Genomic DNA, 57,671 nt, shown 5'->3' on the forward strand with positions numbered 1-57,671 from the left:
GCGTTCCAGATGGCCTTTGGCGTCGGCTATGCGGAAGTATACGAGCCATCCCCGCAGGTACCGGTTCACCAATTCGATGCGCCGGCTCATGGCAATAGACCAGCGGCGGCTGGTTAGCTCCCTCAGCTTCGACTTAAGTCGCCGTAAGGCTTCTGTGGGCTAATCGCAACCGTACCTGTCCATTCGGTCTGCGGTAAAAGCCAAAGCCGAGATACTCTCGTCTCCAGGCTCTGTCGCACTCTTGTCTCTGCTGACCTTGAGCTTCAGTTCCTCTTCGATGAATCTCTGGAGAGAGGCCATCACCCGAAGGCCTGCCCTTCGACTTATAGCCACTTACACTGCCGGGCACACAAGTTCAAAGGGGCGGGTCGCAAATGCGATCCGCCCCTTTCATCTCAGTTATATTTCTACCGGTACTTGTCCCGCCAAACGTATCTGAACCTCTTGCTGGCTTCTATCGGTGGTAACCTCATACCGATAGGCCAAGAACTGCACTCCGGCAGCATGGGCCTCCTGCACTGCCCTGGCGAAATCCTCATCGCTGGCAGCATTGGGAGTAAATACCCTGCCGTCTCCCCGTTGAATGACAAACACAACGACTGCGTGAAGGCCATAGTCGAGAGCGGTGATGAGTTCCCGGATGTGACGCTCTCCCCTCTTGGTGGGGGCATCGGGAAACATGGCCACCCCATCCTCCACCAAGGTCACAGACTTTACCTCAATTAAGTATTGGCGCTGACCGCTATAGCCGGCGAAGTCAAAGCGACTGGAGCCAAAGCCAACCTCCGGCCTCACCTGCTCCATCCTCGGTAGTGGCGCCAATCTACCTTCAGTTAACCACTGTCCCATCAGCTTATTAGGCAAATGGGCATCAATGCTGACTATTGTTTCTCCGTGGCGAACAAAGGCAGCGGTGTAGGCTGTCTTGCGGTTGGACGAAGGTCGATACAACAGACCGATGGGGGCCCCAGGCACCAGCAGCTCCTTCATCCGACCGGTACTGGGAACATACACCGTTTCCGGCGTCTCTGACTCAATATAGACCTGGGCAGTAAACCGATTGAGCCGCCGCCGGAAGATTCCCCATTCTACCTCAACACTATAGTCGGCATCTAATGCCTTCTCACTTCGCCTGCAATTGCTGGACATCTTCACCGAGGCTATCTTCTTGCAGGCACATAGTCTTCCCATCCTGTTCTTCCGCGGTACAGTCATCACAATAGCCGTAGAACTCCATGCGATGTTCTCGGACATCAAATCCGGTGGCGTCGGCAACCAGCTTCTCGAGATCGTGAATAACCGTCATGTTGACATCAAAGACCGATCCACAGATATTGCAAATAAAGTGATAATGCGGCTCTGGATTGCCGTCATAACGACTATAACTACTGCCATAGGACAACTCCAAGACTTCCCCCATCTCCCGCAGACAGCGGAGATTGCGATATATTGTCCCCAGACTGACGTTGGGAAGCTCTTTGCGAACCTCCTGGTAGATCCAATCGGCAGTGGGATGACAGGTGGTTCCTCGTAGGACCCGGAGAATAAGTTCTCGCTGCTTGGTCCTCCGTACAAACCCAACTCTCTTCTTACCCATATCCTTCTCCCCCGTGTTCCCAATAAGTAATAACAATTCCGATTAACACCGATATTAGTATATCACTGGCAAACCCGGTCCGCAAGGGAAGAACCCTTGGAATGCTGGGTATTCCTCGCAGGAATCTTTTTTGATTTTACCCCTTGTCAATCTAAACATCCTGTGATATTATATAACTCGTCGGCGGAACACATGCTCAACGGCCGACAGAGACAAATAAGCCGAAGTGGTGGAATTGGCAGACACGCGGGACTCAAAATCCCGTCCTGGCAACAGGGTGTGGGTTCGACTCCCACCTTCGGCACCATAGGGAAAGATAGAACCCCATTACTGGGGTTTTTCTTGTTTGTAGAGAGAGTTGATCAGCAGTTGTCCGTCACCCATATCTCGTAGACACGAGAAAGCCACTCCAGGGGGTGGCTGGTATATCATGGGGGTATCTTAGCTGTGTCCTGTAACCAGAAACTGCCTTCACTCTCCTTCTAAAGGCCAGTTCACCTTACTTTCATGGACAGTCCTCGGACATGGGCCATATTCTTTCGACGCTAGTTCCTTTGTCTTCAATGGTCACCTCAAAGACATCTGGATTACTCAATGCTGCCCAGTTCTCAAATCCATAGACCTCATCAAATAATCTCAGCAACAAAACCAGTAGATTCCCGTGTGTTACTACCGCGATATTACTATCGGGATAGCCTAGGATATGGTCCAAGGCTGCCTTTCCTCGCATCATCGCCTCACTATTAGACTCACCGCCCGGGAGTCTAACATCAAAATCATCAAAGGACCTTCGAAGCTCACTATACCAATCTTCCAGGACTACGCCCGCGAGTTTCCGTTCCGCCAAATCATCGTTCAGTTCAATGTCCAAGGATAATTTGGTGGCCAAGGGTCGAATTGATTCAACGGCTCTAGCAAATGGGCTTGACACGATCCTAGTTATCCCTTTGTCTAGCAAGAACTTTGCCAGCATATCAGCTTGAACCATCCCCTGCTTAGTGAGCAAGCTGTCAGGTTCCTGTCCCGTCGCCTGGCAGTGTCTAATTAGGTACAATTTCCTAATGAAACCCATTTCTCGCCACCCAATGTGAAGTTCTATTGCAGCCCACCGCTCATCAGCGTTGAAAAACAGCCAAAGACAATAAGTAGGATGCCGCAGGCGCCCTATTTGCTCTGAAGGAAACGCTTCTTGATGAACATTGCAGCAACCACTAAAGCCAACACTACCAAGAGGGCTAAGGCAATCATCGAGTAGGTATCCACATAGCGAGCGATTGTCTCCCAGGCACTGCCTGCCGCTCTTCCCAACCAGACTAACACCGAATTCCAGACAAGGGTGCCGATGACCGTCAAGCTCAAGAAGGGGCCCATTGGCATTCTCGCCATTCCCGCGGGCAAGGAAATTAAGCTGCGGACAATGGGGACACAGCGACACAGCAATACTGCCTTGTTTCCATGCCTACCAAACCATCGTTCCGCCATCCTGACATCCTCTGGGTCCAAGCGGAGCAGCTTGCCCAGGCGACTATTCAATAGCTGGGCCAGGCGCTCTGCATTGAGAATCCGCCCGATAAGATAGAGAATTATTGCCCCCGCCACTGAACCGATGGTAGCCGCCAGGACCACGCCCCACACGCTCATGGCGGTATATGTAGTCAAGAATCCCCCAAAGGTAAGAATAATCTCCGATGGTATCGGCGGGAAAACGTTTTCGATGGTGATCAATAGGAAAATCCCAAAATAACCATATTGATTGATGATCTCCAAAATCAGGTCCTGCATGATCTACTCCTTTACTCTAGCGACATGATTACACCCTATTGTTATGCTACCTAGACCGAAAAAACGCCTCTGCAGTAATTGGGCAGGGCGTTTAGTTTAATCGAACACAAAGTTATTCCAGGGAAAGGTGGTCCTGTGGGGATAGCTGGTGAACACCCTTTGATCTCGCAAAGTGGGATGAATCAGACCGATTTGATGGGACCACAGGGCTAGTTGCTGACCCACTTTGCTGAGGCTGCCTCCATAGCGCTGGTCTCCAAACAAAGGACACCCGATGGTCGCCAACTGCACCCTAATTTGATGGGGCCTGCCGGTATGTAGCTGGATTTTAACCAAACTCAATCCTTCCCTCCAGTCCAACACCTCATAGTCCAGAATCGCTTCCTTAGCCCCCTTGGTATCCTTCCCCACAGCTCGGACTGTATTGGTGCGTCGCTCCTTCACCAGGTAGTGCACCAAGCGGCCTTGGGGTTTAGGCCTGCCATGGACCACAGCTAAATAGGTCTTCATCAACTTCCCGGTGCGGATCTGTTCAGACAACCGTGCCGCCGCCTTGGAGGTCTTGGCAAAAACCATCACCCCACCCACCGGGCGGTCCAATCGATGCACCAGGCCTAGATACACGTTACCTGGCTTTTGATACCGCTCCTTCAAATCCTGCTTCAGCAAGGTCAACAGATCGGGATCACCGGTTCTGTCTCCCTGGGACAAAAGATTAGGTGGCTTTTCCACCACCAACAAATGGTTATCCTCTGCTATGATTGGAATCTCGATTGTACCTTTCTCCTCTCCAGTTAGGTGATGAACCCCCATTTCCCTGCCAAGGGCACTAAGGTTTCTGGTCGGAAACCTTAGTGCCTACAGAACTTGACAGAAGATCACCGGGTAGATGACACAATTTCTAACCCTATCCTCAATCCTTATTCCTCACCCAGTCAAGAATTGGCTGAAGCTGTTCCCTACTGGTCCAGTCGTGGCTGGATCCAATGGCTTCCATCAAGGCGCTTTCCCAGGGTTCATAGGCGGCAGGATCCTTCTTGGCAACCATTCTTTTCAAGAGGTTACACATTACCCGATCCTTCCAAGACATCGCCTCTTCATTCCATGCACCCCTGCAATAGAAAATCGGCAGATTGGCCATGGCACCTTTCAGGTTTCTATTCCTCAGCTGGGCCATTGCCTTCTTATCATAGGGGGAAGCGCCAACGGCAAATACTACGATCCTCTTGTCTCGTAAGTGAGCATGATGCTTCTTTAGAAAACCAATCCCAGCAATTCCCGACGCGTATATTCCCCCACCAAGGATGATAACATCGTATTCTCTCACTTGCTCTCGGGTTGCCTGCTTAGTCTCTACTAGGCTGCATCCCAACGCCTCGGCCAGCCACTGGGCATACTTCTGAGTGGCTCCGTACTTCGATTGATACAGTACCACTGCCTTACTCATCAATAATCCTTCCCTCTCAGCCCATGGTAGTATTTCCTCTGAATCGGCAACCCCGACAGAAGACCGCCCATCAGCCCGCTGTTGAGCGCTGGGAAACCCCTGTATCGGCAGCGGCTGGCCTTTAGCCAAGCAGCGCCGCTGCCTTTTCCATGTTTTCGATGATCGGAACTTCGAAGGGGCATCGGCTTTCACAGCTGCCGCAGGCTGTGCAAGCATCTGCGCCCTTTGCCAGACTGTGATAGTGCAGCCGGATGGTCTCCGGGACCCTTTGCTGATCCAACAGGGCGATATCTAGGTACTTGTTCACCATAGCGATATCGATCTCTTCCGGACAGGGCTGGCAGTGGCTGCAGTATACGCACTTCCCGGTAAAGTTCCCCTCCAGTTCACTGAGGAAGGGAGTGAAGTCCTTGTCTGCTTCATCGGCCTTCAAATAGGTTAGTGCATCCTTGACCTCGCTGCCGGTCTGACACCCCAAAAGTACTGAAAACACAGCGGGTCTGCTCAGCGCATAGTGGACACACTGATTGACTGTCATTGGTCGGGAGAAGGGTGTGTGTTCAGGGGAAATCAACTTCCCAGCCCCAAGGGTTTTCATCACACTGATTCCTACCCCAGTCTGCTCGCACAAGGCATAGAGTTCCGCTCTTTCGGGATCTAGGCTGCTCAGCTCATAGCCTTCCCATCTCTTGTCCATTGCCTCGAAAACATCACTGCCTGTAGGGACCAAGTCAAAGGCCAAGTTGATGCTGAACATCATGACCTCCGCAAGCCCAGTTTCCACTACCTTCCTGGCGATATCCGGTTTGTGAGAGCTAAAGCCAATGTGATGAATGTCCCCCATTTCCTTTAACTTGAGGGCGTAATCGGCGATGCCTCCGTCAAAGACCTTAGCAAAATCCTCCTCGGTATCGATGAAAAAGAGCATGCCAAAGTCGATGTACCCATAGAGGCGAAGGGCCTCTTCAAAGTATTTCTTCACCGTTGGCAAATCCCGACTGATGTCATATTGCTGATTGATATCCGTTGATCCAATGGCGGCCTGGATGTATACATCCCTTCGTCGGTCTCCCAAGGCCTTGGCAATGTCTTCTCGTATTTCCCGGCCCGGCATGAAGATATCTAAATAGTTAACTCCGTGATCTAAGGCGGTGTGGATAGTCTCCCTCACCTGCTCATAGGGCTTTCTGTCCAGATGCTCGCAGCCAAGACCGATGATTCCCGCCTTCTTGCCGGTTTTTCCTATCGGACGATATTGCATGTTGATACTCCCCTCCTATGTTCCTCGCCACTGTTGTTCCTAACCAGAAGTGTCTTTCCTTCTATCTCTCTATCTCTTTGCCCTTTTCTAGATTTATCCTGGGGACAATGCAGTCCCCTGTGACCTTCATCATGGGAAGTGCATTTCCCTGTCTAACTATTTGTGAAGCCTTCGTTGCGTTTCCCATGTTAGACAGCCTCTGGCTTGGTGAGGATAGTGCCGACAAATGGAAAAAAGACCTCATATCCATGCTGGGTTTGGCAAAGCAACCCAGGGCTCAAGGATTGAGGTCTTTGATGGCATGGTTTAGCGTTGGCCGGAAGAATGCCTGTCAAAGGCACAGTTTCTATCTTCTTCTGGAAAGATCAATAAAGGTATAGGGTAATGGGTTTTTCCCATCGGCGGGATGGGCCACCTTGGATTCCACTTCCCACTCACCATCATCTAGCTTTGGGAAAAAGGTGTCTGCCTCAAACTCTCCCTCCACCACCGTTAGGTAGATTTTGTCGGCGTAGGGAAGCAGCAGCCGGTAAATCTCCCCTCCCCCGATGACGAAGTTTTCCGACTGAGGATCCAGCTGCTCCCACAGCTCCTCCAGGGAATGCAGGACAGTAACTCGATCATCGTCTACCGGGTATCCCCTATTTCTCGTCAGGACCAGATGGTGCCGATGGGAAAGAATCCCAGGGAGGGACTCAAAGGTCTTTCTGCCCATGATAATCTTGTGTCCGGTGGTAAGCCGGCGAAACCGCTGCAAATCTGCGGGCAGGTGCCACAACAACCGGTTGTCCTTGCCCAAAGCATTGCGCCTATCCACGGCGGCAATCAGGGAAAGCATTAAATAGATACCTCCATCGGGATTTTACCCAAGTGCTGATAATCAACCAGCTGGATGTCGGAGACGTCAAATTCATAGAAATCCGATACCTCCGGGTTGATCCATAGCTTCGGTGCGGGAAGGGCCTGCCCTGCTCGCTCCAGCTGCAGAGTAATACCGGACACCTGGTTTTCATAGATATGGGCATTGTTAATTACATGGGTGAAGCGCCCCACCCTTAATCCCACCACCTGGGCAATGAGATGGACCAACACTGCGTACTGGGTGGTGTTGAAGGGTACTCCAAGGGGCCAGTCACCGCTGCGTTGGACCAGGAGACAATTGAGTCTCCCGTCGGTAACATCCCACAACGTCTCATAGGCACAGGGAGGCAAGGTCATCTCCGGCAGGTCTTCGATGTTCCAAAGAGTCACAATCATCCGCCGATCCTGGGGGTTGTTGACCAGAGTATCCAAGAGCTTGTCCAATTGCCGATACTTAGAGATTTGATATCCGTAACCCTTGCCAATGGTGTTGTTTTCATCGGTCCAATGATCCCAGATATGGATGTTGCGCTCATGGAGCCAGGTGACATCGCTAGACTGCTGCTGCCAAATCCACAGCATCTCTTGAACTGCGGTCTTGAAGGGGACATACTTTGTCGTTAGAATCGGAAATTCTTGCTCTAAGTCAAATTGCATGATCTGATGGGGCAGCTTGTAGGTGGCTACTCCCGTTCGATTCTGATCATAATAGCCCCTGGTGAGGATATCCTTGGCGATCCTCAGGTATTGCTCATCGGCTAGACTCATAGAATTAGCTCTCCTCCATGGATTTCTCCGCGGCTATTTTCAAAGTATGCCAGGCCAGATTGGCACACTTGACCCTGGCCGGTAGGTTGGCGATATTCTTGAACACTAGAGCATCGGACAAAACTTTCAATTGAGCCTCGTCAGTGTTCCGACCCTGAATCATGGCAATGAAGGCATCGGCCATCGCCTTGGCTTCCTGAAGGGACTTTCCGGAAATTAGGTCAATCATCATCGCAGTGGAAGCCTGGGAGATGGCACAGCCCTGGCCGGTAAAGGCTGCCTCGACGATACGATCCTTGTCCAGCTTTAGTTCCAGGGTAATATCATCGCCGCAGCTGGGGTTGTGTCCCCGTTCCGAACAATCGGGATGCTCCAGGCGCCTTCTGTTGTGACTGCTGCGACTATACTCCAGGATTAGATCGGTGTAGATGGAATCAAGGGCCATAGCCTAACCACTTCCTTACCTCTTTAATGGCTGCGATGAGGCTGTCAACCTCATCTAGGGTGTTGTATAGATAAAAACTGGCTCTGGAGGTCGCGGGGACCTGTAGGTAGCTCATCAAGGGTTGGGCGCAGTGATGCCCTGCCCTGACCGCGACGCCGTAACTATCCAGGATGGTAGCCACATCATGGGGATGGCATCCCTCCAGAACAAAGGAAATCACTGGGCCCTGCTTCTCAACATCTCCGGGACCGATGATCCGAAGATGATTGATGCGGCGCAGCTGCTCCAAGGCATAGGCAGTAAGGCGCCTTTCGTGGCTTTGGATATTCTCCCACCCGATGGCTTCTAGGTAGTCAATGGCCGCCGCCAAACCCAGGGCTCCCGCGACATTGGGGGTGCCCCCTTCAAACTTCAAAGGTGGCTCTGCAAAGGTAGATTCCTGCTCCTGGACGTACTCAATCATCTCGCCCCCAAACAAAAAGGGCGGTATTTGCTCCAGCAGCGACAACTTACCATACAGGACTCCAATTCCCATGGGGCTCAACATCTTGTGCCCGGACCACACCAGGAAATCCGCATCTAGCTGTTGGACGTCGACTTTGCTGTGGGGCACACTTTGCGCTCCATCGATGACCACCACAGCTCCCTTGGCGTGGGCGAAGTCGATGATCTCCTCGATGGGGTAGATTGTCCCTAGTGCATTGGACATGTGAGCGATACTGACGACTTTAGTTTTCTCGGTAATGGTCGCGGCCAGCTGATCCATGTCGAGAGTGTAATCTTTGTTCAGATATAAATACTTGAGGACCGCTTTTCTAGTCTTAGCTACCCGCTGCCAGGGAACGAGATTGCTGTGGTGCTCCGATATGCAAAGGACAATTTCATCTCCAGGGCCCACAAAGGACATTCCGTAGGAGAAAGCAATGAGATTTAGGGCCTCCGTGGCATTCTTGGTGAAGACAATTTCCCTTGGGGAAGCGGCATTGATGAACTGGCTCACCCTAGCCCTGGCCCCTTCGTACAAGGTCGTTGAGGTAACCCCCAATTCATAGGCACCCCGGTGGGGATTGGCATTACACCTTTGGTAGTAGTCCTTCATCGCCTGGAGGACACCATCGGGTTTGTGGGTGGTGGCGGCATTGTCCAGGTAGATCAAGGGCTTGCCCTTGACCTGCTGCGCCAAAGTGGCAAAATCCCTGCGAATGACATTGACATCAAAGTGCTGCATTGACCAACCTCCGATGAATCTCAGCATCGATTGCTTCCCTTAGCCTGGTGTTAGGTATCCGCTCCAGTACCGGTCGGAAGGAGGCCTCCACCAGCAATTTCAGGGCCTCGGAATAGCTAAATCCCCGGCTCATCAGATAAAAGAGCTGAGTCTCATCCACCTGACCGGCACTGGCGGCGTGATTGCCCTGAACATCGTCCTCCCGGCACAAGAGCAGGGGCACAGCATCGGACTTAACCCCTTTATCCAGCAGCAACACCGACTCTTCCTCACTGCCCCTGGCTCGCCGTGCCCCGGGGTGGAAATCAATGGTACCCCGAAACACCTTTTTGGCGGTGTCCTTGAGGGCACCCCGGACTGCAAGATCACTGAGACTCCGGGGTCCAATATGGTTGAGCAGATAACTCAGGTCAAGGCGGCGCTCCTTATCCCCAAGGTAGAGAACATTCAGCTCAGCTTCTCCTGCCTCCCCGAGGTTATTGGTATAGCTGGTGACGGCATTCTGGCCACCCAACTCCACCTGGACAAAGCTCACCTTGGCGTCCCGCTCCACATAGGCTACAGTCGAATCAAAATGCTGGGAGACATCATTGAGCCGTTGGACTTTCACCACCGTAACCTGAGCCCCTGCCTGAGCGTAGACCCGCATTGTGCCGCTGTGAAAACCCCGAGTTACAGGATCACTGTGGTAATCAATAATCACAGTGACCTGGCTTCCCCGCTCCGCCACGATCAGATTGTGATCCACTAAGATGTCATTGTCCGAATCTATCCCGTAGGCAATCTCCACCGGCGTCGCCGCCCAGTGTCCCTGGGGAACATGGACCAGCACTCCGGAGTTGTAATGGGTTTCTCCGATCGGAACTAATTCTCCAGACACCCCATAACCAGCGTCGATGGCAAATCCAGGGATAGGTGGCAGGTAGTCCTGGACATTCACCTGCGTCACCGGGGCGATGGTGACCCTTTCATCTCCCATCCTTTGAATGTAAGGTTTGTGGTAGGGCGAAATTCGTCGCTTTATCGGCCTATCTAGGTGCAAAGCGTTGAGCTTAAGCCACCGATAGGTACTAACGGGAAGGGTATTGAGCGCCTCTGTGACTTGTACCTCCACAGCCATCCTCCTTATCCAATGGTTCCTTCCAGTTCCAGCTGAATCAAATTGTTCATCTCCACGGCATACTCCAGAGGCAGCTCCTTGGCGATGGGTTCGACAAAACCCCTGACGATCATTGCCCTGGCTTCCTCTTCACTAATCCCCCGACTCATCAAATAGTAGATGGCTTCATCGCTGATGCGGCCGATTTTCGCCTCGTGGCCGATGTCAACTTCATCAGTGGCGATATCCAGTACCGGGATGGTATCGGATTGGGATATATTATCCAGCATCAGTGATTCGCAGGATACCGTGGACTTAGAATGCTGGGCCCGCTGGCTAACTTTCAAAAGACCTCGGTAAACCGCCACACCGCCTCCCTTGGAGATGGACTTCGAGTTAATGGTCGATGAAGTGTAGGGTGCGGCGTGAACCACCTTGGCTCCTGTATCCAGATACTGCCCATCGCCTGCGAAGGTCACTCCGGTAAATTCAGCTCTAGCCCCCTGCCCCTTGAGAATGCTCATGGGGTACAGCATCGACACCTTGGAGCCAAAGGAGCCGGAAACCCATTCTATCCGGCCGTTGGCCTCAACGACACAGCGCTTGGTGTTGAGGTTGTACATGTTTTTCGACCAGTTCTCAATGGTGCTGTATCTCAACCCGGCCTTTTCCTTGACAAAGAGCTCCACACACCCGGCGTGGAGGTTATTGACAGAGTGTTTTGGGGCGGAGCAGCCTTCGATGAAATGAAGCCAGGCCCCCTCCTCAACGATGATCAAGGTATGTTCAAATTGGCCCGCTCCCGGAGCGTTGGAGCGAAAGTAGGATTGCAGTGGGATATCCACCTGCACTCCCTTGGGGACATAGACAAAGGAGCCTCCGGACCATACGGCGCCATGGAGGGCGGCAAACTTGTGGTCCTGGGGCGGTACCAAGGTCATGAAGTATTCCCTAACTAAATCCTCATACTCTCTAACCGCGGTCTCCATATCCGTGTAGATGACACCTCTTTGGACCATTTGGTCCTGGATGCTGTGATACACCACCTCGGAATCATACTGGGCTCCGACGCCGGCTAGCAGCTTGTGTTCCGCCTGGGGAATCCCTAGAGCGACAAAGGTATCCTTGATCTCCTGCGGGACATCATCCCAGGTATAGTTCAGCTGGGTGTTGGGCCGCACATAGGTAACGATGTTTTCGATATCTAGGCCCGTCAAATCTGGACCCCAGGGAGGCACATCCAAACTGTGGTAGATCTCCAAGGACTTGAGCCGAAACTCCGTCATCCACTGGGGCTCATTTTTCTGGCGAGAAATGTCCAGCACAATCTCGGGAGACAGCCCTTTGTCGGTTTTGTAGCTGTAGGTGAACTGGTTTTTGCGGTCGAAAACCTCTCGGTTGATGTCTGCAACATAAGTTTTTTTCCGATTAGACTCCACTATTGCCACCTCCCCTAGGACGATTAGTGCCGAAAGGCATCAAAGCCGTCTCGCTCCAGAGCCGTTACAAGATCGACATCGCCGCTGGTCCTAATGCGCCCATCAATCAGCAGATGAACAAAGTCCGGACGAATATATTCCAGAATCTTGCTGTGATGGGTGATGATAATCATGGCGTTGTCGCTGTTTTGGTAGCTCTGCACCCCGGCGGCTACGATACGGACGGCATCGACGTCCAGTCCGGAATCGGTTTCATCCAAAATAGCCAATTTTGGCTGCAGAACCAACATCTGCAGAATCTCGCTCTTCTTTTTTTCTCCTCCAGAAAAGCCCTCATTGAGATACCTAGTGGCATACTCTGGCTTCATCTCCAGAAGCTGCATCGTCTCCCGCAGCTGCCGACGAAACTCCAAGGGGCTGATGGGTTCCCCGGTAATCGCGGCCTTGGCAGAGCGCAGGAAGTTCTCTAGGGTAATTCCCGGCACTTCCTCGGGATACTGGAAGGATAGGAAAATACCCAACCGAGCCCTGGCGTCGGTGCGCAGGTCATTGATCCGCTGACCTTGCCAAGAAATGTCACCGGCGGTGATCTCGTACTTGGGATGACCCATCAACACGTTGGCTAAGGTCGATTTTCCCGCTCCATTAGGTCCCATAATCACGTGAACCTCACCGGAGTTAACCACCAGATCTAATCCAGAAAGAATCTCCTTTTCCCCCACTTGCACATGCAGGTTATTGATGGCTAAGAAGTTATTTGGCATCTGTAATAGCTCCTTATGTCTTAAATCCTACTAATTTACTCTGCTTTGTCAGCATAACATAGGATAGTTGCGTGCGCAACTATCCGGAGAAAAAAAGAAATTCCAATTTTATCATCCGGCGGCCTGGTTCAGTCATCACAACGGGCCAGATGGCAGCCCAAACACCGATAGTTATCCGCTACGGTGTGGCCCACCTTTTTCAACAACTTGGTAAAGGTATCCCTTTCCTCTTCCGATAGGTTTGCCAACAGAGCCGTCTCCCAGTCGGTCATCAACTGGTGGATGCGAGCTCGTATTTTCCAGGCCTTGTCCGTCAGGTATACCCTATAGGCCCGCTTGTCCTGGGGATCAACCTCTCGAGTGACGTAACCCTCCCGCTCCAGCTTGTTCAACGCCCTGGTGGTATTGGCTCCATCGATACTCAAGCAGGCCGACAGCTCCCCTTGACTCACTCCATCACGATGGTATAGCTCCAACAGGAACATGATCTGGCCGCTGCCTAGGTTGAGATCCTGTAGTTCCGTGGAAATATGGCTCAGGGATAGTCGATGGAGTACCGAAAACCAGCGACCGATGTAGTCATCGGGACATCGCTTCATAGTAATTCCCCCAATCATGGAAGTCTAGCAGCGGCCCGGCATCTAGCCAACGCCGGGCCCTGTGACATCGTATCTCTACCGGTCCTCGCCGGTAAGAATCAAAATGGCATCCCGCAGAAACTTAGCAGCTCCTGGCTGATGCTGATCATAGTACTGGGTAAATCGCTCGTCGTCCACATACATTCGAGCCAGACCGGCATGGGCCTCCGGGGAGTAACTGCCCCAGGCCTTTGTGATCCACTCCCGATGGAGCTTGGCGATCCTTTGCCCAACTTCTCCCCCGGGGTCCTCGGTGGGTACCGCTTGGACCAAAAGGTCGATGATTTGCTGACTCAGTGCCTCGAAGTCTTCGTAGTCTGCCTTACTCATCCCCTTAAAGACGGAATAGGACCGGTCTATGGCCTCATCGCCCCACCTGCTCCTAATTTCCTCACCATACTTCTTCTCATTCTCCTGAATTAGTCTGCGCTTAAATCCCTCAAACTTCTCTTGGTCCGCCATGTCCATTCCCCTTTCCTTAACCACAATGGTCTTCTCCACGTTGGCAATGAGAGCATCCAGTTGCTCCCGCCTTTCGAGAAGCTGCCTCCGATGTTCCCGTAGTGCCTCCAGTTCGTCAAAACCTGGATCAGTGATAATCTCCTTGATCTTGTCCAGCTTGAAGCCCAGCTCCCGATAAAACAGAATCTGCTGCAGATTATCCACTTCCCTGGGACCGTAGATGCGATATCCCGCGGCGTTGACGGTCCCGGGCTTAGCAGGCCAATCTCATCGTAGTAGCGGAGAGTTCGTCCACTGATGCCAGCTAAATCGGCTAACTCTTTGACCGTATATTCCATCGGTGTCACCTCCCGACAACTGTAGCATACACCTTTACGTAACGTAAAGGTCAAGGGATCTGCCCAGGGAATTTTCAATCACCGACGGCTCCTAGCCGGAATATCCTAGGTGTGAGCAGATGCACGAGACAGACCGAAGGGAGAGTCAGACGGTGGAGTACTATCTGGGGGGCCACATGCCAATACCCATTCTTGATGAGACGGAGTTCTGGAAGGTTCAAGAGGCAGAACATGTAACGGTTATCCTGGATATTGTCGACGACCTGGAACCGGAATTTGTTGCGGCATTGCTGGAAATGGAAAAAAGACTTTGGGCGACTCGAGCGGAAACAGTACGCTACATTGAAGCCCTAGCCCGCTTACATGGAAAACCTAGCTACGAGCTGCTCGATGAAATCATGTACCTAATTCATGAGGCGAAACTGGAAAGTAAGGAATTCATCGCACTCTTTGACCGCATCATCGATGAGAGTGCCGCAGTAGCCGCGAACGATGTTGCTCAGACAGTAATCAACCACATTCGGAGGGAGTCGGAGTACTACGTAGGAATTGTGGACGCCTTTCAAGACATGCAAGGCAGGTACTAAAATTGCCTCAGGGCACCCTCCTTTTAGGGTGCCCTGAACACATAACAAAGCATTCGAGCCTAGGAAATGTCCCAGGCAAATACTCTGAACTGATCCAGACCCCAGGTTTCCTCGGGCACAAACCGCAGAGCCTGGGCTGTACAGTCCACATCGATCTTAACCAACCTTTGGTAGTTGTTCTCTACCCTAGTAGCCACTCGCCAATTGCCCTCAGTGTCCTTAATCTCCACACGAAACTTCCTGATCATGGTGTGGGGCACCCCTACTTCTCGCTGGTCCAGGGGGTAGATACAGGGCATATTTTTCTCCGGTCGATTCAAATCACTGTCGAAAACAAACCGCAATCGGGAGATCTTTTCCGGAGCAGAGAAGCTGTATTCAATCCAGTCTCCCCGGCCGCCTACCCAACAATTCTCGGCACCAGCCACAGGACGGTCGATACCATTGCGCACTACCTCAGGATCCCCGGTGCTGGCCGTTAGTGAGGCCTTCCTGGTTAGCCAAGGCTGGGGCCTCACCTTCCAAGGCAGGTAGCAATCGTCATCCATTAGCGTCTCCTGGAGCCGTTGGATCTCGTGTTGGTATACACCCCGAGGGGTTAGTCCTTCCTTAACTGCGATGGCCGCTGCCGTTCCCACAGCCTGGCCCACGGTGGCACAGGTGGCCATCACCCGGGTGGAACTTAAGGCAGCGTGGGTAGTACTGATGTTTCGTCCGGCACAGAAGAGATTCTCGATATTCCTTGAGTAAAGGCAGCGGTAGGGAATCCCAAAGGGGGATGGTGCCGGATGGAAGATCGTCGGTTCTCCGGGATAGTTCATTCCGCCGGGATGGTGGTCATCCATTGGCCATCCGCCATAGGCTACTAGATCAGGAAAGCGGCCTTCGGCCCTGACGTCATGTTGAGTGAGAATATGATCTCCCACATAGCGACGACTTTCCCTTTTGCCCGGCAGGAATCCCACCCACTCTAGGATCCAGTTATCGGCGCCGTGATCCCCGTAGTTCTTGACGTGGTCCCAAACGCCAAAGGCCACCTTCAACAGCTCATCACGAATCTCCTCAGTGTCGTGGATCGTATCCTGTTCCCCGCCCAGTTCAATCCACCAGTAATTATTCAAGGGCGCGATGTCGTGGCTCCGATGGGGTAAGTCTTCGTCGGTGGGATACTTATAGGCCCAGCTCGGGGGAATAAACTCCTGCTTTCGGTCTGTTTCCCGCAGCTGAATTAGACAGCTCATCCCCATCGTTTTCCCATCGGCTGCCTCAGGTGCAATGGACTCGTTAAACTCGCTGCGAGCCTCCCGTCCCCATCGCACCTCCGCTCCCGTAAGGGGGGCCAAAATGCTGTCACCGGAGCAGTCAGCAAAGAGATCAGCCTCAACGACATGCCACGTCTGGGTAGTCAGCTGCCATCCCTTCACAGACTTAATCCGAGAACCTTCCATGGTGACATCGTTACAGGAGCAATTGAGGAGCAATGTGATGTTCTCTTCAAGCCTCACCTTTTCGTACAAGACACTGTCCCAGATGGAGTAGTTCAGCATTGGATTGCGATACAGATTTTCCAGGGCAATCTCTTCGACGATCCCCGTTTCCCGGTTGTTTTCACCGCGGGCACCGCAGATCCACATCCGCACCTCAGAGGAGGCGTTACCTCCCAGCACCGGCCGATCATGCATCAAGAGTACTTTGGCCCCGTGGCGGGCCGCAGCGATGGCCGCAGACATTCCTGCCAAACCACCACCAATAACACAAAAATCTACTTTGTGACGTATCTCCCGCAGCACCTAAGTCCCTCCCTCGGGTGAAAAGGAGGCTGACGTCTCCTTCTGGCTCTATTCACAAGCGACGCCATTGCCTCCATACTTCTTGACATACTCGACGTTTAGGGCAGGTTGATCTTCATATTCAGGATACATCCCAACGATAACGCCATCATTGGGCTTAATCTGAGCAAAGGTCTCCCGGAAGGCCTTTTCTACCGTGGCCTGATCTTCACACAACCGTCCAGCGGCAAGAATCTTGAAGGCTAGGCAGGGTTTTTCCGTCTGGCGCATCACGGCAAACATCCGAGGGGGATCGCTTTCTAAGTAAACCTCGGGAATGGGAATCGGGACATGCCCCAATAAGGCAAGGAGCTCCTCCCGGGTGCGATGCCTTTCATAGACGCAGCACATGAAGAAGTCGACATCCCAATCCTCCTCGATGACATGCTTGACCACCTCGGGAATATGAGTGGATACCCCGACAAGCACTCCCGCATCCCTGATTTTCTTGCAGTAATCCCGCACTTGGTGGATTTCCCCGCCTTTCCAGTACCGGTCAGTGAACTCACCATGATGGGCCACGGCAATGGTACCTGCTGACACTGCCCGTTCCAGCATCTGAGGATCGGACTCATCCTCCTGGGCCAGACAGACGTAGTGCATCTGCCCTCCCTGCTGCCTATGGGCTCGATACAAATCCAAGTTAGCGGGATTTGACTGCCAGGTATTGATGCCCAACTCCTGGCAACGGGTAAGCAGCTTTAGAACCCGCTCTGGAGAGAAGTAGCGCTTCATCTGGGCATCCACGAAGCGAGAGAGATGGGAGCCTCCGTTGATGGGATTGGCACCAAGAATCAGCCGGGATAATGTGTGCTGTCCCAAGGGGATCTGCGGCATGGAACCATTCATATCCAAAACCACCTTTGTTCCTCGGTGTAGCGAGGAGTTTGTAATCGGCTCGACACAAGCAAAGGCAAGTGAGGAGTCGCTCAATTTTGCCTTCTGTCAGAATATTCGCTCTCCTTCTCGTCCCTCCTCCGCCAAGATCAACAAGAGGACTCCCGAAACTTTGGTTCCGTGAGTCCTCTCTCGAGCTTCGAATCTATCTACCTCTGGGAACACAGATTTGCTGCCCGACTTGCAGGGCGTCGGGGTCAAGACCGGGGTTGGCATCTAGGATATCATCTACGGTAGTGCCCAGCTCCCGGGCAATGGAATACAAGGTGTCTCCAGCCCGAATGGTACGGGGCACATATCCAGTGGGACACTCAGGGCCAGGAACACAGATCCGTTGGCCCACCCTCAGGGAATTGGGGTCAACGCCGGGATTGGCGTCTAGTAACGCTCTTACCGTGGTTCCCCGTTCCTGGGCGATGCGATACAGGGTGTCACCGGAGCGGATGGTGTACAGCGTCCAGCCTGCAGGACACTGGGGCATTGGACCGGGGCCTGCTGCCGGAACACAGATTCTCTGGCCTACTCTCAGGGCATTGGGATCGATACCAGGGTTGACCCGGAGCAGCTCCGCGACGGTAGTTCCTCTTTCCTGAGCAATGCGATACAAGGTGTCACCGGAGCGAATGGTGTAGAGCGTCCAACCTTGGGGGCATTGAGGCTCAGGACCAGGACCAGGAGCGGCCGCTGGAACACAAATGCGCTGGCCTACCCTAAGGGCGTTGGGATCGATACCGGGGTTAGCCCGGAGCAGCGCCGCGACGGTGGTTCCTCTTTCCTGGGCGATGCGATACAAGGTGTCACCGGAGCGAATGGTGTAGAGCGTCCATCCCTGGGGGCATCGAGGCTCAGGGCCGGGCATGGGCCCAGGAACACAGATGCGTTGGCCCACTCTCAGGGCATTGGGATCAACGCCGGGATTGGCATCCAGTAACTCCCGCACGGTAGTCCCTCGATCCAGAGCAATGCGGTACAAGGTGTCGCCGGAGCGGATGGTGTACAACGTCCAGCCCGCAGGACACTGGGGCATTGGACCGGTGTCTCTTTCCGGAACGCAAATCTGCTGCCCCACGCGCAAATCATCTGGATCGAGACCAGGGTTTGCCGCCAGCAACTCTTCCAGCCCAACTTGATATCTTTGGGCTAGGCGATAAAAGGTATCACCAGCCCTGATGGTATAGGTGGTATATCCGCTGGGGCAAGCCTGTGCCGCGTAGATGTCATCCCAGGGATCTGAAGGATAGTATCGCCGGCGATGGTAGTATGGATAGCCCATGATCTGGAATCCTCCTTTGTTAGGATTATTGTTCTAAGACTAATGTATGGGCGGGATCTCGAGCCTGTATAGGACTCGGCTCTCAATTGGCGATTTTTGGGATCGAAGACCTAGGGGAAAACAAAAAACAGCAGTTCTGATCACAAATCCAGTGACCAGACTGCTGTTTTCCGTTGCTGACGGCTACTGCCTAACCCCTTTGGGTGCGAAGCCATCTCCACAGTTCATCTTCATAGAATCCCGAAAGCCCACGGACGCTTCCATCGGCCTGAACCAATTGTAAGGAGGGTGTTTCCATCACTTCTCCTATCGGCGATACTTCACTGCCGCAGGCCTGAACCGCTGCCACCACGCTGTCGGGATCTGCGGTGGTAACCAGTAACGCTCCCGAGGAGATCAATCCCAGGGGATCTAGGCCTAACTCTCGACAAATCGCTCGAGTGGCAGGACGGATGGGGACCTGTTCCTGGTAAAGCCGAATTCCCTTGCCAGAGGCCTGAACCAGCTCCAAACAGGCTCCGTACAACCCACCCTCGGTAACATCGTGCATCGCCGTCACCCCGGCATCACGGGCGGCTAGGGCTTCCTTCACTATACTGATCTCCCCTAGGTATCCCTTGGCGGCGGCTATCAAGTCATCGGGCACGTTACCCAGTTGATCCCCATGTTCCAGTGCTAAAATCGCCGATCCCTCAAGCCCCACAGCCTTGACCAGCAGGACGGTATCCCCCACCCTCTGCCCCGTGGAAGTAACATACTTGTCCTTAGGGCAGCGACCCAGAGCGGTACAGACAATGATCGGATCCTGGATGCTGGAAAGAACTTCCGTATGTCCTCCTAAGATGGCAATCCCCAACTCATCACAGGCCCGATGGGCATCGTCCATCACCTTACGCAAGGCTGAGGAGTCGGAACCACTGGGCCACAGCAAAGCCAGCTGAATCCCCACAGGCTCCCCGCCATTGGCAGCCACATCATTACAGGAAACATGGACAGCTAACCAACCACCATTGGTGACGGAACCGGTAATTGGGTCCGTGGAGACCACACATACCTCATCGCCGAAGTCCACTATTCCACTATCCTCCCCGATCCCGGGAGCAAGCAACACATCGGGGCGAGGGGTTCCCAATCTACCGGTCAAAAGCTGGGACAATTGATCCGTAGGTAATTTGCCAACCTGCACTGCTTTCACCCTCCAAAAGAAAAATGGCACCATCTAGCCCAGGGCAATGGCACCACAAACAAACGCGGACTGCGTGGATTGCTATGTACCTTGGATCCGATTATCTCCATCTACCACTCAACACATAGACCTGTAATCGTTTTTTCATCCAACGGCTAACTGGTCTTCGACTGGCAGGTAGAAGCAGACAAAAACCTACCGTATCCGTGATCAAACCTGGGGTAAGTAGCAACACGGCACCGACAAGGATCAAGCACCCATCCAGCAGCTCGTTGCCGGGCACTCGTCCATTGGCTAATTCCGACTGAATCCGGAATAGGATCGACAGCCCCTGCCACCTAGTTATGTACGTTCCTACCACCGCGGTGAACAGGATCAACCCGATGGTCAATCCGGTACCGATGCTCTTCCCCAGTTCGATCAAAAGGAGTAATTCAAGAAAGGGCAGTATCAGTATTGCCAGTAATAACCACCGAAACATGAACTATACCGCCCCTTTTCTTTCTCACCTTGCCACAGGATGCCGAATCAACTTACTCTACTCTAATCACCTGTAAGAGATTAGTTGCGCCGGGGGTTCCCGTTCTGACTCCAGCAGCGATAACCAAGGTGTCTTCTGGGTGAACTAAGCCGCTTTCCAGGGCACCCTTTACTGCCACATCCAGCATCGAGTCGATATTCGATGTCCTGGGAACCAAGATGGGGTAAACCCCCCAGACCATGGCCAACCTACGAACCACTCTCTCATAGGGCGTCACGGCAATGATCGCCGAACGAGGCCGATACTTGGACACCATTCTGGCGGTAACCCCAGACTGAGTCGAGCAAATTATCGCGGCGGCCTTAATGTCCTCTGCTGTCATGCAAGTGGCATAACTAATCGCCTCGGTAATTGACCCTCGGTAGTTTTTCCGGCCTTCTGCCAGCAAATTGGGATAATCCAGGGAAGTTTCCGTCTTGGCAGCAATGCGATGCATCATCTTCACCGCACAGACGGGATACTTACCCACCGCCGTTTCTCCAGACAGCATCACAGCATCGGTACCATCTAAGATGGCATTTGCCACGTCAGTGACCTCAGCCCTTGTGGGTCTGGGATTGCGAATCATCGAATCCAGCATCTGTGTTGCTGTAATCACCGGCTTCCCGGCCATGTTACACTTGCGGATAATCATCTTCTGGATGGAGGGCACTTCTTCTGGAGCCATTTCAACGCCCATATCTCCCCGGGCCACCATGACCCCATCGGCAGAGGCGATAATATCATCGATATTACGCACACCCTCTTGACTCTCAATCTTAGCGATTACCGGTTGACTACCACCAGCCGCGGCAATCACCTTCTTGACCGCCTCGATGTGCTCTCCTCTCCGGACAAAGGAGGCTGCGATGGCATCCACCCCTTGCTCCACGCCAAACTTGATGTCCTCCATATCGGCGTCAGTCAGTGGGGGCAGATCCACATCAACCCCGGGCAAACTTACTCCCTTGCGGGAACTAAGCTCGCCGCCAACGATAACTTCACAGACTACATCATTGCCTTTGACTTCTACGACCTGCAGTTCCAAAATCCCATCATCGAGATAGATAACATTGCCCGGCTTGACATCCCGAGGCAACTTGGGATAGTTCACAAAGACTCTTTCTTGTGTTCCTCGGGGATCGATGTTTTCGGTGGTGAGAGTAAACCTATCCCCTTGTTTCAGTAGAATCTTCTCATTCTGAAATATTCCAATCCGAATTTTGGGCCCTTGAATGTCCTGCAGGATTCCAACAACTTTGCCCTTCTCCTCAGCTACCTGACGGATTCTCTGAATGCGTCGGGCGTGCTCTTCATGGGTGCCGTGAGAGAAATTAAGCCTAGCGACATTCATTCCAGCATCCATCAGTTCGGCGAGGACCTCTTTGGAATCAGAAACAGGCCCAATGGTACACACTATCTTTGTCTTGCGCATGTCCGGCGGCTCCCTTCGGCATTTTCTCCTCTAATCTTTGTTATGATGATGACAGCATATGGGCCAATTCATAGAAGCTAAGATCAATCTGCTTTTCCTGCGCCAAAGCATACTCAAGACCCACAGCATTGATCTCATTGTTGGTGATACCAACCATATACCCACTTTTGTCTTGCATTAACAGCCGCACTGCCTTTTCACCCATGCGGCTAGCAAGAATTTGATCAAATACCGAGGGACTGCCTCCCCTTTGGATATGACCCAGGATTGTGACCCGAGTTTCAAAACCTGTCCTTTCTTTTACATAGCTACCAACCCGAAAGGCCGGGCTCTGCTCTGACTGAACTTCCGGTCCCAAGTCACCGTTGAATCCCTCGGCGACGACAATTATGCTGTGAGCCTTACCTAGTTCATAGCTGCGCTCGATACGCGCCACAACATCATCGAGATCCATGGGCACTTCGGGAATCAGGATTGACTCTGCTCCACCGGCCAACCCCGCATAGAGGGCAATGTACCCGGAATTCCGTCCCATCACTTCAACCACATACACCCGCTCGTGGGAGGTTGCGGTATCTCGAATCTTGTTGATAGCTTCCACCACTGTATTGAGAGCGGTATCAAATCCGATGGTAAAATCGGTGCAAGGTATATCGTTGTCAATAGTGGCAGGAATGCCCACGATCTTGATTCCCTTGCTCTGCAGGGCCAAGCCGCCCTGGAAGGAACCGTCACCGCCGATGACTACCAAGCCTTCAATGCCGGCTTCCTGTAAGTTCTTGACGGCCTTTTCCTGCCCAGCCTCGGTGGTAAACTGCTTTGACCGAGCACTTTTTAGGATCGTTCCACCACGGTGAATCACGTCAGCAACGGATCTCGGCGTCAGCTCGAAGATCTCGTTACGGATCAATCCGTGGTAGCCCCGCATAATCCCCATCACACTGATACCGTAGTTTTCAGCGGTCCTGATCACCGCCCGAACGGCGGCGTTCATCCCCGGCGCATCACCGCCGCTGGTTACCACTCCAATTCTCCGTATCATATTTCCACATCCTCTACTCCGAATCTAGATCCCTGCCCAACCTCTACTACTCTTTTGCAAAGGGATCAGCAAAACGGCCCATTTGGCGGAACTTCTCCAGCCGCTGGGCTACCAACTCCTCCGGCGACAGGCCCTGCAGCTCCAGCAAAGCTGACTTGATTGCAGTCTTCAGCAATCTTGCTGCTTCATCGTGATCCCGATGGGCCCCGCCTAAAGGCTCTTTAACTATACCATCAACGACGCCGAAATCAAGTAGATCCTCCGGCGTAATCTTGAGCAATTCGGCGGCGTCGGCAGCTCTCGATGAATCTTTCCAGAGAATGTTGGCACACATCTCCGGAGAAATCACAGAATACCAGGCGTGCTCCATGATCAGGATGCGGTTGCCCACTCCAATGGCCAACGCCCCACCGCTACCGCCTTCTCCGGTAATCACCGATACAATTGGCGTCCTCAGTTGGGACATGTCCCGAATACACTCGGCAATTACCAACCCCTGGCCCCGCTCTTCAGCTTCAATGCCAGGATAGGCTCCCACTACATCAATTAAAGTGATAATCGGGCGCTGGAACTTCTCCGCCTGTCGCATCAACCGCAGGGCCTTCCGATATCCCTCGGGATGGGGTAGGCCAAAGTTACGACGGATGTTTTCCTTAGTATCCCGTCCCTTTTGCGGCCCTATCACCGTCACCGGTTGACCATCGAGTAGCGCCAGTCCTCCGACCATGGCCGGGTCATCGCGAAAAACCCGATCACCATGTAACTCAACAAAATCATCGAAAATCCGCCCGATATAGTCCAGGGTCGTCGGTCGCTTGGGATGACGGGCTATTCTCACCCGCTGCCAGGTGGTCAAATTACTATAAATCTCCTCACGCAACCGTTCAGCTTTTTTCTCCAATACTGAAATCTCCTCGGACAGATCGATGTTCTTTTCTCTGGTAAACTGCTGCAATTCCTCGATGCGAGCTTCTAATTCGGACAATGGCTTTTCCCAGTCAAAGTAATCCTTCTGTCGCAAGAAACCACCCCATTAACCATGCATCCGCAGGAGCTTGGCAATGGTTGGTCTGAGCTCCTTACGTGCAACAATTCCATCGAGCATCCCATGCTCCAATGCAAACTCTGAGCTTTGAAATCCCTGGGGCAGTTTTTGCCGAATCGTCTCTTCTACGATTCTGGGCCCGGCAAAGCCGATGAGAGCTCCCGGTTCACTGAGCAAGATATCAGCCAGAGTCGCAAAACTAGCATAGACTCCACCCATGGTTGGATCCGTTAGCACAGAAATATACAACAGTCCTGCTTGATCATGCTTGGCCACCGCTTGGCTTGTCTTGGCCATCTGCATCAGAGAGTGAATTCCCTCCTGCATCCGAGCCCCACCACCACCAGCGCTAAAAATCACCACCGGCAGGCTCTGCTCAATAGCCAACTCGAACAAACGAGTCAATCGTTCCCCAACGACCGAACCCATGCTTCCCCCAATGAAACCAAAGTCGGCAAATCCCAGCGCTACCTGCTGGCCCTGAATTCGACCGATTCCCGTCATCACGGCATCGGTCATTCCGGTTTTCACCTGAGCCTGGTGCAGCTTGTCCTTGTAATGAGGGAACCTCAGGGGATCGACGGACTCTAGTTCATCATTGACCTCGGTAAAGGTCTCTGGGTCCACAATCAGCTTCAGCCGATCCGACGCAGAAATGCGAAAGTGGTGACCGCATTTATCACAGACAAAGAGATTTTTTTCCAGCTCTTTATTATATAGCATCGCGGAGCAGCCTTCGCACTTGGTCCATAAGCCATCGGGAATCTCCCGCTTGGGCTGTTGGGTTGGAAGGCGAGTGGGCCGCACCGTGACATATTTCGGTTTTGACCGAAACAAATCCTTCAGCATGTAATACACCTCAGTTGTATCCGAATCTACCGCTGCAGGGCATGGAAGAGAATAGCTTGCGCCTCCTCGAGTTCCGACTCCAAAACCAGGATTTCTATGTTAGTCCGGGCGGACTTTCGCTTGGACTCCTTCAACACAGTCATGATCCCCTCGGCCTCAAAGGCCCTGCGAATCGACTCGGCAATGGACTTAGTTGGTGCCACATAAACAACGGTCATCAATGACTTCGCCTCCAGTGATTTCCTTTCCCGTTGGAAACCGGCAAATTAGCATCACTAATGGCACCAAAGTCTCTATTTGGTATCGGTTCCTGACACAATCGGTCCATGTTCCGTCAGGATCTCAGCCTTGCCCCTGATTTTGATGGCCGATGTATGTTCGGTAAACTGAGCAATCATTACTTCTCCCCGATCGAGTTTCTCGGTATGATGAAACTTGGTGTCCTCTCCCCGGGTCAATCCAATGATGGTCACCCCGTCAGCCAGGGCTTTGACCACAACATATTGGCTTTCGAAGGTTCGTTTTAAGTCGCTCAATGGAGGTTCCTCCTTTATCGACTCAAGAGACTTGGTGCTAAGGATGCCACTAATTATTGTCTCCTACCGAGCCTTGACTACCACGGTGGTTACTTTCCAAATCCCCGGAGACTGTGACCTTCGCACCAGCCATAATTTTCCTCTCTCCCGGCCGCCGGCAGGTGCCGGTTAACCTGGTCTATAGATCTTCTTTTCTAAGGCAAGACTTTCCTCCAAGGCAACACCTTTGGACCGGGGACTGTCGCGCTGGCTTTCCTGGTCAACGCGACGAAGCCGTCAGTTGCCACCGACGGCCCCCCGCAGTTTCCTCGAATTACCTCGTGGCACTACTTTTGAGCATCAAAGCGTCGAACTGTTCCTCCGCGGTTAGGCTGCCACCATCATGGGAAATCACATCTGCCCCGAGATTGCGCAACTTCTTGTCAATTTGCTCGTACCCGCGGTAAACATGCTCCATTCCATAGATCTCGGTGGTTCCCTCCGCCGCCAAGGCCGCCAAGATCAGCGCAGCCCCAGCCCGCAGATCCGTCGCCTCCACGGGGGCTCCACTGAGTTTCTCGACACCTCGGATAATTGCCGTATCTCGCTCCACTTTGATGTCCGCGCCCATACGGCGCAGCTCATCGACATAGCGGAACCGATCGAAGATCGTTTCCCTCACCACGCTGGTTCCCGAGGCGATGGACATCACCGAAACAAAGGGTTGCTGCAAGTCCGTTGGAAAGCCAGGATAGGGAGAGGTTTCGACGTCCACAGCGAGGGGACGTTCTTTGGCGACCACCCTGATCTCATTGATCCCTTCACCCACCAAGAGACCGGCCTCCTCCAACTTGATGATGGGAGAGCGCAGGTGTTCCGGCACCACGTTTTTCAGGGTAATATCGCCACCGGCCATGGCCGCAGCCATCATATAGGTTCCTGCTTCGATGCGGTCGGCAATAATGGAATATTCTGTACCATGAAGCTTTTCTACGCCATCGATCTTGATCACGTCGGTACCAGCACCCCGGATCCGACCACCCATGGAGTTGATGAAGATAGCTACATCTACCACTTCCGGCTCCTTGGCAGCGTTTTCCAAGATGGTGGTTCCCTCTGCCAAGCTAGCAGCGATCATCAGGTTGATGGTGGTACCGACACTGGAGCGGTTGATATACAGCTTACTGCCCTGAAGCTTTGTCGCCTCAGCCTTCATATATCCATGTTCAATGCTGATCTCGGCCCCAAGCTGCTGAAAACCCTTCAGGTGAAAGTCCACTGGGCGAGACCCAATGGCACAGCCGCCAGGCAGAGGCACTTCTGCCTTCCTGACCCTGGCTAGGAGTAAGCCGGCCACATAAAAGGACCCTCGCATCCTCCTCACGAGATCGTAGGGAGCCTGGTAGGTGTTCAACCCAGAACCATCAACGTGCACCCGACCAGAAGTGTCGGACCACACTTTAACCCCTAATTCTCGCAGGATCATGCTGATGGTAATTACATCCAGATCCTTGGGGACGTTTTCTAACACACTTTCGCCTTCTGCCAGGGCTGCCGCGACTAAAATCGGCAGCGCACTGTTCTTGGCGCCACTGATCCTAACCTCACCGTACAAGGGACGTCCGCCATTAATCACCAGTTTTTCCATATGCCTGACCTCCTACTGCAAACCTTCCAAGTAATAGCGGACAATTTCCTCGAGCAATTCATCGCGTTCAACGTGACGCAGTAGGAGTCTGGCGTCCCTGTGACTGGTGATATAGGCAGGATCACCGGAAACCAAGTATCCCACAATTTGATCAACGGGCCGATATCCCTTTTCCTCTAGGGCTTGAAAGACAATTTTCATGATGTCCTTAACATCTTTGACCTTGTCCAAATGCTCCCCGGCCACAGGGAACATTCGAGTCTCTTGTCCATTATTGTTAGGCATAGGTTTCATCCCCTAAATCAAGCACTCATCTCCAAGACCGACATTCAGTCATAGAATCTGCAATCTATTCCAGATCTACTCTTTCAGACCTTCATAGTTTCTGGTGTTGTGGGCAACTTTCCTGCCGGATCTGGGGATTGAAAAACCTCACCAGAAATTTCCAGATTGGGCAACTTCCCTCAAGAACAGGCAAGGTCCGGGAAACCACTTTGTTCCCGGACCTGAAGTAATTTACAAGAAGCAATTAGTGCTGTCGTTCATCGGAGCCATGAATCAGATAGCTCCAGTTCTTTCCAGAGTTGTTGTCCCAGTTGTAAAGAGAGTCTCGGAAGCAGAAGCTAAACCTACCGGAACCGTCAGCATAGACTCGAGCCGTCCACTGACCGTCGTCGGTCTTGCGCATCGGCACTTCCCGCACACCACGCCAGTTTCCCGGTCCAAATCCGTAGTGGAGAAAGACCGCGTCGGCGCCGGATTGAGCCAGCAAACCATTGTACTTGATCTCCAGCTCTTCACCCTTGGTCACAGGTACCGGGGACACCCTAATCCCACTGTCGGGACCATGCTGGTAGTCCCCTTCTGCAAAGGGAAGATCCGTCATCCCGGTATAGGGACCAAACTCCGCCGCTAACTCTGTGTCCGTCCGATTACGGCTAACTCGGTCTCTGGTCAGCGCCTCGGTTTCCGGTTCCGCTAACCCGAGGGTGCGACGCAAAGCTTCCCAGGTGACCCTCATGCAGCTCCCTCCTAGCATAATGTGATTGGTCACAACCTTATTCTCCGTTGAGTCCCGTCACCTTATGCTGGAGACAAGTGCCGCTTGGAAAAGGAAAAATGGACCGCCAAAGCGATCCATTTCCTGATTGGTACCCCCAAGGGGATTTGAACCCCTGTCTTCGCCGTGAGAGGGCGATGTCCTAGGCCACTAGACGATGGGGGCCTATCTTTGCCAATTAACAACCACAAGTGCGAGTATACCATGCTAGCCCGACGCCGTCAAGGGTATTTGCCCAGAAACCAGCAGGAAAAACCTGTGACATCTAGAACAAAAATTGAGGACAACATAGCATCAAGAATAGCAGTTTGTCTGATACTATCCAAAGAACAAGGGAGAGAGTTGTAATGTCAGAGGTTCGCGTGCGATTTGCGCCCAGCCCCACGGGATTTCTTCACGTTGGCGGGGCACGAACCGCTCTATTCAACTGGTTGTACGCTCGCAACACCGGCGGTAAGTTTATTCTCCGGATCGAAGACACGGATCTGGCTCGTTCGACGGAAGAATCCGTGGAAGAAATTCTTGAAGCCATGCGCTGGCTGGGGCTGGACTGGGATGAAGGGCCAGAGACGGCCAATCAGGAATATGGGCCCTACTATTGCACACAACGGGTCAACTTGTACGAACAGTACATCGACCAATTGTTGGCAGAGGACAAGGCCTACTATTGCTACTGCACCCCAGAAGAATTGGATGCCATGCGTAAGGAACAAATGGCCCGTGGGGAAGATCCCAAGTACAACCGGAAGTGCGCGCATCTGACGGAAAGTGAAAGAGCAGCCCTGGAAGCCGAAGGACGAACTCCCGTAGTACGCTTTCGCTCCAAAGATGATGGTCAGACGGTGGTGAACGACCTAATCCACGGGGTACTGCGCTTTGACAACAAACTGTTCGATGACTTTGTGATCCGCAAGTCCGATGGCATGGCGACCTATAACTTCGCAGTGGTCATCGACGATGCCACCATGAAGATCACCCATGTGATTCGAGGCGACGATCACATTTCCAATACACCGCGCCAAGTCCAGGTCTATGAGGCCTTGGGTGTTCCTGTGCCCCATTTTGCCCATATTCCAATGATTTTAGGGCCGGACAAGACCCGTCTCAGTAAGCGCCACGGCGCCACCTCTGTGACCCAGTACCGAGACGATGGCTTCCTGCCTGAAGCCATGGTCAATTACCTGGCACTGCTGGGCTGGGCCTATGATGATTCCCAAACGATCTTTTCCCGGGAGGAGCTCATCGAGAAGTTCTCGCTGGAGAAATGCTCCAAGAATCCCGCGGTCTTTGATATGAAAAAACTGGAATGGATGAACGGGGTCTACCTGCGACAACTCACCGCGGCAGAGTTAACAGACCGGGCCATTCCCCTGTTAATCGAGGCAGGACTAATTACCCAAGAGCAGGCCAAGGACCAACGGGATCACATCGAAGCCGTTGTCGCTTCGCTGCAGACCCGGCTCAAATCCTTGGTTGACGTGGTGGATTCCAGTCGTTACTTCTTCCAGTCGGAAATTACCTACGACGAAAAGGCAGTGCGCAAGTTCTTGGGGCGGCCCTATGCCGTTAGACTCTTCAACCTGCTGGTTGAGACCTTGGAGCCCCTGGAGGATTGGACGGAAAACAGCCTGGAAGAGGTCTTCAAAGAGATTCAAAGGAAGCTCGACGAGAAGCTAGGAAACATCCTGCAACCACTGCGGGTAGCTACCACCGGCGGCACCGTCAGTCCTGGGATGTACGAAGTACTGGAGCTGTTGGGTAAGGAAACCAGCCTGCGGCGAATTAAAGATGGGCTGAAGATGGCCCAGGAGCTAGCCCAAGAGGCTGAATAACCCCTTTCCATGGAAAACAAAGTGGGCGGTCACTGAGACCGCCCACTTTGCTTGTGTCTGTTTGTGCTAAAGGGTCGCCAATCTTTGGTTAATCTCCGTAAGCAACCACTGCTCCTCCCCAGGCACCCTTTCCCGGAGCCTGGCGGCCATCACCGGCAGGAACCAGGCCTCGATCTCTGCCTGGCTAGCTCCCGAGAGTCTCAGATACTCCGTCAGGTAACTGTCGTGGATCAGCCTAATTTGCTGACTAACCGCCGCCTGTATCTCCTGAGGCACCAGCCCCAGCAGGTGGGGAGATTGCAGAATGAGACAGGTGCGGGCCACATCCCCACAGGGCGATCCGAAGTAGGCATTCATCCAGTCGATGGGGACTAACTCTTCTGCCACCAACAGATTATCGGGATGAAAATCACCATGACAGATTGCGACGGGTTGCGAAAGTTCCCTCGCGTAATCTAAGATCCTTGCCACCTTATCTCCCAGCCAGTCGGCGGCAGCTGCAATCCCTCGGGAAAACCGTTCCAACTCTTGGGGCAGCTCAGTGCAGGTTGCTTGGTGAATCCGCCAATGCAGCTCAGCCATTTTCTTGGCGTAATTTTCGCCTTGCTCGGGGTTGGTTACCAAGTGGTAGGATAGGGATTTTCCCTTAACCCTATCGTAAAGGATACCGTACCGATGATCCATCTGCACAGTTCCATGTACAGCCGGTGCCACCGGCAAGGCCTCGGATACCAACCTTCCCACCCCGGCCTCATAGTCCACCACAGCCTTTGGGGTGTCTTCATAAAAGAGCTTCAGTACCTGATCTTTGCCCCACTCATAGACCTCCGCGGTCCTGCCCTTGCCCATCAATCCACTTTTTTCCATCGCATTGCCTCCAACGGTCTCTCCCTAGAACCCAACCTGTTGTTCCCTGGCCCATTCCTCTGCCACTTGCAGCATCTGCCGCCCCTGCTGCCCTGCTCCCAAATGCAGGAGAAACAAACCCGTCGATACCGACTGAATGAAACCCCATTGCCAAATTCCGCCGGGATCTACGCCAGTCAACTGAGCCAGGTAATGGCATCGTGCCTTTCCTGAAGATAGGGGATCGGCAAGCAGCTCGGCAATCCACTCCCGCATCAACACCCCAAGGTCATAGGCCCGTTCTGCCGCAATCCCATCGGGGTCAATTAGCTTGAATTCTGGCGGTTCGGTGCCCAGGACCTGCAGCGTATTTTGATTGTGGGCATCACCATGAACCAAGACCGATGCTGAAAGGGCAAACTCCTCTTCCCGCTCCCGAGCATAGGCCAGGGCGCGATCCAAGACTAGCTTCGAACAGGGTTGATTAAGCTCTCGCCACAGCCCCCGGATAAACTCCGCCAATTCCCGGGCAAGATCGGCTCCGGTCTTCAGGAGTGCCCTTGGGGGCACGGTAACCCACGAGCGACGAAGGACCTGGCAGATAATCTCCATCTGCTCGTAAGGAGAGTACTCCAGGGACTCTAGGGTAGGGCCCAACCGCTCCAAAAGCAGCGCCCGACGGGATAAATCATATCTGTACAACCTGGCGTACCCTTGTCCATTGGCGATTTTCAGGGCCCAGATCTCCTCGGCGATGACAGCATTTCCCTCCATGGGCGGCATCGCCACCTTCAGGACCACATCCATTCCATCCAGGGTCTTGGCCTCGGTCACGTAACCTTCGGAGCCACCGGTGAAAGGGTCCCCTACCACCAACTGCCAATCCCTGGCCAGCTCCGTCACCAATTGCGGCAGCTTGGCTAACCACTCCAGTCCCTCTGCTCCCAGGGACTGGGCCTTTCGCGCCAAGGCTTGAGACACCTTAATCTCTGGGCTGTTCACCTCGGCCTCACCCCTTGGTGAGTCCTAGCTCTTCCGCCCGCCTTTGCAGCCGAGACATGGCCTCTGTTTCGTCAAAGAGAAGCACCTCTCCGTCCTCCAGGACCACCTGGCCGTTCACCATCACCAAAGAGACATCCGCGGCCTTACCGGAGTAGACCAAATTCCCCGTTAAGTCCAATTGGGGAGTCCAATGGGGCTGTTGGATATCCACCAGAATAACGTCGGCCTTGCAGCCAACCTTCAGTTCACCGATATCAGTCAGGCCCAGGGCCCTTGCCGAGTCTACGGTAGCCATTTGCCAAGCGGTTTCCGCGGGCACCAGCAGTGGATCAAGATTTACTCCCTTGTGAATGAGAGCCGCCAGGCGCATTTCCTCCCACATATCCAGGTCGTTGTTACTGGCTGGGCCATCGGTACCGAGCCCGACGGTGATTCCCGCGGCCTGAAGTTGCGGCACCGGGGCGATACCACTGCCAAGTTTCAGGTTGCTGGTGGGGCAATGCACCACCGTAACCTCATATTCCTGCATCAAAGCTATATCCGACGGTGACAGGTGGACACTGTGAATTGCCATCAAGCCACGATCCAGCACTCCCCACTTGTCCAGATACTCCAGGGGAGTGAGCTGGTAATCTCTGGCGATTTCCTCCACCTCTGTTTGGGTTTCCGCGAGATGGGTTTGGATGGGAACTTCCAGGCGCTCACTTAACTTGACCACTTCCCGGAGAAACTCCGGCGGACATGTCACCGGTGAATGGGGTCCCAGCATTACGGTGATTCTGTCGTGACCACCATACTCCGTGACCAGGGCCTCGGCCTCCCGCAGCCCGGCCGTCCCCGTTCCCGATAAACCCTGCAGGCCCCGGCTTAACACCGCGCGAATTCCCGATTCTTCGACGGCCTTGGCCACCCCCTGCATGTGAAAGTACATGTCGGCGAAGGTGGTGGTTCCGCCCCGCAGCATTTCAGCGATGGCCACTAGCGATGCTATGTACACGTCTTCCTCGGTGAGTCTGTCTTCCACCGGCCACATCTTTTCCCGCAGCCACTGCCACAGGGGCAGATCATCGCTGTAGCTGCGCAAAATAGTCATTCCGATGTGGTTGTGGGCATTGACCAACCCAGGAAGGGCCAACCGACCATTGCCGGCGATCACGGTTTCCACCGTCGGTTCCTGGCCAGTAGGATCTTCGCCGGTCGCGGTAATGCCGGTGATCACTCCCCCTTCGACAAGAATATCGACGTGGGAGTCAGCGGCGGCTCCCAACAGCCTCACATCTTTAATCAGGATGGAATTACTCATTAGCTTTCTCCTTCGCTTTGGCAAACAGTGCGGCAATGGATTCACGATAGGGAGCTTTGACTACCCCAAGCTCGGTAATGATCCCGGTGATATACTCCGCGGGAGTCACATCAAAGGCAGGGTTGGCTACCTGGATCCCCTCGGGGGCGATCCGCCGATCGTAAAAATGGGTAATCTCCCGGGGGTCCCTCTCCTCGATGGGAATCTCCTGTCCAGAGTCAATATCCAGATCAATGGTGGACAGCGGCGCCGCGACGTAAAAGGGAATTCCGTGTTCCTTACACAGCACCGCTACGGTATAGGTCCCAATCTTGTTGGCGGTATCACCGTTGGCCGCAATCCGGTCGGCCCCCACCACCGCTGCCTGAATCCGGCCCTGCTGCATCATCCAGCCTGCCATGCTGTCGGTAATCAAAGTGGCAGGAATCTGTTCCTGTACCATCTCCCAGGCCGTCAACCTTGCCCCCTGAAGATAGGGCCGAGTTTCATCGACATAGACATGGATCTTCTTACCCTGCCGATGGGCACTACGGATCACTCCCAGGGCAGTACCGTAATCCACTGTGGCCAGGGCACCAGCGTTACAGTGAGTCAACACTCCATCGCCGTCCTTGATCAGGCTGGCGCCGTTATCGCCAATCCGCCGGCAGGTCTCTTCATCCTCCCGGGCGATGGCATCGGCTTCTGCCGTCAGCCTTTGGACCAGCTCTTCCACCTCGGCTTCGGGGTGGGAGTCAATCACCTGCAGCATTCGCCTCAGGGCCCAAAAGAGATTCACAGCAGTGGGCCTGGTTTCCGCCAGGGTATCGGCTACCTGCTTCATCCCGGTAACAAACTCGTCCCTGGGTCGATCCCTAAATTCAAAGGCTCCCAGGACCATACCATAGGCAGCACTGGCTCCGATGGCCGGCGCTCCCCTGACGATCATCGTCCGAATGGCCTCAGCCACCGACTGATAGTCCCGATACTCATGTTCCAGAATCTCTGTGGGCAGCTTAGTCTGATCTAGGAGCCTGAGACGTTCTCCCGTCCAAGTAATCGGTCTCACCCGATTAGCTGGGTCTCCCATTACTTTTCACCCCCCAGCAGGCGGTCCATAGCCCCCATGAGCAGCGTCTTGAGCTTCTCACTGCTGGCGGCCATCACATCCAGCACCTCGTGGTGATCCAAGGTGCCCCTACCGATTCCCGCTCCGTAGTTAGTTACAATGGCCACCAACGCGTAATTTAGACCAGCCTCCCGGGCTAGGACAACCTCAGGGACGTTGGTCATGCCCACCACGTCTCCGCCGAGCATCCCATAGGCCCGCACCTCCGCGGGGGTTTCAAACCGGGGTCCCTCGGTACAGACATAGGTGCCCGTGGGATGAACCCGAATCCCCTTGTCCTTGGCGGTCTCCAACAATACTTCCCGCAATTTGGGGGAATAGGGCTCAGTGAAATCGGTGTGCACAACCTCTCCATCCTCGCCGTCAAAAAAGGTGAGGGGGCGCTGTCTAGTAAAGTCAATGAACTGATCGATCACCACCAGATCTCCCGGATGCATCGCCTTGTTAAGGGAGCCCACCGCTGCCGTCGCCAACACGTACTCAACGCCGAGATTTTTCAAAGCCATGATATTGGCCCGATAGTTAATCCTATGGGGAGGTACAGTGTGTCCCTGGCCGTGGCGCTGCATAAAGACCACAGGCCGTCCCAAGTACTGTCCCGAAATAACCGCTGTAGAACCGTACTTGGTGTCCACTACCTGATCCTTTAGATCCGTCAACAGGTTGGGATCGTAAACACCGGTACCACCGATAATTGCTAACTCCGCCATTGTCTGCACCTCCTGGTATTACCTTTACTGCTCAATATGTCATTACAAAGTCAGCTTTTCTCCTGGGGCCAGAATTTGACAGGCCAAATTCTCTGCCGCCAGCTTGTCCTTGAATTCCTGGGGATCCTGGGTAATTAAGGGGAAGGTGTTGTAATGCATCGGCACCGTCAACTTGGCCTGCAACAGCTTCGCCGCGTAGACCGCGTCATCGATTCCCATCACGTAGTTATCGCCAATGGGTAGGAAGGCAACATCGATGGGATTGAGTTTTCCGATCAATTCCATGTCCCCAAACAATCCGGTGTCGCCGGCAAAGTAGACCGTCTTACCCTCGGCCCTGTAGAGGAATCCGCAAGGGTTTCCCGTGTAAATCCCTTGACCATCAAGGGTTACCGAAGATCCATGCCAAGCGGGAGTCACCTTCACCCACCCAAAGTCAAATTGATGGGCTCCCCCGATGTGCATTGCGTGAGTCTTGGCGTCTTGCCGAGCAATGTATCCCGCCATCTCTGCCACACCCACCACTAGAGCATCGTTGGCCTTAGCTAAAGCCACCGCATCACCGAGATGATCATGATGTCCATGGGATACCAAAATACCGTCCACTTTGAACTGTGATAAATCCTTCACCGGGCACAGGGCATTGTCGGTGATATAAGGATCACAAATCACCGAATACCCTGCAGCTTCAATCTGTACACAAGCATGACCCCAAAAGGTAATTTCCACACTGGCCACTCCTTTCCACCTATCATTGTTCTACCAGCAACAAACCCAAGAGTTCGGGTTAAGTCAAACCGGGATATTCCAATTGGCGCAGGGCCTCATAGACAACGATGGAAACGGAATTACTCAGGTTCAAGGAACGAGCTTCGGGAAGGTCCCGCATGGGAATGCGGATAGTACTCTCCCAATTGCCCTCAAGGACCTCTTCGGAAAGGCCCCGGGTTTCTGGACCAAAAACCACCACATCGCCATGGCGGTACTTAACTTCCGAATGAGCCCTCTTGCCCTTGGTGGTGGCATAGTAGAAATTGTGTCCCACCAGCTGCTGCCGCACTTCCTCTATACTGTCATGGATCCTCAGATCCAGCAGGTGCCAGTAATCTAGCCCAGCCCGTTTCATCCGTTTGTCATCGAGGAAAAAACCTAAAGGCCTAACTAGATGTAAGCTGCAACCGGTCAAGGCGCAGAGACGTGCCACATTTCCGGTGTTAGGGGGAATTTCAGGATTGACCATTACTACATGCAGAATCGGATCGACTACCTTGGAGTCGGAACTAGGACTTGTCATTTACTAGAATCCACCTTCCACGACAGCATTGCCGAGACATCCTGGGACTTCAGTTCGGTTCCACTGGCTACCAGAGGCCTAGGCGTAGATTAGTTTCCCCGATTCTCCAGGGAAATCCTCTTGTTTGTCCCATACTTTGCCATTTGCCACCACCCTAAAACCAGGAATCACCCCCTTGGTCCAGAAAAGCTGATCCACTACCTGAAAGGGTGTGAATTGAAGTGGCAATTCCCGTTGTAATTGGGATCGATAAACTGGCGGCTGACTATGCCAGCATATTGGAAAACCGCCGGGTGGGACTGATTACTAACCAGGCTGCAGTTAACGCTAAACTGATCAGTACCGTGGATATCCTGTATAATGCCATCGGGACCCAAATGACCACCCTTTTCGCCCCGGAGCATGGAGTTCGGGGGGTACTGCCCGCGGGCGCAGAAGTTGCCGATGAGGTGGACCCCCAGACTATACTACCGGTGTATAGTCTTTACGGCGAAAACAGAGAACCAACGGCCGCGATGCTGCAGAAGGTCGAAGTGCTCATCATCGACCTGCCGGACATTGGCTGCCGGTATTGGACCTATTTGTCCACACTGTTTTACGCCCTGCGGGCCGCTGGGCGCCATCAAATCCCCAGCATCGTTCTGGATCGACCCAATCCCATCACCGGCAGCCACGTTGCCGGGAATATCCTGGAAAAGGAATTTACCTCCTTCGTGGGTATTGCCCAAATACCCATTCGTTTTGGTATGACCATCGGTGAAATGGCCCGGCTGTTCAACGAGGTCTATGACTTGAAGGCCGATCTCACGGTGATTACCATGGACAACTGGCAGCGAACCCTGTGGTACGATGAAACGGGACTTTCCTGGGTGGCTCCCTCTCCCAATATGCCCAGCCTCACCACCCCACTGGTCTACCCTGGAACCTGCCTCATCGAAGGCACCAACCTGTCCGAGGGGCGAGGAACGACCCAACCCTTTGAGTTGGTGGGAGCACCCTGGCTCGATGGTTGGCAGCTGGCCCAACACCTAAATACACAGGAACTGCCGGGGGTGAGATTCCGACCGGCTTCCTTTATCCCCACCTACAGCAAACACAGCAACCAACTATGTCACGGGATTCAGGTTCATGTTATCCATCGGGAAGAGTTTCAACCGGTTCGGACGGGATTGCATATCTTAGCGGCAATAAAGGAAAGGAGTAAGGGACAATTTGCATGGCTTGAGCCCACCTCCGGCACTGACCGCCCCTTCATCGATCTCTTAGCGGGAACCGACACGTTGCGCCGTGACATCGATCGGGAACGACACCCCGACGAGATCTGGGAACAGTGGCAGGAGGAGCTGACCCCCTGGCTGGAGCTGCGACGGAAGTATTTGATCTATTGACGGATATCGGGAAATTTGGGAGAAATCCCCAGGCCCATGGCCGCTGGTCTAGAGCAGCTTTCCTAGCAAACACCCCTTCTGTTGCTATGTTGTGAAAACCCCGTAAATCCTTGGTTAAACCTTCTAGAAACCCGTTTCCTTTCCGGGCAAGGGGGAATAAAATCAATGTAGCCAGTTGATAAAAGCTAATTCCCTGGTAAAACTAGGAGGTATATAAATTGGGTGTATGGACTATTTTGAATCGACACGCGACCACTGACCTGTATTCGAAGAATATTCGGCGGCCTAACAAAGACGATTCCATCGAACAAAGAGTCGAACGGGTCAAGGACTCCATTGCGGAGCGCATGATTGGATACTTCTAATGCTGCAGTCTCAAAATAGTGAATAGGACCGTTCCCCTCTAACCCTGGGGAATGGTCCTTTTTCCTTTCCCGCCTTTGACATCTCCTTGGCCATCCTGCCGACACTTTTTCCCAGCGTTGTCTAAAAACTGCTATGGAAGCCTTGTTACAATCCCATTACACTTAGATCTAGATTAGTTGTTGGTTGATTCTGAAGTGAGCGGAACTATCGGAATTCTTTCTTTCTTAATGGTAACAGATTCAAAGTCAGCATGCAAAACACCGAACCCGCAAAAGATAGTGGTACCAGCTACTCACTATTTGTTGCGAGGAGGCATTTTGCATGAAACGCTCTTGGTTAATTCTCATCGCTGTGCTCATCGTGGCTTTGGGACTGGCCTACTTCACCGGAATGTTCGGTGGCCGGGAAGAGCCCGATGTCACTCCCGATGGTACCCACGAGACCCGTGATCAGGGCCGTGATCGCGGTACAGGACGTCTAGTTCGAGAAGAAACTCTGTACAAGGCCGGTCATCAATGGGGACCGCCTACGAGCTTTAACCCTTTTAGTACCGCCGCTGCTTGGCCAACGGGAAATGAGGAAATCCTCTATGAGACCCTCTTTGGCTACAACTTGGTTTCCGGTAAGATGGAGCCCATTCTCGGCAAGAGCATGGAATGGACCGATGATTCAACATTGACCGTTACCCTCCAACCAAACACCAAATGGCAAGACGGCAAGCCCTTGACGGCCGAGGACGTGGTCTACACCTTCGAACTTGGCAAGAAGTACTCCGTCACCTTCAGTCCTGTTTGGAACTACATGACTGAAGCCAAAGTGGTGGACGATCGGACCATCGAGCTGACCCTCAATCCCGACAATCCCCACAAGGCAATGCTGGAGGAGTATATGGGCACCATTCGGATCGTTCCAAAGCACATCTGGACAGAGGTTGAGGAAAAGGAAGGCGGAATTGTCCGGTTCGCTAACACCGAACCCGTTGGTTCCGGACCCTACAAACTCTCCTCCTACTCACAGCAACAGATTGTGATGGTACGGGACGATGATTACTGGGGCATTCCCATCTACGGAAAGCCGGCTCCCAAGTACGTCGTCCACCCTGTCTTCAAGAGTAACGACGCCGGAAACCTGGCCCTGGAGCGAGGCGAGGTAGACTGGTCGCAAAACTTCATCCCAGAGGTTTGGAAGATGTGGGAAGACAAGAAGCTTCCCATCGGGACTTGGTTTGACGAGGAACCATACCATCTGCCGGGTTCGATTCCAACCCTGTGGATCAATGTGAACAAGTACCCCTTAAGTCTTCCCGAGGTACGTCGGGCCCTGGCCTACTCCATTGACTATGCCCGCATCGCGGAGACCGCGGTCTCCCGTTACTCGACGCCGGCAAAGTCCAGTATCATCATTCCCGAAGGCGTTCCCGAATCCAAGTATTATAGCGAAGAGGACGTCGAGAAATACGGATGGGAGTACAATCCCGACAAAGCTAGGGAGATCTTAGAGCAGGAGCTGGGAGCAACCAAGGGCAGTGACGGGATCTACGTACTTCCCGATGGCACCCGCCTGGGACCCTTTAAGGCTGAATGTCCCTACGGGTGGACGGACTGGATGACCAGTCTCCAAGTTGTCGCCAGCAGTGCCCGGGCCGTTGGTATCGATGTAGTTACTGAGTTTCCGGAGCAACCGGTATGGGTTGACCACCGGGATTCTGGCAACTTCGACTTGCTGATGGACACGCCCGCAGGTGCTCAGTCCCCGGCCCAACCGTGGCTGCGGATTCGGGATAGTCTAGACAACCGAGGGGTTCCTGATGCCGGCAAGGGAACGGCCTACCGCAACTTCGGACGGTACAGCAACCCGAGAATCCATGAATTGCTGGACCAAGTTGTCGTCACCACCGATGAGAATGAGCTGAAGGAAATCTATCGTGAAATCAACCGGATCTATATGCAGGACGTCCCAACGATCCCGCTGCAGTATCGTCCCGTTGAGTTTCACGTCTTTAACGAGAAGTACTGGACTGGATTTCCCACTGCGGACAATCCCGTCGCTCCACCGCTTCACAACTTCGCCGGGGTGAGAGTGTACTTTAACGTGAAGCCGGCGAAGTAGAACTAATGCACATGGAAGCAGCTGGGGAAGCCTGTCTTCCCCAGCAAGCCAAATCCTTTAATATGGGTGTGAGAATATGCTAACAAGTGGATTCAGCAGATATCTTAGCAGGAAGATAGCCTGGTACGGGCTGGCTCTGATCATCGCCATCGCACTCAACTTCTTTCTCACCCGCCTGATTCCCGGCAACCCGGTGCAGTCTATGCTCAGCCAATTGACTCAAGGCGGCGGAGTATCTAGTGAGTCCTTGGAACGATTGTATCAGACTTATATGCGGGAGTTTGGATTGGACAAACCCTTGCATGTACAGTTCTTTGAATACCTTGGCAAGGTGTTTAGGGGAGACTTGGGCACATCTTTCATGCTTTATCCCGGTAAGGTGATGAACCTCATCGGCGAAGCTCTGCCCTGGACATTGGGAATCCAGATTCCCGCTATTTTGGTGGGATGGTTGGTGGGAAATATCCTTGGAGCCCTGGCTTCCTACAAGGGTGGAAAGTTTGACGGAACTATCTTTACAACGGCACTGGTCTTTTCCAACATTCCTTACTACGGTTTTGCTATCTTACTGGTCTATGTCTTTGCCGCCAATCTCGGCTGGTTCCCTTTGTCCGGCGGGTACAGTATGGGAATGTTCCCCGGATGGAATCTCGAGTTCTTTGTCGATGTCCTCCGGCACTGGACGCTACCCTTCCTCTCTATGATTCTGGTAGCCATCGGCGGACAAGCCATTGGAATGCGAGAAATGGCGGTTTACGAACTGACCTCTGATTATGTCAACTATTCTAAAGCACTTGGACTCAGGGACAAGAAGATTGTGAAGTACGTATTCCGCAATGCCATGCTGCCCCAGATTACTGGTCTGGCCTTATCCTTTGGTACTATGGTGGGTGGAGCTTTGGTTACGGAATCGGTCTTCTCCTATCCCGGCATGGGAAGTCTTCTGTTCTCGGCCATTAGGCAAAACGATTATCCGGTAATTCAAGGTGTAACCCTGATCATCACCTTGACGGTGCTGCTGGCTAACTTCCTAGTAGACATCGCTTACGGATTCATCGACCCCCGAGTCCGAGCATCGCAGTTAGGAGAGCGATAACATGGCGGAAATCCTTACCCTATCCTTTAAGTCGAGACGATTCGTTGTCGGTTTCGTGCTCTTTATCCTGGTGCTTGGATTCGCCTTTGTTGGTCCAATGATTCATGATCAGGACCCTACCCAGGCCGTTGGTGGACTTTATAACGCTCCATCGGTCAAGGCCCCCCTGGGAACTGACAACCTGGGACACGACGTTCTCAGTCAGTTGATGCACGGAACCAAAACATCACTTCTGGTCGGACTCATTGCCGGAATCGTCGCCATTGTCATCGGCGTGGCCGTCGGCTCCTTGGCAGGCTATCTTGGGGGAATTGCCGACGAAATCTTGATGGGTCTGACTAACGTCTTTATTACTATTCCCCCAATCGTATTTTTGATTCTGTTGTCGGTCTCGGTGACCAACCGTTCGGCCATTGGAATGGGAGTAATCATCGGGATGACCGGTTGGCCGTGGACAGCACGGGCTGTGCGGGCGCAAGCCTCCAGTCTGCGAACCAGAGGACACGTTGACCTGGCTAGAATCACCGGCATTAGCACGGTGGAGATGGTCATCAAGGAAATTCTCCCCTATATGTTCTCTTATATTTTCATGGCCTTCATTCTGCAGCTGACAGGCGCAATTGCCAACGAAGCTACCTTGAGTATGTTGGGTCTTGGTCCCAGCAACGTGGTCTCCCTAGGTATGATGCTCCACTGGGCATTGCTTTGGGAAGCCGTTCGAGTCGGAGCCTGGTGGGCCTTTGTTCCACCGGTAATCTTCTTGACAGTTATTTCCTTCTCACTAATGCTGATGAACTCCGGCATGGACGAGATCTTCAATCCTAGACTAAGGAAGTAGATAGCATGAAGAATAAATTGCTAACTGCTAGGGATATCAAGGCATACTACCGCCTCGTGGACGGTCAGGAGGTCAAGGCCGTTGACGGAGTATCCCTGGATTTATATGAGGACGAAGTTGTCGGTATCGCCGGAGAGTCTGGATGCGGCAAGAGCAGTTTCGCATCGGTGCTGGGTTTGACCTATAACCCACCCCTGTACGTTAACTCCGGTGAAATGTTGGTCCAAGGTAAAGATATCTTCAAAATGAACAAGGAAGAGCTCCGACGGGACATTCGCGGCCAGTATATCTCCGTGGTGCCCCAAGGAGCGATGAACGCCCTGAATCCAACACAGAAAATCGGCTCCTTCGTGATTGACGTTATTCGGGAACACTATCCCGAAAGGACGCCGGAAGAAGCTTTAAATCTGGCTCGGGAGCGGATGGAGGCCTTGGGGCTTCCCGCCCGGGTGCTGGACAGCTACCCCCACCAACTAAGTGGTGGAATGAAGCAGCGGACTATTATCGTCATCTCTACTTTGCTGAACCCGAAGGTACTCATCGCCGACGAACCAACCTCGGCTTTGGACGTCTCTTCTCAGAAGGTAGTTATTCGACTGATGCTGGAGCTGCTTCGGAAGAAGATCATTCGCAATATCGTATTCATTACCCACGAGCTGCCATTGCTGCGGCACTTCGCCGACAGGGTTGCCATCATGTATGCTGGACAAATGGCTGAGCTGGGGCCAATGGAAGATGTGATCTTCGATCCAATGCACCCCTACACCCAAGCCCTGATGGGCTCGATGCTCACTGCCGAGCCCGGCACTAAGAGCCGAGAAATTACGGGAATTCCCGGTGTTCCACCGGACCTGAAGAATCCGCCTAAGGGCTGTCGATTTGCCGATCGCTGCCCCTATGCAACGGAAAAATGCAGAACTGAACAACCACAACCTAGAAGGGTAGGTGATCGGACAGTATGGTGTCATTGCACGGAGCACATCAACTTGCCACAGACAGCAACAGAAAACAGGAAGTCATCCTAGAGGTCAAGAATTTGACCAAGGTCTTTGGCCTAGGCAAAAACGCTACCAAAGCCGTGAACGATGTCTCCTTCAGCGTTGGCAAAGGGGAAATTGTCTCCCTGTTAGGTGAAAGCGGCAGCGGCAAGACTACCATTGCCCGCATGCTCCTGAAGCTATCTCAACCCACTTCCGGGAGCATCGTCTTCAAGGGCCAAGATATTACCGGGATGAAGAAGTCCCGTCAGACCCGGGAGTACTGGACCCATGTCCAGGCGGTCTTTCAGGATCCCTTTTCATCCTTCAACAGTTTCTATTCTGTGCGCCGGTTCTTGACCAACTCCTTTCGCCTACTGCCCAACAGGCCAAGCCCAGAAGAACAGGAACAGCGGATTCAAGGGGCGATGCGAAACGTTGGCCTGAACGCCAATGAGCTGCTGAGCAAGCGTCCCCATGAACTCAGCGGGGGCCAGAGGCAGAGAATCATGATCGCCCGAATCTTTCTCATTAATCCCGAGGTCCTCATCGCCGATGAGCCCACCTCGATGATTGATGCCTCCAGTCGAGCGGGAATCCTGAAAATTCTCCTGGAGATGCGAGAGAAGTTGGGCATGACCATCATCTTTATTACCCACGACATCGGCCTGGCATACTACACCAGTGATCGACTCCTGGTAATGAGTCAGGGCAAGATCGTGGAGCAAGGCCCGGCAGACCGGATTATTGCTCATCCGCAGCATGATTACACCCAGAGACTCCTCCGGGATGTTCCGGTCCTAGAGAGAAAGTGGGATATTTAAGACTAAAGCCAGCCCCTCCATCCCAGTGGGATAGAGACGCTGGCTTTTTGTTATTGTCTGGCCTCATCAGGGGTGACCCGGCGCTGCCCGCTGGTGCGCAAAGGAGCGGTGAGAATCTCCGCGACTTCTTCCCCTGCTGCAGTCATTCGGCACAGCAGGCGCTGCCTCATAACCTCGGCCACCTCTTGGTGAGACTCCAAGCCGATGAGATTGGTTAATTCATAGGGGTCGGCCTGCAAATCATAGAGATAGGCTTCCTCATAGACCAGGGAAGCAGGGTCATCCCACCCGTTCTTGTCTGGAGCCACTACGCCGTACTTCCACCGGTGGGTTCTCACAGCCCTGCCCACCTGGGATTCGCTAATCTGGACATAGATCTCCTCTGGCCACGGGTCAGCTTCCTTCTTCGCCAAGGGAAGCAGGGAACGGCCATGCATGTGCTCCGGTATCGGGATTCCCGCTGCATCCAGCAGGGTCGCCGGGACATCCACTAGACTCACCAACTCCTGCACCTGTCCACCGCCGTTGAATCCCGGACCCTGGATGGCCAGCGGTATCCGAATGGACGCATCGTGCAGAGAACGCTTGTACTCCCCATTGCGGGTCTTGAAATGGTTGCCGTGGTCAGTGGTGTACACCACAACGGTATTCTCCAATAATCCCAGGCTCTTGAGGGCATCGAGGATACGACCTAGGGCCTCGTCAAGGCGTTTGACCATCCCGTAGTATCCACCAAGGTGTTGCGGGGCACTTCCCCCCAGGGCCTGCAAGTCCGGCGGAGTCCAGCGGCCCTGGTAGCGCTGGGCATAACCCTCGGGAGCCGGGTAATCGTCGCGATGGTTTTGGTGATGGGGCTCTAGGAAGGACAAGAAAAGGAAAAAGGGATCGCCGGTCTTGTGGGCATCGATGTAGCGAATTGCGGCATCGGCGAGGGCATCTACGCGGTATCCGGGAAGCTTGACCAACCGGTTGTCGTTGTCATAGAGGTTGGTGTCGTAGGCATCGGAGGTAAACTCCAGGGTATTGGCTGCCAGCCAGTAATCGTACCCTCCCCGCTCCTCCTTGGGGACGGGATCCCGGGAGGCCAAATGCCATTTTCCAATGTACCCGGTGTGATAACCCGCGGCCTTGAAGTAATGGGCCAAGGTGTTATGGTGAGCGGCTAAGGGAATTGCGTTGCGAAAACAGCCCGTGGCCGTGGCGTACAATCCCGTTTGGAGTGAGGCTCTGGCAGGACCACAGACCGGTTGGCAGGTAAAGGCATGGCAAAAGTGGGTTCCCCGGCGAGCCATGGCATCGAAATTCGGCGTCAAGTCCAAGGGATTGCCGTGAACACCGGTGGTGTCCCAGCGCTGCTGATCGGTGAAAAACACTAGGACATTAGGTCTATCACTCATGTTGTCGCCTCCTAATTACTTTGACTCTTCTAAGTTTTTCCATCAATGGAAATTAAGTCCTGCCTTCGGTTTAGCCCTATGGAGGAATTGGGTATCAAAACTTAGCTTCTTACTCTGCCACCCTGAGCCTGGGGTTGTCCGGAAATTCCCTTGAAAGGAAAGGTGCACGATGTACGATGTTGCCATCATTGGAGCCGGAGTCATGGGCTGTGCCATCGCCCGGGAACTGTCCCGCTACCAACTGCAAGTTCTCCTTCTGGAAAAAGACATCGACGTTGGGGTCGGAGCGACCAAGGCCAACAGCGGGATCGTCCACGGCGGATATACAGCGGCCCACGGTACCCTGAAAGGGGAGTTAGTCGTCAAGGGGAATCGCATGTACCGACAGCTGGAGGAGGAGCTCAACTTTGGCTTCCGGCAGACGGGGTCTCTGGTAGTCGCCTTTACCGATGAAGAAAGGGAGATTCTGGCCCAATTGCAGGCCAATGGCGAAAAAAACGGCGTCCAGGATCTGCGGATTTTACAGCGGGAGGAGGCGCTGGCCCGGGAACCGGCACTGAACCCTGCCATTGTCGCTGCCCTCTATTGTGGGGAAACGGGAATCACTTCCCCCTATGAGTTCTGTATCGCCCTTGCCGAAAACGCCGTAGCCAATGGCGTCACCCTAGCTTTGAATAACGAAGTGAAGCACATAGAGTCCAAGGCCCAGGGCTTTCAGCTCGTCACCGGTGCCGATACCTATCAGGCCCGGTATGTGATCAATGCAGCGGGCGTCTATGCCGACACCATCGCCGCTATGGTAGGAGCCCAAAACTTCACCATCCTGCCCCGCAAGGGCCAGTACTTACTCCTGTCCCGAGGCACCGGGTCCTTAGTCAACCACGTAGTCTTCCAAACCCCGGGACCACAGGGCAAAGGCGTCCTGGTGACCTCCACCTATTGGGGAAATCTGATGCTGGGGCCCAATGCCGAGGATGTCACCGATCGGGAGGATTTGGCAACGGAAACCACCGCCCTGCAGGATATCATTGCCACCGCCTGGCGCAGTGTTCCCCAGATAGATATTACCAAGGCCATTCGCTCCTTCTCAGGGATCCGTCCCAGCAGCGACCGAAGGGATTTCATCATCGAAGAGTCGCGGGTACCAAGGTTCATCAATGTGGCGGGCATCGATTCACCGGGGTTAACCTCAGCTCCTGCCATTGCTCAGCGGGTCTTACAGTTGCTTGAGGAATTAGGAGTAGTCCTGGAGCCTAAGGCTGACTTTAATCCTCGACGACGGCCCATCACCACCTTCAGCCCACTGCAGCCGATGTCAGAGATTGTTGCCGATGTCAATCGCCCACCGGGAGATCCCCTGCGGATCGTGTGCCGCTGTGAGCAAGTCAGGGAGCAAACCATCGTCGATGCCATCCACCGGGGGATACCCATTAACAGCACCGATGCCATCAAACGCCGCACCCGGGCGGGAATGGGCGCCTGCCAAGGGTCCTTTTGCACGTCACGGGTCAAGGAGATTATTGCCAGGGAAAGGGGACTGGCTCCCGAGGAGATTTTTCTGCGGGGACGACAGTCGGGAGACTTTCCCGCCAGGATTTCCAGCCGTGAGCTGCGCCAAATCGCGCAAGGTCTGCAAGCTCCCAGACAGGACTAGAAAGGGATATAAAGGAGGGGTTCTGGCCGCCAGAACCCCTTTTTTGCCTCTCATCTTACCTTTTTGCTGCATGGGATGCCGCTGGGCACCTGCCGCTGATATCCAGCAACGGTGAAGCGATACTCTCCCGAACCCGCTTCCACGACGAAGTAGGTATCGTTGCCCTCTTCAACCACCGGTAGGTTAACAGCACGAACCTCACGTCCATTGACCTGCATCTCAAGGGCTGTCCCCTCGCCACGGGGGACATAGATCTTCGCCTCGGTATTGACGGGAATGGACACCTGCAGCGACAAGGTACCCTTGCTCTTTGTCCAGTAGGAGGCAATGGTCCCCCGCAGGGTGTGCAGCGCAGCCCCGGCATAGTCGAGAGCCTGGGGAATACAGGGTTTGATCACAATGCCGTCCCACCCCGGCTGTCCCAAGGCGATTCCTGCCAAAGAGCGGTAGAACCAGACATCAACGGTACCGAACATGATGTGGTTGTGGGAATTCATCCCGGTACCGGTGAGTTTTTCCCACCGTTCCCAGACGGTGGTTGCCCCGGACTTGATCATGTACCCTAGGCTGGGATAGCTTTCCTGGGTCATCATCCGGTAAGCCACCTCTTTGAGGCCATAGCGGGTTAGAGTATCGAGGATAAACTTCGTCCCCACAATTCCAGTATCAAAGTGATAGTCATGATGCACCGTAATTTGCTCCACCAGATTATCCACCACGGCCTCTTCGGCGCCCTCGGGCACCAGCCCCAGTTGTAGACCAAGAACATTGGAGGTCTGATCGTTATTGCCATAGTACCCACCCTCGGCGTTGAAGTACTTCTTGTTAAAGGCCTGGCGAATCTCCTGGGCCTTTTCGGCGTACTTGGCTGCATCCTCTCCGTTACCTAGCACTTGGGCTATCTTGGACAGAGTGAGAACGTCGTGGTAGTAATAGAAGGCAGAAGTAATCTCTCTGGGAGTTTTCTTGGGGATGACACTGCCTGGTGGACACCAGTCGCCGTACTTATTGAAATCAACTAGACCATCGGTCCCTTCCCTGGCGATGAGCTGGTCTACGTACCGCCGCAGACCATCATAGTGGTACGCCAGGAGATCCACATCCTGGTAGTAGCGATACATCTCCCAAGCCAGAACCACATAGGCAGTACCCCAGGCGGGATCCGCGGGGTACAGGGGCCAATAGGGAGGAACTACATCGGAGACACTGCCGTCTTCCCGCTGAGCATCCTTGATGTCCTGGAGGTACTTGGTGAAGAAGGCGGCCATGTCGAAGTTGTAGATGGATTCCTCTGCCACCAGCTGGGCATCACCCATCCAACCCATGCGCTCATCCCGTTGAGGACAGTCGGTGGGTACGCTCATCAAGTTGGACAACTGCCCGTAGATCACATTGCGGTGAATATTGTTCAGGAGGGCGTTGGAGCAAATGAAGGTGCCGGTCTCCTCCACGGCAGTATGCAAGAAACACCCCTCCAGGGAATGCAGGTGGGGTACCGTGGCCAGCCCGGTCACTTCCACGTACCTAAACCCGTGGTAGGTAAAGCGGGGTTCCCACTCCTCCTGAGCTGCCCCCTTGAGAATATAAACGTCGGTGGCCGCCGCCTGTCGATTGATCCTCGGATCTAGTCTACCCTCGTCATCGAGCACCTCGGCATACCGCAGGGTTATCCTGGTACCCCGAGGTCCTTGCACCCGCAGTCGAACCCATCCGGTAAAGTTCTGGCCAAAATCGTAGATGTACACCCCTGGATCGGGGCTGCTGATGGATACTGGTTGAAATCTGCGGGTAATCTTAATCGGCGGCATCAACTGGGCCCGTAGTCTTCCCTTGGGGCCCTCCACCACCTGGGCCCAATCCCAATCCCCGGTGTCCAATCCCGGCTGATCCCAGCCCTCGATCTCCCGTCGAGCATCATAGACTTCACCTTCAAAGATACCGTTGACACCTAAGGGACCCCGCCGGGTCTGCCACCCCGCATCGGTGACAATCCTCTCTACCGAACCATCGTCATAGGTGAGGTGGAGCTCAGCCTTCACCCGGGGAGTAGCTTCATAGCCCCGAGGCGCATCCAGCCAATGAAAGCGAACATAGCGACCATTGCCCAACATCACCCCTACGGCGTTGGTTCCCGCCTGCAGGTAAGGAGTAATGTCATAGACCGAGTACAAAACCCGATGATCATAATCCGTTTGCCCCGGCTCCAGGACCCTGTCCCCCACCTTGGCGCCATTGAGCCTCAGTTCATAATAGCCTAGGCCGCTGATGTAGGCCCGAGCGGATTTCAACCCTTTGGTGACGGCAAACTCGGTGCGGAACAAACTTCCGGGATAAAGCTCATATCCCGCCTCACTAACCTCTGGCCGAGCCTCGAGATCTTCCCTGTGGGCAATCCACTGTCCCTGCCATTCATCCTCCGTCAGGAATGCCGTCTCGAAGGTGGCGATATCACTAAAGTCGCTGACTTGACCATCACTGTCCCACCATCGCACCCGCCAGAAGTACTCCTTGCAGGACTGCAGACTTTGACCAGCGTAGCGCACATTAATTGACTGTGAAGACTTGACTTGCCCGCTGTCCCAGACATTGCCCTGGGCCGCGACAGCTAGATCCCAATCATCGGCAACTATGATCTGGTAACTACTTTGAAACTGGTTTGGCTCTCCATGCTGGAGGGCCCAGGAAAATCTAGGGGACGTAACGTCAATCCCAAGGGGATTCTTCCCGTATTCACAGCGCAAGTTCACCGGGGGCATAGGGTTGTTACCCTGATACATTGGTCACACTCCCTTAGTCAAGAGATAGCTCGCAAAAGGCAATCCGAGTTCGATTCCACGTGTAGGTCAGATAGATCCCATCCTGCGTGGCCACAATCGCCGGATAGGAAAACTCACCTTCGTCCTCTTCCAGGGTGATCATCGCCGGCCAAGTAATTCCATTGTCACTGGAACCTGCCACCACCAAAGGGGTCCTCGCTCCCCAATTTTCCCCCACGGGATTGTAAGCTAGGGCCAAGTAACCCTGAGGGGTCTGCGCCAAGTCGATGCCGCTGTTGTTGTTAGGCATATCTATGGGATAGGCCCGAGACCAGGACTGACCATTGTCGTTAGAGTCCGACCGGAAAATCCTTCCCTCTGTAGACCGCAAAAGCATATGTACCCGTCCCGGCTGGGACTGCCACAGAGTCGGCTGAATCACGCCTTTGCCGGTGACTAATGGTTGATCCTCCGCGGTTTCACCGGTTCCCGGCCTTGCCAAGGGAACCAAGGAACTTTGCTGCCAAGTGGCTCCCTGATCCCTTGAGCGATCGACAAAGGCATCCCATCGGTCCCCTTCGATGGAAGCGGGAGCTAACCACGTTCCATCAAAGGCAACAATCGGCTTGTTCTTCACCGGACCCCTCCCTCCCCGATCGCCGGGCACCAACTCCCGGGGAGCCGACCAGGTTTCCCCCTGATCTTCGGAGATCATCACTCGGGTCTGCCAGGAGGGTATTTGCTTCCCGACTTTGTAAAAGAGAAAGATCCGCCCATCGGGTGCGCTAAAGAGTACCGGATTCCAGTGGGGAAGCCCTTCCTCATCGGCAATACAAATGGGAGGACTCCACTTGCCCTGGCTTCGGCGAGAACACCAGATGGCTACATCATCGGCGCCTTCCTCGCTGCCGCCAAACCAAGCAGCCAAGATCTCCTGATTCGGCAATACCACCAGCGTGGAGGCATGACAACTGGCAAATGGCCGCTCATCGGTAAAGATGAACTCCCGCTGTCTAATGGTAAACTGCAACTTCTCTCAACTCCCTCTCCCAACTGACTCTACTCTTCGGGAAATACCAGAATTATCCTTGCCGCTGCCGGTCAAGGGATAGGGTTTATTGACGCTCTCCAGATAGCGGACTAACTAATACACCCGTAGCTTGTTAAGACAATCTACGGGTGCTTTGATTTCTATGGGCTGTAAGACAGTAGAGGCCAGAAACCTACCGGCTAAAGGATACTGGCTAGAACATACTGGGCAGAATGCTCTTGGGCATGGCAAACCTTACCGTGCGCTTGGGATCCACCACTTGGCAGATCTGCAGATCGCCGGCCGCGCTGAGGAGCATTCCCGCCTCGTTAAAGGACAGGCCCAGCTGTGCCATCACAATCTGAGTCATCTCTTCAGTAGCAATGCCGATGGCCGTCTCCAGATCCTCATGGGATGCGATGGTGTAACAGTAGTTGGCATCCTCTAACCGAGGATTGGTGATGGTCACCTGCTCCATCACCTCAACTTTGACGGTGATCTCCCCGGAGATCTCTATTCCTGTGACCATGATCTCTCCATCACCCATGGCAGCGTGAACATCGCCCATGGCCAGCAAGGCCCCTTCGTGAAAAACAGGAAGATACAGGGTCGCCCCCTGTTTGATTCTGTTGTTATCCATGTTCCCGCCATGGACATCGGGTACCCCACAGGGGACCCCTTCCCCCTTGGGTGCTACCCCAATCACGCCGATCATGGGCGAACAGGAAACCTTGATATCCGGGGAAAAGATCGCCATCCCATCGACGATGGGAATTCGCTTCACCTGGCTGGTAGTCACTTTACCGCCTAAAACCCCGGCACCGGGAATCGCGGCCATGATCCCCCAGGGAGCAATTTCGATGTCCAAGATCCGGATTTTCAAGGTGTCGTTGACCTGGGCTCCCTCAATGAACACGGGACCGGTGGCGGGATTCACCTGCTCCCAATCCATCCCTTCAATGGGTTCAGTTCCATCGGTGATTTGATTATTGAAGCAATTCCTAGTCTCAAAGACGATAATGTCTCCCGACCTCACAGTCATCGCCGGAGGGTTATCCTTTGACATCACATAGATGGTGGTCTCGCTGACTCGATACATGGTTCCTTCAGCTTCCTTCTCTTTGGGATTGGTATCTAGAAGGCGATCACGATGCCACCATGATCGGCATAGATACTGGTAACACCAGCGGTTTCAACGATAATGATGTCCTTGAAGTTAAACCTCTCTAACACCTCGGCCTTCAGAGCCTCTGCCTTCTCTCGGGCGTTGCAGTGGGCAACTCCGAGGATCTTTTCCTCCAAACGCTCTCCGTGTTCCTCAATCTGATCAATCAGGCGGCGAAAGGCCCGCTTAGTTCCCCGAGCCTTGTCAAAGAGCTTGATGGTTCCCTCTTCCGAGGCTCCTAACACCAATTTCAGGGACAAAACGGAACCGATTTTACCCATCACCTTGCCCATCCGCCCGGACTTCACCAGATTGTCTAGGGAGTCCAGGAGGAAAAAGGTCTTCATTTCAGCGATATACGCGTTAACCCTCTCCACGATCTCAGAGATTTTGAGACTTTGCCGCGCCAGTTCTTGAATCTTCATGCAAACCAAGGCTTCCCCTACCGATGCACTGCGACTGTTAAAGACATGGATAAATCGACCGGCATCCTCGCTCTGGATGATCTGTTGAGCGATGGTTGCACTTTCATAGGTACTGCTGATTCCCTGGGAAACGGTCACGACGAACGTCGAATCCCCCCCAGCCCCTTTGATCGCTTCAACAAATTGTCCCGGCGATGGACTAGCGGTCCGGGGTGCCACGCTAGAGGACCGCATCAACTCGATGATTTCCTGCTGGGTGAGAGTGCCGTCGTCCTTAAATTCCCTGTCTCCAAAATAAAGGGTAAGTGGCACTTTGGTGATGTTCAATTCTGCATCCAGCTTAGCATCCGTGTCACAAACACTATCGGCAACGATCCTGATTCCCACTGAGTATCCATCCCCTTCTCCAAGAACCCATGGCAACCCGAAACTGATCCGCCTGAAACAACTGATTCGGCAGTTAGACTACAGCTAGGTTTACCCATAATTTCCCGGTCTTAGTCATCTTGAGTCCAAAACTTATTCGCAGAAGCTAACGCTATCTCCTTGCGGTAAGGGCAAAATTTCCATTATGACGTCCAAAAACCAGCAGGACAGCCCCGCGACGACAGTGGCTGTCCTGATTCGACAAAACAATGTTCCTTCTGCTGGTTAGCTATTAAGCAAAGGATACTTCCGCGACTCGCACCACTAGATTGGTGCCGTAGGGATAGCCCGTTGCGTCCACCGCCAACAAGCCCGAAGACCTATCCTGAGCAAAGGCGAGCTCTTCGTCATTATCCATCCAACGAATCGACGCCACGGGCTCAGTGACACCGCTAAAGGCCTTGGGCCCGGCACCGGATTCGCCAATGGCCACATTGACATCACCGGTATTACCTAGATCGTGAATGAACAGATACACTTTGCCATTGGCCTCTAGGGCAAAGTTCCTGCCAGTACCCTTGACCGAGGTGGGTTTGCCCTCATAGATCACATCGCGGTGCATCTGAACCCAAGCACCCACCCGCAATAGGGCTGCCTTCTCATAGTCCGGTATCCGGCCGCTGGCCGTTGGGCCGACATTAAGCAGATAGTTGGCCCCTACCTTGCGGCAAGCGCAGAGGTTGGCGATAATCTCCTTGGGAGACAGGTAACAGAAATCCAGATCGCCAATACCCCAGTGTTGGTTCATCGTCTGGCACATCTCCGCAGCCACGTACTTGGGCATGCCCTCTCGATCCATGGGCGTGGGGTGGCCCTGTTCAAAGGTCACGCTGTCGATCTCCCGATGACCGATATGACCCCGAGCGCTAAGTCCCGTGTTATTGATAATCATCGCGTTGGGCTGATGGCGGCGAATTAACCCATACAACTTGTCTTCCTGCCAATCGGCACCGGGTTTGCTCCAGTTCCCATCAAACCACAAACCACCGATCTCACCATACTGAGTGCAGAGAATTTCCACGGATTGACGCAGGTACTCTAAGTATGCCTCGAAATCCTTCTCAAAATCCTGGTGATACCAGTCTAGGGTCGTATGATAGAAAAAGGGAAGGATCCCCTCGGCGCGACATCCCTCGACAAATTCTGCAATCAAATCCCGTTTGGCACCGCTGTTGGGAGCATCGTACTGGGACAACCCCCGGGTATCATACAGGGAAAATCCATCGTGGTGCCTAGCGGTAATGGTAATATACTTCATCCCGGCCTGACGGGCGATGCGAGCAATGGCTCGCGCGTCAAACTCCTCCGCGGTAAAGGTCTTGGCCAGGGGAGCATACTCTTCCTTGGGAATCTGGGCTCTGTTCATAATCCACTCCCCTCGACCCAGCTGGGAGTACAATCCCCAATGAATGAACATGCCGTAGGCCAGTTTCTCAAATCGGGCCACTCGAGGCTCCGGTTGGGGTATCGCCATCTCGCTCTCTCCTCCTAAAGTTAAATTTCCTTAGAAACCCCGGCGCATCTGATAATACACTTCATTGAGTTTGAGCTGCTGCTTAAAATCCCAGACATTGGTGTTCCCATCGATGATCAACAGCTCCAAACCCGCTATTTCCGCAAAATCCTTGATATGTTCCGTGGTCACTGCCTGACTGAAACCACTGTGGTGGGATCCGCCTGCCAGAATCCAACTGGTGGCTGCCACTGGCAGATTAGGCCTAGGTTCCCACAGAGCCCTGGCCACCGGGAGTTTAGGCAGAGGTTGCTCTGGCTCCACTACATCCACTTCGTTCAAGACTAAACGGAAGCGATTACCCAGATCCATGATGGCAACACAGATGGCAGGACCACTGGCAACATCAAAGACCAACCTCGGGGGATCGGCCTTACCTCCAATGTCCAAGGGGTGAATCTCCAGCCGGGGACGATCCTTGGCAATGGATTCACATACCTCCAGCATGTGGGCCCCTAACACCTGCATCCCTGAAGGCGCCAGATGGTAAGTGTAATCCTCCATGAAGGAGGTTCCCCCTTCAAGTCCGCTGCCCATCACCTTCATGGCCCGTACCAGGGCTGCCGTTTTCCAGTCGCCTTCGGCCCCAAACCCGATGCCATCGGCCATCAAGCGCTGGGCTGCCAAACCCGGCAGCTGGGACAGTCCATGTAGGTCCTCAAAGGTGGTGGTAAATCCTTTGAAGCCGCCCTCCTGGAGAAAGGCCCTGAGTCCCAATTCAATCCGTGCCGCCTCCCTTAAAGCCTCCCGTTGACTGCCGCCGGGCCGCAGGGATTCAGCCAGTTGGTACCGCTCCCCATAGATGGCTAGAAGCTGATCCACTTCAGAATCCGCTATCTCGTTGATATAGGCCACCAAATCACCGATACCGTAACCGTTGACGGAATATCCCAATTGAATCTCTGCCTCAACCTTGTCCCCCTCGGTGACCGCTACCTGCCGCATGTTGTCCCCAAAACGGGCAATCTTTGCTCCCTGGGCATCGTGCCAGGCCGCTGCCGCTCGAGTCCAGGTACCCAATTCTGCCAGCACCCGAGGATCTTGCCAGTGCCCAACGATTACCTTCCGTTCCAATCGAAGGCGAGAAGCAATATACCCAAACTCCCGGCATCCATGGGCCGACTGATTCAGATTCATAAAATCCATATCGATTTCATCCCAGGGGATCTCCCGATTATATTGCGTATGGAGATGAACAAAGGGTTTGTGCAGACTTCGCAATCCCGGGATCCACATGCGAGCCGGTGAGAAAGTATGCATCCAGGTAACCAACCCGATACAGTTTGCTGCGGCATTGGCCTCCAAGCACAGTGCATGAATTTCCTCGGAGCTGGTCAGCACCGGCTTGTACACAACCCGAACCGGGATCGCCTCGGCTCCGTCGAGACCCTGTGCCATCTCCTTGGAGTGGGCTTCCACTTGCCTAAGGGCTTCCTCACCATACAGGTGTTGACTGCCAGTCACAAACCAGACTTCTAACTCCCCAAGAGCCACCTTCATCCCACACCCTCCCGTCGAATCAAAGTTATCTTTGATGTTCCGGGTTAGTGACCATTTTCCTTGTTGGACTGGCTCCCCTTTGTGAGTCCCGTCATATAGTACTAGGAATCAAAGCCTAACACTTGTAGTGCTGGGCAAAGAGTGAGCTGTGCCGGTAATAAGACTATGTAAAGGGAGTGTATAGGAGTGAAAAAAGCACTGGTGCTGGTACTTGTGGTGTTGGCAGGTCTATTAATGGTCTCGGGTTTGATGGTGGCCCAAGCTGCGGACTTTCCCAACAAACCCATCACCTACATCATCCCCTTCGATCCCGGAGGACAGACGGACATCGAGGCCAGGCGCCAACAGCCAATCCTTGAGGAATTGTTGGGAGTGCCTGTCATCATTACCTACCGACCCGGTGGCGGCGGTTCCGTCGGCTGGTCTGAGTTAGCCAATTCACCGCCCACGGGCTATGTCATCGCCGGCAACAACATCCCCCACATCATTCTCCAACCGCTGCAAAGGGGCAATGCCGGCTATAACACCGAAGATCTGGAACCGGTTTCCCTGTTTCAAACTACCCCCATCGGACTCGCGGTTCTCAAATCCAGTCCCATTGAAAGTTTCGAGGATTTTGTCCAGTATGCTAAGGAACACCCCGGGGCAATTACCATCGCAGGATCGGGAACCTACTCAGGGCATCACATCGCCTATTTGCAGTTGGAGAAACTGGCTGGAATCAAGACCACCTACATCCCCTTCACCGGGGCTGCACCCCAGATCACGGCCTTCCTGGGCGGTCACACCACAGCCATTTTGGCCAACTCCAATGACTTGGTGCAGCATCAGGATCGGATTCGGGTCCTAGCTATCGGTGACGACCAGCGCTTTCCCAGCCTTCCCGATGTACCGACCTTCGTAGAACTGGGCTATGACATGATTCCCCGGATCGACCGCGGGATCTGTGTTCCCAAGGGCACCCCACCAGAGGTGATCGCCATCCTGGAAGCAGCCTTTCTAAGCATCGCCAGGGACCCTGAGATTCAGTCTCAGATGATTGAGCAGGGGTTTGTTCCCATGGCCCTGGGGGCACAGGAGTACAAGGAATATATTGCGCTGAAAACCGTGGAATACAGCGAGTTAATGCAGGCACTGGAGGACCGGTAGGAGGGGAAGGGAAACTACCCCTCCCACCGGCAAGGTCTGTGGTAGCCTGCAAGTTGGGAGGTCAAAGTCTTGCTGGAACACTTGTTATTTGCCTTCGGTGAAATCTTCGCGCCCAGTAATTTCCTACTGCTGGTCCTAAGCGGCATTGCGGGAATCATCGTGGGCTGTCTGCCTGGGTTGACGGCAACGATGGCTTTAGCCCTCTTGGTTCCCTTTACCTTCACGATGCCAGCCATCACCGGATTAATCATGCTCGGGGGATTGTATGTCGGAGCGATGTTCGGCGATGCCATTCCTGCCACACTGATCAATACCCCAGGCACCCCATCGGCCATTGCCACCACCTTTGATGGCTATCCCCTGGCAAAAAAGGGGCTAGCTCAACATGCTTTGACCGCCAATGCCTTTAGTTCCCTGGTGGGTGGACTGATCGGCACCATTCTCCTGCTCACGCTGTCCCCTCCCTTGGCGGAACTGGGGCTGAAGTTTGGACCTCCAGAGTACTTCTGGATGGCCATCTTTGGTTTGACCATCATCGGCACCCTGGCCTCCCAGTCAATTCTCAAGGGGTTGACGGGAGGAGCCCTGGGCTTGCTCCTCAGCACCATCGGGATTTCTCCCATTGCCGGTGATGTTCGGTTCACCTTCGGAGTAACGAACCTGCAGGCGGGAGTAGACCTAATGGTTGCCTTGATTGGCTTTTTCTGCATCCCCCAGGTGCTGGAGATGGTGGAATTCGGGGTCAAGCACCATCGACCGGTGAAATACAAACCCCAGAAGGGCGTCGCTCTTCAGACTATCGCCTTTCTCCTCCGCAAACCGATACTTTTGATCCGCTCATCATTAATTGGGGTCCTGATTGGGATCATCCCTGGAGCCGGCGGAAACATTGCTGCCCTAGTGTCCTATAACGAAGCTGTCCGATGGTCGAAAACCCCCGAGGAGTTT

At 53.7% G+C, this 57,671-nt stretch carries 57 protein-coding genes, 2 tRNA genes and 1 pseudogene (1 of these 60 running past the window's edge); 13 read left to right on the plus strand and 47 right to left on the minus strand.

The genetic code is table 11. The annotated features are described in order from the left end of the window. The 4 genes from GX030_00005 to GX030_00020 form a co-directional block, all read right to left on the minus strand. On the minus strand, nt 1-126 hold a 126-nt coding region (locus tag GX030_00005), incomplete at its 3' end, for a group II intron reverse transcriptase/maturase (GenBank protein ID NLV90770.1). Between the two features lie 33 nt (nt 127-159). Then, on the minus strand, nt 160-303 hold the full coding sequence (locus GX030_00010) for a hypothetical protein (GenBank protein ID NLV90771.1): 144 nt from the start codon (nt 301-303) through the stop codon (nt 160-162). 96 nt (nt 304-399) lie between these two features. Beyond that, nucleotides 400-1,155: a DNA/RNA nuclease SfsA gene (gene sfsA / locus GX030_00015; protein ID NLV90772.1), complete on the minus strand. Its 756-nt coding sequence runs from the start codon at nt 1,153-1,155 to the stop codon at nt 400-402. Then, entirely contained in the window at nt 1,124-1,597 is a 474-nt protein-coding gene (locus GX030_00020; protein ID NLV90773.1) for a transcriptional repressor, read from the minus strand. The genes sfsA and GX030_00020 overlap by 32 nt, the downstream gene beginning before the upstream one ends. 220 nt (nt 1,598-1,817) lie before the next feature. On the opposite strand from GX030_00020, the gene GX030_00025 reads away from it, so the two are divergent. Further along, nucleotides 1,818-1,904, plus strand: a tRNA-Leu gene (locus GX030_00025). A gap of 198 nt (nt 1,905-2,102) precedes the next feature. Here GX030_00025 and GX030_00030 read toward each other — a convergent pair. The 14 genes and pseudogenes from GX030_00030 to GX030_00095 all read right to left on the minus strand — a co-directional run bounded on the left by GX030_00030 (nt 2,103) and on the right by GX030_00095 (nt 14,129). Continuing rightward, nucleotides 2,103-2,669 carry a histidine phosphatase family protein gene (locus tag GX030_00030; GenBank protein ID NLV90774.1) on the minus strand — a complete coding sequence of 189 codons (567 nt, stop codon included), beginning with the start codon at nt 2,667-2,669 and terminating at the stop codon, nt 2,103-2,105. A gap of 92 nt (nt 2,670-2,761) precedes the next feature. Continuing rightward, nucleotides 2,762-3,379 (minus strand): DedA family protein, encoded by a 618-nt coding sequence (locus GX030_00035; GenBank protein ID NLV90775.1) that lies wholly within the window; start codon nt 3,377-3,379, stop codon nt 2,762-2,764. A gap of 96 nt (nt 3,380-3,475) precedes the next feature. Further along, on the minus strand, nt 3,476-4,192 hold the full coding sequence (locus GX030_00040; GenBank protein ID NLV90776.1) for an RNA pseudouridine synthase: 717 nt from the start codon (nt 4,190-4,192) through the stop codon (nt 3,476-3,478). Between the two features lie 100 nt (nt 4,193-4,292). Then, entirely contained in the window at nt 4,293-4,826 is a 534-nt protein-coding gene (locus GX030_00045; GenBank protein ID NLV90777.1) for a flavodoxin, read from the minus strand. A gap of 121 nt (nt 4,827-4,947) precedes the next feature. Next, nucleotides 4,948-6,087, minus strand: a complete 1,140-nt coding sequence (locus GX030_00050; protein ID NLV90778.1) for an aldo/keto reductase — start codon at nt 6,085-6,087, stop codon at nt 4,948-4,950. 346 nt (nt 6,088-6,433) lie between these two features. After that, nucleotides 6,434-6,925: a dihydrofolate reductase gene (locus tag GX030_00055; protein ID NLV90779.1), complete on the minus strand. Its 492-nt coding sequence runs from the start codon at nt 6,923-6,925 to the stop codon at nt 6,434-6,436. After that, complete coding sequence (locus tag GX030_00060; GenBank protein NLV90780.1) at nt 6,925-7,716, minus strand: thymidylate synthase; 792 nt, start codon at nt 7,714-7,716, stop codon at nt 6,925-6,927. Before GX030_00060 ends, GX030_00055 begins: the two co-directional genes overlap by 1 nt. 4 nt (nt 7,717-7,720) lie before the next feature. Next, nucleotides 7,721-8,161: an SUF system NifU family Fe-S cluster assembly protein gene (locus GX030_00065; protein NLV90781.1), complete on the minus strand. Its 441-nt coding sequence runs from the start codon at nt 8,159-8,161 to the stop codon at nt 7,721-7,723. Continuing rightward, a complete protein-coding gene (locus GX030_00070) occupies nt 8,151-9,389 on the minus strand; it encodes a cysteine desulfurase (protein NLV90782.1) in 1,239 nt (412 codons plus the stop codon). The genes GX030_00065 and GX030_00070 overlap by 11 nt, the downstream gene beginning before the upstream one ends. Next, nucleotides 9,376-10,503 (minus strand): Fe-S cluster assembly protein SufD, encoded by a 1,128-nt coding sequence (gene sufD, locus GX030_00075; protein NLV90783.1) that lies wholly within the window; start codon nt 10,501-10,503, stop codon nt 9,376-9,378. The genes GX030_00070 and sufD overlap by 14 nt, the downstream gene beginning before the upstream one ends. 11 nt (nt 10,504-10,514) lie before the next feature. Next, nucleotides 10,515-11,927 carry a Fe-S cluster assembly protein SufB gene (gene sufB, locus GX030_00080; protein NLV90784.1) on the minus strand — a complete coding sequence of 471 codons (1,413 nt, stop codon included), beginning with the start codon at nt 11,925-11,927 and terminating at the stop codon, nt 10,515-10,517. Between the two features lie 23 nt (nt 11,928-11,950). After that, nucleotides 11,951-12,691 carry a Fe-S cluster assembly ATPase SufC gene (gene sufC / locus GX030_00085; GenBank protein ID NLV90785.1) on the minus strand — a complete coding sequence of 247 codons (741 nt, stop codon included), beginning with the start codon at nt 12,689-12,691 and terminating at the stop codon, nt 11,951-11,953. A gap of 128 nt (nt 12,692-12,819) precedes the next feature. After that, nucleotides 12,820-13,290, minus strand: a complete 471-nt coding sequence (locus GX030_00090) for a MarR family transcriptional regulator (protein ID NLV90786.1) — start codon at nt 13,288-13,290, stop codon at nt 12,820-12,822. A gap of 75 nt (nt 13,291-13,365) precedes the next feature. Beyond that, nucleotides 13,366-14,129, minus strand: a pseudogene (locus tag GX030_00095) (MerR family transcriptional regulator). Nucleotides 14,130-14,248: 119 nt separating this feature from the next. On the opposite strand from GX030_00095, the gene GX030_00100 reads away from it, so the two are divergent. Next, nucleotides 14,249-14,716 carry a DUF2935 domain-containing protein gene (locus tag GX030_00100; protein NLV90787.1) on the plus strand — a complete coding sequence of 156 codons (468 nt, stop codon included), beginning with the start codon at nt 14,249-14,251 and terminating at the stop codon, nt 14,714-14,716. 59 nt (nt 14,717-14,775) lie between these two features. On the opposite strand, the gene GX030_00105 is transcribed toward GX030_00100, so the two are convergent. From GX030_00105 to GX030_00175, 15 genes are all read right to left on the minus strand, one after another. After that, nucleotides 14,776-16,506 carry an FAD-dependent oxidoreductase gene (locus tag GX030_00105; protein ID NLV90788.1) on the minus strand — a complete coding sequence of 577 codons (1,731 nt, stop codon included), beginning with the start codon at nt 16,504-16,506 and terminating at the stop codon, nt 14,776-14,778. Between the two features lie 48 nt (nt 16,507-16,554). Continuing rightward, a complete protein-coding gene (locus GX030_00110) occupies nt 16,555-17,394 on the minus strand; it encodes a hypothetical protein (GenBank protein ID NLV90789.1) in 840 nt (279 codons plus the stop codon). 193 nt (nt 17,395-17,587) lie between these two features. Next, on the minus strand, nt 17,588-18,715 hold the full coding sequence (locus GX030_00115) for a LysM peptidoglycan-binding domain-containing protein (GenBank protein ID NLV90790.1): 1,128 nt from the start codon (nt 18,713-18,715) through the stop codon (nt 17,588-17,590). Nucleotides 18,716-18,905: 190 nt separating this feature from the next. Further along, nucleotides 18,906-19,901, minus strand: a complete 996-nt coding sequence (locus GX030_00120) for an AIR synthase (GenBank protein NLV90791.1) — start codon at nt 19,899-19,901, stop codon at nt 18,906-18,908. A 100-nt stretch (nt 19,902-20,001) separates the two neighbouring features. Further along, nucleotides 20,002-20,382, minus strand: a complete 381-nt coding sequence (locus tag GX030_00125; protein NLV90792.1) for an FxsA family protein — start codon at nt 20,380-20,382, stop codon at nt 20,002-20,004. Between the two features lie 52 nt (nt 20,383-20,434). Continuing rightward, nucleotides 20,435-21,856 carry a pyruvate kinase gene (gene pyk / locus GX030_00130; GenBank protein ID NLV90793.1) on the minus strand — a complete coding sequence of 474 codons (1,422 nt, stop codon included), beginning with the start codon at nt 21,854-21,856 and terminating at the stop codon, nt 20,435-20,437. A 40-nt stretch (nt 21,857-21,896) separates the two neighbouring features. Then, nucleotides 21,897-22,895 (minus strand): 6-phosphofructokinase, encoded by a 999-nt coding sequence (gene pfkA / locus GX030_00135; GenBank protein NLV90794.1) that lies wholly within the window; start codon nt 22,893-22,895, stop codon nt 21,897-21,899. Nucleotides 22,896-22,944: 49 nt separating this feature from the next. After that, nucleotides 22,945-23,919 (minus strand): acetyl-CoA carboxylase carboxyltransferase subunit alpha, encoded by a 975-nt coding sequence (locus tag GX030_00140; GenBank protein ID NLV90795.1) that lies wholly within the window; start codon nt 23,917-23,919, stop codon nt 22,945-22,947. 12 nt (nt 23,920-23,931) lie between these two features. Continuing rightward, complete coding sequence (locus GX030_00145) at nt 23,932-24,792, minus strand: acetyl-CoA carboxylase carboxyltransferase subunit beta (GenBank protein ID NLV90796.1); 861 nt, start codon at nt 24,790-24,792, stop codon at nt 23,932-23,934. Nucleotides 24,793-24,818: 26 nt separating this feature from the next. After that, the gene (locus tag GX030_00150) at nt 24,819-25,013 is read right to left on the minus strand and encodes a glutamate decarboxylase (GenBank protein ID NLV90797.1); all 195 of its coding nucleotides are present in this window, start codon (nt 25,011-25,013) and stop codon (nt 24,819-24,821) included. A 72-nt stretch (nt 25,014-25,085) separates the two neighbouring features. After that, entirely contained in the window at nt 25,086-25,328 is a 243-nt protein-coding gene (mtrB, locus tag GX030_00155) for a trp RNA-binding attenuation protein MtrB (GenBank protein ID NLV90798.1), read from the minus strand. A gap of 313 nt (nt 25,329-25,641) precedes the next feature. Next, a complete protein-coding gene (gene murA / locus GX030_00160; protein NLV90799.1) occupies nt 25,642-26,955 on the minus strand; it encodes a UDP-N-acetylglucosamine 1-carboxyvinyltransferase in 1,314 nt (437 codons plus the stop codon). Nucleotides 26,956-26,967: 12 nt separating this feature from the next. Then, on the minus strand, nt 26,968-27,240 hold the full coding sequence (locus GX030_00165; GenBank protein ID NLV90800.1) for an IreB family regulatory phosphoprotein: 273 nt from the start codon (nt 27,238-27,240) through the stop codon (nt 26,968-26,970). A gap of 244 nt (nt 27,241-27,484) precedes the next feature. Next, complete coding sequence (locus GX030_00170; protein ID NLV90801.1) at nt 27,485-27,841, minus strand: carbohydrate-binding protein; 357 nt, start codon at nt 27,839-27,841, stop codon at nt 27,485-27,487. A 263-nt stretch (nt 27,842-28,104) separates the two neighbouring features. Then, nucleotides 28,105-28,180, minus strand: a tRNA-Glu gene (locus tag GX030_00175). A gap of 182 nt (nt 28,181-28,362) precedes the next feature. Between GX030_00175 and GX030_00180 the strand changes: the two genes are divergently transcribed. Then, on the plus strand, nt 28,363-29,847 hold the full coding sequence (locus GX030_00180; GenBank protein NLV90802.1) for a glutamate--tRNA ligase: 1,485 nt from the start codon (nt 28,363-28,365) through the stop codon (nt 29,845-29,847). A 66-nt stretch (nt 29,848-29,913) separates the two neighbouring features. Here GX030_00180 and GX030_00185 read toward each other — a convergent pair whose 3' ends face one another. Genes GX030_00185 through GX030_00215 form a run of 7 tightly spaced genes read right to left on the minus strand, consistent with a single transcriptional unit; the run spans nt 29,914 to nt 36,068 of the window. After that, complete coding sequence (locus GX030_00185) at nt 29,914-30,714, minus strand: phosphotransferase (GenBank protein NLV90803.1); 801 nt, start codon at nt 30,712-30,714, stop codon at nt 29,914-29,916. A 24-nt stretch (nt 30,715-30,738) separates the two neighbouring features. Next, nucleotides 30,739-31,695, minus strand: coding sequence for a hypothetical protein (locus tag GX030_00190; protein ID NLV90804.1), 957 nt, complete (start codon nt 31,693-31,695; stop codon nt 30,739-30,741). A gap of 7 nt (nt 31,696-31,702) precedes the next feature. Beyond that, complete coding sequence (locus tag GX030_00195) at nt 31,703-32,998, minus strand: amidohydrolase (GenBank protein ID NLV90805.1); 1,296 nt, start codon at nt 32,996-32,998, stop codon at nt 31,703-31,705. Beyond that, nucleotides 32,991-34,067, minus strand: a complete 1,077-nt coding sequence (gene mtnA, locus GX030_00200; GenBank protein NLV90806.1) for an S-methyl-5-thioribose-1-phosphate isomerase — start codon at nt 34,065-34,067, stop codon at nt 32,991-32,993. The genes GX030_00195 and mtnA overlap by 8 nt, the downstream gene beginning before the upstream one ends. Continuing rightward, nucleotides 34,067-34,816: an S-methyl-5'-thioadenosine phosphorylase gene (gene mtnP / locus GX030_00205; GenBank protein ID NLV90807.1), complete on the minus strand. Its 750-nt coding sequence runs from the start codon at nt 34,814-34,816 to the stop codon at nt 34,067-34,069. The genes mtnA and mtnP overlap by 1 nt, the downstream gene beginning before the upstream one ends. Before the next feature lie 42 nt (nt 34,817-34,858). Then, nucleotides 34,859-35,545, minus strand: coding sequence for a metal-dependent hydrolase (locus tag GX030_00210; GenBank protein NLV90808.1), 687 nt, complete (start codon nt 35,543-35,545; stop codon nt 34,859-34,861). 58 nt (nt 35,546-35,603) lie between these two features. Beyond that, a complete protein-coding gene (locus GX030_00215; GenBank protein ID NLV90809.1) occupies nt 35,604-36,068 on the minus strand; it encodes a tRNA (cytidine(34)-2'-O)-methyltransferase in 465 nt (154 codons plus the stop codon). A gap of 263 nt (nt 36,069-36,331) precedes the next feature. Here GX030_00215 and GX030_00220 point away from each other — a divergent pair, with 263 nt between their 5' ends. The 7 genes from GX030_00220 (at nt 36,332) to GX030_00250 (ending at nt 43,708) form a co-directional block, all read left to right on the plus strand. After that, nucleotides 36,332-37,498 (plus strand): DUF1343 domain-containing protein, encoded by a 1,167-nt coding sequence (locus GX030_00220; protein NLV90810.1) that lies wholly within the window; start codon nt 36,332-36,334, stop codon nt 37,496-37,498. A gap of 218 nt (nt 37,499-37,716) precedes the next feature. Beyond that, nucleotides 37,717-37,863 (plus strand): hypothetical protein, encoded by a 147-nt coding sequence (locus GX030_00225; GenBank protein ID NLV90811.1) that lies wholly within the window; start codon nt 37,717-37,719, stop codon nt 37,861-37,863. A 322-nt stretch (nt 37,864-38,185) separates the two neighbouring features. Then, nucleotides 38,186-39,973 carry an ABC transporter substrate-binding protein gene (locus GX030_00230; protein ID NLV90812.1) on the plus strand — a complete coding sequence of 596 codons (1,788 nt, stop codon included), beginning with the start codon at nt 38,186-38,188 and terminating at the stop codon, nt 39,971-39,973. Nucleotides 39,974-40,049: 76 nt separating this feature from the next. Continuing rightward, nucleotides 40,050-41,069 (plus strand): ABC transporter permease, encoded by a 1,020-nt coding sequence (locus GX030_00235; protein ID NLV90813.1) that lies wholly within the window; start codon nt 40,050-40,052, stop codon nt 41,067-41,069. 1 nt (nt 41,070) lies between these two features. After that, nucleotides 41,071-41,907 carry an ABC transporter permease gene (locus GX030_00240; protein ID NLV90814.1) on the plus strand — a complete coding sequence of 279 codons (837 nt, stop codon included), beginning with the start codon at nt 41,071-41,073 and terminating at the stop codon, nt 41,905-41,907. A 5-nt stretch (nt 41,908-41,912) separates the two neighbouring features. After that, the gene (locus tag GX030_00245) at nt 41,913-42,932 is read left to right on the plus strand and encodes an ABC transporter ATP-binding protein (protein ID NLV90815.1); all 1,020 of its coding nucleotides are present in this window, start codon (nt 41,913-41,915) and stop codon (nt 42,930-42,932) included. Beyond that, nucleotides 42,866-43,708 (plus strand): ABC transporter ATP-binding protein, encoded by an 843-nt coding sequence (locus GX030_00250; protein NLV90816.1) that lies wholly within the window; start codon nt 42,866-42,868, stop codon nt 43,706-43,708. Before GX030_00245 ends, GX030_00250 begins: the two co-directional genes overlap by 67 nt. A 50-nt stretch (nt 43,709-43,758) precedes the next feature. Here the strand turns inward: GX030_00250 and GX030_00255 are convergent, their stop codons facing one another. Then, the gene (locus GX030_00255) at nt 43,759-45,105 is read right to left on the minus strand and encodes a sulfatase-like hydrolase/transferase (GenBank protein NLV90817.1); all 1,347 of its coding nucleotides are present in this window, start codon (nt 45,103-45,105) and stop codon (nt 43,759-43,761) included. Nucleotides 45,106-45,274: 169 nt separating this feature from the next. Between GX030_00255 and GX030_00260 the strand changes: the two genes are divergently transcribed. Continuing rightward, nucleotides 45,275-46,759 carry an NAD(P)/FAD-dependent oxidoreductase gene (locus GX030_00260; GenBank protein ID NLV90818.1) on the plus strand — a complete coding sequence of 495 codons (1,485 nt, stop codon included), beginning with the start codon at nt 45,275-45,277 and terminating at the stop codon, nt 46,757-46,759. A 50-nt stretch (nt 46,760-46,809) separates the two neighbouring features. Here GX030_00260 and GX030_00265 read toward each other — a convergent pair whose 3' ends face one another. The 6 genes from GX030_00265 to araA all read right to left on the minus strand — a co-directional run bounded on the left by GX030_00265 (nt 46,810) and on the right by araA (nt 55,574). Next, the gene (locus GX030_00265; protein NLV90819.1) at nt 46,810-49,536 is read right to left on the minus strand and encodes a family 78 glycoside hydrolase catalytic domain; all 2,727 of its coding nucleotides are present in this window, start codon (nt 49,534-49,536) and stop codon (nt 46,810-46,812) included. A gap of 13 nt (nt 49,537-49,549) precedes the next feature. Continuing rightward, nucleotides 49,550-50,545, minus strand: a complete 996-nt coding sequence (locus GX030_00270; protein ID NLV90820.1) for an exo-alpha-sialidase — start codon at nt 50,543-50,545, stop codon at nt 49,550-49,552. A 214-nt stretch (nt 50,546-50,759) separates the two neighbouring features. Then, a complete protein-coding gene (locus GX030_00275; protein NLV90821.1) occupies nt 50,760-51,644 on the minus strand; it encodes an acetamidase/formamidase family protein in 885 nt (294 codons plus the stop codon). A gap of 35 nt (nt 51,645-51,679) precedes the next feature. Continuing rightward, entirely contained in the window at nt 51,680-52,522 is an 843-nt protein-coding gene (locus GX030_00280; GenBank protein NLV90822.1) for a DegV family protein, read from the minus strand. Between the two features lie 271 nt (nt 52,523-52,793). Continuing rightward, nucleotides 52,794-54,029 (minus strand): alpha-L-fucosidase, encoded by a 1,236-nt coding sequence (locus GX030_00285; GenBank protein NLV90823.1) that lies wholly within the window; start codon nt 54,027-54,029, stop codon nt 52,794-52,796. A gap of 36 nt (nt 54,030-54,065) precedes the next feature. Next, entirely contained in the window at nt 54,066-55,574 is a 1,509-nt protein-coding gene (araA, locus tag GX030_00290; protein ID NLV90824.1) for an L-arabinose isomerase, read from the minus strand. 234 nt (nt 55,575-55,808) lie between these two features. Here araA and GX030_00295 point away from each other — a divergent pair, with 234 nt between their 5' ends. Further along, nucleotides 55,809-56,723 (plus strand): tripartite tricarboxylate transporter substrate binding protein, encoded by a 915-nt coding sequence (locus GX030_00295; GenBank protein NLV90825.1) that lies wholly within the window; start codon nt 55,809-55,811, stop codon nt 56,721-56,723. A gap of 81 nt (nt 56,724-56,804) precedes the next feature. After that, on the plus strand, nt 56,805-57,671 hold the 5' portion of the coding sequence (locus GX030_00300) for a C4-dicarboxylate ABC transporter permease (protein NLV90826.1). 705 nt of this gene lie beyond the right edge of the window; 867 of the gene's 1,572 nt are visible here — the first part of the coding sequence; its start codon is at nt 56,805-56,807; its stop codon lies off the right edge, out of view.

The organism is Bacillota bacterium, assembly GCA_012727955.1.
GTDB lineage: Bacteria > Bacillota > Limnochordia > DTU087 > JAAYGB01 > JAAYGB01.

Coding starts and splice junctions, on each gene's coding strand:
- GX030_00020 (NLV90773.1), bottom strand. CDS start 1,597: ATGGGTAAGAAGAGAGTTGGGTTTGTACGGAGGACCAAGCAGCGAGAA.
- GX030_00030 (NLV90774.1), bottom strand. CDS start 2,669: ATGGGTTTCATTAGGAAATTGTACCTAATTAGACACTGCCAGGCGACG.
- GX030_00035 (NLV90775.1), bottom strand. CDS start 3,379: ATGCAGGACCTGATTTTGGAGATCATCAATCAATATGGTTATTTTGGG.
- GX030_00040 (NLV90776.1), bottom strand. CDS start 4,192: ATGGGGGTTCATCACCTAACTGGAGAGGAGAAAGGTACAATCGAGATT.
- GX030_00045 (NLV90777.1), bottom strand. CDS start 4,826: ATGAGTAAGGCAGTGGTACTGTATCAATCGAAGTACGGAGCCACTCAG.
- GX030_00050 (NLV90778.1), bottom strand. CDS start 6,087: ATGCAATATCGTCCGATAGGAAAAACCGGCAAGAAGGCGGGAATCATC.
- GX030_00055 (NLV90779.1), bottom strand. CDS start 6,925: ATGCTTTCCCTGATTGCCGCCGTGGATAGGCGCAATGCTTTGGGCAAG.
- GX030_00060 (NLV90780.1), bottom strand. CDS start 7,716: ATGAGTCTAGCCGATGAGCAATACCTGAGGATCGCCAAGGATATCCTC.
- GX030_00065 (NLV90781.1), bottom strand. CDS start 8,161: ATGGCCCTTGATTCCATCTACACCGATCTAATCCTGGAGTATAGTCGC.
- GX030_00070 (NLV90782.1), bottom strand. CDS start 9,389: ATGCAGCACTTTGATGTCAATGTCATTCGCAGGGATTTTGCCACTTTG.
- sufC (NLV90785.1), bottom strand. CDS start 12,691: ATGCCAAATAACTTCTTAGCCATCAATAACCTGCATGTGCAAGTGGGG.
- GX030_00090 (NLV90786.1), bottom strand. CDS start 13,290: ATGAAGCGATGTCCCGATGACTACATCGGTCGCTGGTTTTCGGTACTC.
- GX030_00100 (NLV90787.1), top strand. CDS start 14,249: ATGCACGAGACAGACCGAAGGGAGAGTCAGACGGTGGAGTACTATCTG.
- GX030_00110 (NLV90789.1), bottom strand. CDS start 17,394: ATGAATGGTTCCATGCCGCAGATCCCCTTGGGACAGCACACATTATCC.
- GX030_00115 (NLV90790.1), bottom strand. CDS start 18,715: ATGGGCTATCCATACTACCATCGCCGGCGATACTATCCTTCAGATCCC.
- GX030_00125 (NLV90792.1), bottom strand. CDS start 20,382: ATGTTTCGGTGGTTATTACTGGCAATACTGATACTGCCCTTTCTTGAA.
- pyk (NLV90793.1), bottom strand. CDS start 21,856: ATGCGCAAGACAAAGATAGTGTGTACCATTGGGCCTGTTTCTGATTCC.
- GX030_00145 (NLV90796.1), bottom strand. CDS start 24,792: ATGCTGAAGGATTTGTTTCGGTCAAAACCGAAATATGTCACGGTGCGG.
- murA (NLV90799.1), bottom strand. CDS start 26,955: ATGGAAAAACTGGTGATTAATGGCGGACGTCCCTTGTACGGTGAGGTT.
- GX030_00165 (NLV90800.1), bottom strand. CDS start 27,240: ATGCCTAACAATAATGGACAAGAGACTCGAATGTTCCCTGTGGCCGGG.
- GX030_00170 (NLV90801.1), bottom strand. CDS start 27,841: ATGACGGATCTTCCCTTTGCAGAAGGGGACTACCAGCATGGTCCCGAC.
- GX030_00180 (NLV90802.1), top strand. CDS start 28,363: ATGTCAGAGGTTCGCGTGCGATTTGCGCCCAGCCCCACGGGATTTCTT.
- GX030_00185 (NLV90803.1), bottom strand. CDS start 30,714: ATGGAAAAAAGTGGATTGATGGGCAAGGGCAGGACCGCGGAGGTCTAT.
- GX030_00195 (NLV90805.1), bottom strand. CDS start 32,998: ATGAGTAATTCCATCCTGATTAAAGATGTGAGGCTGTTGGGAGCCGCC.
- mtnA (NLV90806.1), bottom strand. CDS start 34,067: ATGGGAGACCCAGCTAATCGGGTGAGACCGATTACTTGGACGGGAGAA.
- mtnP (NLV90807.1), bottom strand. CDS start 34,816: ATGGCGGAGTTAGCAATTATCGGTGGTACCGGTGTTTACGATCCCAAC.
- GX030_00230 (NLV90812.1), top strand. CDS start 38,186: ATGAAACGCTCTTGGTTAATTCTCATCGCTGTGCTCATCGTGGCTTTG.
- GX030_00235 (NLV90813.1), top strand. CDS start 40,050: ATGCTAACAAGTGGATTCAGCAGATATCTTAGCAGGAAGATAGCCTGG.
- GX030_00240 (NLV90814.1), top strand. CDS start 41,071: ATGGCGGAAATCCTTACCCTATCCTTTAAGTCGAGACGATTCGTTGTC.
- GX030_00245 (NLV90815.1), top strand. CDS start 41,913: ATGAAGAATAAATTGCTAACTGCTAGGGATATCAAGGCATACTACCGC.
- GX030_00250 (NLV90816.1), top strand. CDS start 42,866: ATGGTGTCATTGCACGGAGCACATCAACTTGCCACAGACAGCAACAGA.
- GX030_00255 (NLV90817.1), bottom strand. CDS start 45,105: ATGAGTGATAGACCTAATGTCCTAGTGTTTTTCACCGATCAGCAGCGC.
- GX030_00260 (NLV90818.1), top strand. CDS start 45,275: ATGTACGATGTTGCCATCATTGGAGCCGGAGTCATGGGCTGTGCCATC.
- GX030_00265 (NLV90819.1), bottom strand. CDS start 49,536: ATGTATCAGGGTAACAACCCTATGCCCCCGGTGAACTTGCGCTGTGAA.
- GX030_00275 (NLV90821.1), bottom strand. CDS start 51,644: ATGTATCGAGTCAGCGAGACCACCATCTATGTGATGTCAAAGGATAAC.
- araA (NLV90824.1), bottom strand. CDS start 55,574: ATGAAGGTGGCTCTTGGGGAGTTAGAAGTCTGGTTTGTGACTGGCAGT.
- GX030_00295 (NLV90825.1), top strand. CDS start 55,809: ATGGTCTCGGGTTTGATGGTGGCCCAAGCTGCGGACTTTCCCAACAAA.